The sequence below is a fragment of the Chryseobacterium elymi genome (genome assembly GCF_003385495.1).
GTDB lineage: Bacteria > Bacteroidota > Bacteroidia > Flavobacteriales > Weeksellaceae > Chryseobacterium > Chryseobacterium elymi.
Genome location: NZ_QNUH01000003.1, coordinates 1 through 57,671, shown reverse-complemented (window position 1 = coordinate 57,671; position 57,671 = coordinate 1). Strand labels below are relative to the sequence as shown.

Genomic DNA, 57,671 nt, shown 5'->3' with positions numbered 1-57,671 from the left:
TCCGAAAGAATGTTCTTTTTCAATGATTTCATTAATTTCATCAAGCTCATCCGGATGGGTTGCCCAAATCTTAGAGTAGGGCATAGGTTTTTCTTTTAATACAAATTCAAAAGAACCGCCATATTCAATAAAAGAAATGGACAGGATTTTATCTGTAGTGTATCCGTTAAGTCCCCAGTGTAGGGTAGGGTTTTCAGTCAGTTTTTCTAATTTTTTTATTTCCATGGAATAGCGGAATGCGATTGAGTTTTATTGAATTTCTGTACAGATTTCTACTAAATAATGATCAGGATCTTTGATATAGGCTACCTTTTGTCCCCAAGGTTTTACTGCAATATCTTCATAAAGAACCGCTCCGTTTTTAACCGCTTTATCTACAAGTTTTTCAACATCATCTGTTGCGAATCCCAGCTCAATTCCAAAAGGTTTCTCTTCAGATTTGGAAGACAAAAATCCCTGCTTTATATTCGAGCTGGCCAGATTTAAGGATGCAAAAGAAAGGCTGGTTTCTCCGGTAAGAAGTTCTCCGTAATCTTTTTCAGGAGTGATAAATTTAATCGCCATATCAAATGTCTGGTGATAAAAATCCATTGATTTTTCCACATCTTCAACATATAAAATGACGTATTTGAACTTGATCATAATAATAGTTTATTTTTTATTTAAAATATATTCTTCGTCAGTGATCAGTTCCACAAAAGGACCATTTCGCGGATAATATTCCATTCCTCCAAAATGCCCGAAGTGAAGCTGATATTTCTGATCCAAGTGGCGGACCTTGTTTCCGAAAGCGTTGAGGTTGACATTTTGAACTGCATTTTCCAACTGTCTTCCGTTGGAGAAAAAAAGCATCAGATTGGAATGTTGTTTAAAATCGCAATCATAATAATAAAACACCTGAATATTTTCTTCATTACATATTCGGATAAGATCATTGATCAGATCTTTTTTGCTTGCTGCCGGCAGATTGCAGTCAATCCGCACAGAACGGTTTTCAGCATTGTTTTTCTTGAAATCGGAACCTGTTATTTGCATAAACTTATGCTCTATAGTCTCAGAATTTTTCTTTTCCGGACTGAACATTATGCTTGATTTTACTTCAAAAGGCAGATCAACCATAACTGCATTGTGATGAACCAGCATTTGTTCTACTTCTGAAATGAACTGGAAATGCTCATCAAAAAGGGTATAATCACCTGTTGATATCAATAATTGGTTCTCATTGATTTTGATATCTAAATACATCCTTTTAAAACGGGAATGCAATTTTTCCAGTTTGTTAATGAGGTTTTCGGAATGATCTATTGAAACCCTGGCTTCCAGTTCAGCCGGATTGTCAGCATGCTCTCCAAATCCTTTGAGAAATTTGAAAAACTGAAAGCTATATACATTTTCTGGGAATTTAAAATACCAATATACTCCTAAAATCATTTCTGCACTTATTGGTTTAATAGACGGTTCTCAAATTTAAAGAAAATTTCACACTCCAAAACTTTCAAAACCCGTAAATTTGTGGTCAACAAAAATTTACTAGATGCTTAGGAAAATTTCAATTGCGGCAGCGGCTTTATTGTCCGTAATTACAATCAATGCTCAGAAGAACAAAAATTCTCAGTTAGAAAGACCCAAATTAGTCGTAGGATTAGTGGTAGACCAGATGAGGTGGGATTATTTGTACCGTTTTTACAGTAAATACGGAAACGATGGTTTCAAAAGACTCCTGAATACCGGATATTCTTTAAATAACGTTCATATCAACTACGTACCTACTGTTACGGCTTTGGGACATACCAGCATCTATACGGGTTCTGTACCTGCGATCCATGGTATTGCCGGAAATGACTGGACGGATAAAGAAACCGGAAAAAATGTGTACTGTACAACGGATGAAAATGTTCAGCCTGTAGGAACAACCAATACAAAAGTAGGAAGTCATTCTCCAAAAAATCTTTGGTCTACCACGGTAACAGACGAATTAAGACTGGCTACCAATTTCCAGGGAAAAGTGATCGGGGTTTCATTAAAAGACCGTGCATCCATCCTTCCTGCTGGCCATACTCCGAACGGAGCTTTCTGGTTTGATGACAGTACCGGAAACTTTATTACAAGTACATGGTATATGAACGATTTGCCTCAATGGGTTAAATCTTTCAATTCGCAGAACCTGCCTGAGAAATTAGTGGCAAATGGTTGGAATACTTTGCTTCCGATTAATCAGTACACGGAAAGTTCTCCTGACAATTCTTCTTGGGAAGGTCTGCTGGGAAGTGCAAAAGCTCCTGTTTTCCCTTACAGCAATTTAGCACAGGATTACCAGGCAAAAAAAGATAATATCCGCTATACACCTTTCGGAAACACACTCACACTGAAATTGGCAGAAGCCTCTGTAGAAGGTGAAAAGTTAGGAAGTGATCAGATTACCGACTTTTTAGCGATCAACCTGGCTTCTACAGATTATGCAGGTCATAAGTTTGGCCCGAATTCTATTGAAGTGGAAGATGTTTATTTAAGGCTGGATCAGGATCTGGCTCAGTTTTTCAGTTATCTGGATTCAAAGGTAGGAAAAGGGGAGTATACTGTTTTTCTTTCTGCTGACCACGGTGGAGCTCATTCTGTAGGATTCCTGAAAGAACATAAAATTACTACAGGATTCTTTGGAGAAGGAATGGAAAAAGATATCAATCAGAAGCTGAAGGATAAATTCGGAGTTGACAAGCTGATCAATGCGATAGACAATTATCAGATCTATTTTGACAGAAAGCTGATGCAGGATAATAAAATTGAACTGGATGACCTGAGAGACTTCACGATCAAAGAACTACAGAAAGATCCTACCGTTTTGTACGCGGTATCTGTAGATGAAGTTCAGGAAGCTACTATTCCGGAGCCTATTAAACAGAGAATCATCAATGGGATCAACAGACAGAGAAGCGGAGATATTCAGCTGATTTCTCACGATTCCATGCTTCCTCCATATTCTAAAACAGGAACTACCCACAGTGTATGGAATTCTTATGATGCACACATACCATTGATCTTTATGGGATGGGGAATCCAGAAAGGAGAAAGTAATAAGCCTTATAATATGACGGATATTGCACCTACCGTTTCATCATTACTGAAAATTCAGTTCCCGAGTGGAAATATAGGAAACCCGATTACAGAAGTTATTGGAAGATAAAATCACAAAAAAGCATTCTGAAAAGGATGCTTTTTTTTATTATCATTCATAGCTGATCATCTATGATCTTATCAGTCTCTGAATCTCTTTTCTGTATTTTAGATTCTGTTTCCTTACCCTGAAAATTAAAAAAAGCAACAAGGCAATGATAAGAATACTTAGAACTGTAATAACTATCGTGACATAGTGATAATAAATCTTCATTTCACTGCTTTTTTTAAGAGTTTTCAGATTATGGTCATCAATTGAATGGTTAATGGAGCTAAGCTCATTCTGTTCCCGCTGAAAACGCATTTCAAAATATTTTTTACTGTAATTCTGATAAAGATCTGGCTTTCCCAGGGCAAGGTAATTTTCAGACATTTCTTTGTATATGCCTTCATTGAGGATAAGATCACCGGTATTTTTACTGAGATCTTCAGCTTTAATCAATAATTGAAGAGCTGTTTCATGCTCTTTCTTCTGTTTATACATTTCTGCCATTCCTTTTAAAGCAAATGCTTCCAGACTTTTGGCTTTGTTTTTTTGTGCATATTCTGCAGACCGGATAAATGCCTGATGAGCTTTTTCATGCTGGGCCAGATTAAGATAACAATACGCGATATTGTAATAGACCACACTCATATTAGAATAAGTGGTCTGAGTATGTTTTATCTTTTCAAAATTTTGAATGGAGATCAGAAACTTTTCCAGGGCAATTTCAGGATTCGACTGGCTTTTATAGATCATTCCGCGGATAGCATAGCTTCTTGCCGTTTCAATATATTTTTCAGGAAGATTATCCGGAATTTTAGTCAGAAATTGGTCTGCTTCATTAAGGGTCTCAAGGCTTTTGCTGAAAAGTTCCATCTGTTGATACTGTATGGCAGCCGATATCAGAACGCTGGTGCGGACCTTTACATCATTCGTTTTCTGTGCGGCTTCTTTAGCCTTTAAAAGATACAGTAAAGACTGGTCGAAATCCCTTTTGGCAATATTAGCGGTAGACAAAAGCTGGTAAATGCTAATCTGCTTATGGACATCATGCTCTTTTCCAAGAAGGTCTTTTCCAATCCTGATGGTATTGTCCGGATTATCATAGATCTCAATGCGGGCCTTTCTCATCAGAGAATCAAAAGTGATTTTCTGGCCGGAAACTACCATATGAAAACACAGAAAAATTACCATAATGATTTTTAATACATGTTTCATAATGTTCTGCTTTTACTGATTTCCTGGATATAAACGTTCGGGGACATTCCGGTTATGGACTTAAAGACCGTTGTAAAGGCGCTGTGCGAGGAAAATCCCGAATACTCTGCCAGATAGCTGACTTTATAATTAAGATAAACAGGATTCGTTTTCAGCAGACGGGCGATATAATTGATCCTTAATTCGTTAATATAGCTGTTGAAGTTTTTTCCTTTACTGTTATTGATCACTTCAGAAAGATATTTTGTGTTTACGCCCATTTGTGAAGAGAGTACAGAAAGCGTCATGTTTTTGTCTAAATAACGTTCCTGCTTTTCCCATTCTTCCAGTTTCTGTAGGATTTCATCTTCCTTTTCCTTAGAGATTTTATTCAGATCTTTTTCGGTGGCCTTAGTGGCAGATATCTGTTTTGAAATATCCTGAACTTCTTTCTGAGAGGCCAGTTCCAGCTTTTTCTGTTTTTCAAAAAATTCAGACTGTTTTTTAAGGTCTTTATGATTGCTTTTCAGAACCAGAAAACAGGCCAGAAGACTGATAATAATGAGCAGAAATCCTGCGGAAATCCCACTTATCTTTTTCAGCTGTTTTTGATTTTGAAATTCAAGATTATTATTCTGATTGGTTTCTACCAGCTTTACAATATAGCGTATGCCTTCTTTGGTGTTTGAATCTATTTTAGTTCGAAGTTCTGTATAGAGTTTGTTGTACTGATGGTATTTTTCATCATTCCCAAGAACAAGATAGTTTTTGGACAAAGATTCATAGATCTTTACTTTTAAGTTGTTATAAGGAATGTCTTCTATTTTTGAAAATCCTTTTTCAAGGATTTCGATAGCAGTGAGATAATCTTCTTTTAAAAAATAATATCGTGACAGGTTTTCATAAGCAAATGCCTGAAGAAAGTGGTAATCTTTATTTTTTTCAGTCATTGCAAGTGTATTGTCCAGAATGGATTTAGCTTCTTCCAGTTTGTTTTCTTTCATTAAAAAAGAGGCTCTGAAAATCCTGTTCTCTGTTTTTAAGATCTGATTTTCCTGATTATTAAAGCTGAGATAATGGTCACTTTTGCTGAGGTTTTCCTGGGCATTCTCATAATTTCTGTTGATACCGAAGTTAATAGCCTGAAGTTGATAGAGTTTAGCTGTAATGCCATTCATCCTCGGATTGTCACCTTTTAATAATTTAGGGTCAGCTAAAAGCCTGGAAATAATCTGTTGCGATTGGTTGTAAAGATCCAGGTTCTGGTACTGGTCTGCAAGATTATAGTCACCAGCGGCCTGAAGGAAATAAGACAGTTTTTCTTTTTCCTGTGAATCTTCCTTCTGGCTGTAAATATTAACGGACTGTACGTAATCTCCTTTCATGGCATAAGCCTGAGAAATGATATTCTGCAGTACTATCCTGTGCTCCGGATTCTGGTCGCTAATGAGCAGGCTCTGGGAATAGCTGATACACTCATCAGGATTCTGGTATAATCTCTGAAAAGCCTTGTCCGCTAAAATACTGAAATCGGGTCCCGACTGTCCTTTCATAAAAACTGAACACAAAATGATGAACAGAAATTTGATGTTTTGAACCAAAGTACTTTGGCAAAACAATGATTTTTTTTGATTTTTTTCTACAGCTTCTGGATGATCTGTCCTCAAAATAGATTTTTGTTATGTTATTGTATTTTAATTATTTATGTTTTTTACCCTTTTGAATTTCACGAATTATGTAAGCCAAATTCTTTTCAAAAGGTAAATATAATATTAATATTGTTTCAGCCAATTCAAAATATTAAACTTAGATAATTATGAGAAAAAATTACAAAATTTTAATGAAAGCTTTATATGCTTGCTTTCTGTTTGGGTTTGTAACGGCTGATGCCCAGTTGACTGTGATGGCAGTAGGAAATTATACGGTAGGAGGTATCTCTGATGATGGAATTGTCAGCATGCATACAAGTGCCGGCCAGATTTTTAAATGGGATGAGCTGAATGGTCTTATCCAGATCGGCTCTATCTCTAACGGATATCCTGCTGCCGGAAGAACACTGATCACTGCTGATGGAACTAAAATAGGTTCTTCCACAACCAATGCAGCCACAGGATTTAATGAAATATCTACCTACAATACAGTGTCTGCTTCCTGGACCAATCATGGAGGACTTGTTCCAACAGGCTGGGATGGTCACGTAAGTTCTACTTGGGGAATGACTTCGGACGGAAATACCATTGTAGGACTGGGCTGGGTGACTGCCGGAAGCGCACATGCCGTAAAATGGGATGCTACAAACGGAGTTACCGATCTTGGAAGTATAGTACCTAACAGAAGCTCCAGAGCCAATGCCATCAATTCCGACGGATCTGTGATTGTCGGCTGGCAGGATCAGGATAACGGAACCAGAAGCGGAGCAAAATGGGTAAACGGAGTAGAAAGTTTTATCACAGACAGTAATGGTAATTATGTAGGCGAAGCAGGTGATGTTTCTGCCGATGGAACAACGATTATAGGTTCCGCTATGCCCAATCCATATGTATGGAATAGTGTAAGCGGCCTTACATACATAACCCATCCAAATTCCTCAGTCTTCTTCAGAGGGGGAGCAACCGGAATCTCTGCCGATGGTAAAAACGTAGTCGGATTTTTCAGAGCTTTTGCGGCACCTCCAATGTCTGGAGAAGGCTTTATATGGACAGCAGCAGGAGGGCGTGTCAATCTGAATGATTATGCTGTGAGCCTAGGGATCAATACGCAAGGTGTAAATATGGCACTTCCTCTGGCAATATCCGGGGATGGGAAAAGGATCGCCGGGATAGGAACCAATGCATCCGGCCAGATTGTTGCATTTTTCCTTGATCTTTCGAAAATACAGCTTTCTACTAATGAAAGCACCAAAAATAATACTAACATATCCATTTATCCAAATCCGGTAAAAGATGTTCTGTATTTCAAAGGAATTAACAGGATTGATAGGGTGGAAATATACAATATGGTAGGTCAGAAAGTAAAAACATACATTGCCCTGGAAGACAGAATAGATGTTTCTTCATTATCAAAAGGAAATTATATTCTGCAGATTTTCGTGAAGGGGGAAACTTCGCAAAGCTTTAAATTCATCAGGCAGTAAAAGTAAAATTAGAAACATTTAAAAAGACTTGACCAAAAAACTCGCAGAATTTTCTGCGAGTTTTGTTTCTGTTGAATTGAAATTATTTTTCTTCTTCAGAATTATCTTCATCTTCTTCGTCCTCATACTGTTCCAGATAATAAGTGAAGCTGAAATCTTCTGTTTCATCTTCTGCATCTTCAAGAGTTGTCAGAAGATCTTCAAAGATCTCAAGCTGGTCTACCGTCATATTCACAAACTCAATGTGAAGAGGCAGCTCCAATCCTCCGGTAATGATATCGGAAAGGGCATCCAGATTATCTCCAAAACCTTCAGGAAGACTAATTTTTTCCTTTAATTGGGTGTAAAAATCGTCATAGTCGCCTATGTCTGTAAAATCGATATATATTGTCTTCATATTCTTTTTCTTTATTAATTTAATATTGGTCATTGCGAGGAGCGTAGCGACGAAGCAATCTTAAAAAACATCCATGATATTTTCAATATCGTCGGTTAAATCTCTCCATTCAGGGTTTATTGAATTTATCAAATCTAATTTTTTCTGTCTTGAGCCTGCCTTGATTTGCTTTTCCCGAAAAATAGCATCTCCTATTTCCTGAAAAGATTCCCAATAGACAAGTATATATAATTTATATCTTGATGTGAAACTTTGTTCGTAATATACTTCTTTATGTTGTTGTATGCGTTTGGACAGGTTTGAAGTAACTCCTGTGTAAAGAGTTGTATGATTCTTATTGGTCATAATATAAACAAATCCAGGTTTCATAGGAATGTAATCTTATTGATGTAAAGATTGCTTTCTCGCTTTGCTCCTCGCAATGACATGTTTAGCTACTGCTTCTCAAAACTTTTATAATGGTTTTTAGTCAGATAAACATCACCATTTTCCGTAAAGATGATCCGGTCTGCATTTCGGTTTCCACAGCTGTAATTCACATCAGCTTCATAATATTTTTCACCCTGAGGAAGCTTTTTTTCCCGGTTCCCGAACTTATCTCCGCCTATAGCCTTGCCTGGTAATACATCGCAGAGGTTACCTTTTGAAGCATTCCAACCCTGTTTTCTTGCCTCGTTTTTAGTGATATAATAATCAGGAAGTCTGTGATTCTGCTTTACATAATTAATGACCGTTTTCTCCTCTGTGAGCTGGTCAATAGGCTGCGAGGAATGGTTTGCATTATTACTTTGGGAATGTGGAGATTCACTTCCATAGCTTGTAGCCTCTGTTTTTACAGTCTCTGTATTTCCTTTTTTGTCTGCAATAAAATTATTGTAGATATACATCACGGACATTCCGAAAAGAAGTCCCAGACAAATAAAAAATACTGACCTTATTTTACCGTTCATATATACATCTTATCATTCAAAACTAATCGTTTCTCCATTCCTCAGGAATATCACAAACCGGAATAGGATTTATTTTATGCTGAGCTGCTTTATGCATTCTGTCAAAAATTAAAAAGACTTCTTTATCGCGACCCTCATAATCCTCTGCAGTTTTAGTTCCGTATTCTTTTTGAATCTCCTCCAGTTCCGGATATGTTGCTCCGATTTGATCTTCGTCGGTTCTGTCTGCGTCCCAAAGTCCGTCTGTCGGAATTGCATTTTGAATACTTTCGATAAGGTTTAATCCTTTTGCCAACTTATAAATCTCAGTTTTATATAGATCAGCAATTGGAGAAACATCTACACCACCGTCCCCGTATTTGGTATAAAATCCGATTCCGAAATCCTCCACTTTGTTTCCGGTTCCGCAGACCAAAAGCCCGTGAAGCTGCCCAAAGTAATACAATGTCAACATTCTGAAACGGGATCTGGTATTGGCAAGAGCAAGATTGTTACTCCATCTTCCTTCAATATGATCTTCAACGACATCTTCAAAAGTTTCAAAAACAGGAGTTAGATTGATGGTTTTACCCTGAACGTTTGGAAATCTTTTTTTAAGATCTTCAATATGATCCTGAGCTCGGTTTACCTGGTCCTGTTTCTGACGTATCGGCATTTCGAGAAGCAATACTTCAAGTCCGGTCATTGCACAAAGCGTGGAAACTACTCCAGAATCTACACCCCCGGAAACACCTATTACATATCCTTTTACATTAGCTTTTACAGCATAATCCTTTAACCATGCTACAATATGATCTATTACTTTTTGAGTCTGCATTATTTATTTTTTAGTCTATTACAAATTTTTTAGGCGTTTCTACGCCTTTTACATTTTTTAATCCGTTTTTTATCATTTCCACAGCCATTGCATTCACTTCTCGAATTTCAAACGGAAAAGAAATCCAAAATTAATGGTTTTTTTGTAACCATACTATGGTAAATATTTTTCACGTCTTAGCTCATACCAGTTACAGATTCCGTCAGGTTCTGTGAATTCACCGGTTTTTTCAAAGCCTAATTTCTTTAAAATATGATTGGATCCTTCATTTCCGGAATGGGCATGTGCGTAGATCACATCAGCTTTCATGTCATTAAAACCAAGCTCCAGGGATGCTTTTGCAGCTTCCAGTGCATAACCTTTTCCCCAAAATTCAGGTAAATAACGGTAGCCAAGATCGAGTATGTTTTTATAACCATTGATCTCTTCGGTCAGTAATTTCAGTCCGCTCCAGCCAATCAGCAGCCCGGTTTCTTTTTCAATGACAGCAAGCCTTCCTATGCCGTTTTCTTGATATTGCTTCTGAATCATTCTGATTACAGCTAATGATTCACTTTGTTCTGTGAGTACCGGAACGCCGATATATTTCATCACTTCTGGGTTAGAATCCAGCAGAAACATCCGTTCAACATCCGTTTCTTCAAATTTTCTTAAAATAAGTCTTTCTGTTTCTAGTTTCATGATCATAATTATTGTTCAGCTCCGAAAATAGTTATATCAGTTTTCATTCCTTTCTTAATGTCTGATTCCTTCATTGGATTTCCGCCTATATTCAGTGTCTGAAGGGGCTGGATTTTTTGAAATGTCAAGTTTCTGGATCTTATTGTGCTCGACATTTAATTTTCTTAAATTTTTGAGCGCAGTGATATCAACTGCTTTTAGTTGATTTAAAGATAATGTTAATTGATCAATTCTTGGGGTTTCCTTTAACGAAATATTCTCCAGAAGGTTGTTGTCAAGATACAAGGAAGCCAAGCTTTTAAGACCTTCTGCCTTGAAAGAAGATATTTTGCATTCTGTACAGGAAAACAGCTCGAGCTGTGGTAGTCCCATAATCGAAACATTCGGAATGGTATTATCATCAAGCACGATCATCTTGGCATTGCTGAAAAGGAGCATATCATCAGCTGACGTAATACCTTTCTGAACCAGAAACAAATTGGTGATCATATCAGCTTCCAGTTTCTCCAGTGAGCCGTTTTTATTGAGATCAAAATTTTCAAGGACAGCTTTTTCAAAGTTCGGATCCTTAAAATTAAGTTTTTGGGAACAGAACAGAGAAAATCCTGAAATAATAAGGCCGAAGGTTGCAAATATTTTAATTTTCATCATCGATTGTGTTTTTAATCCTTATTTTTGTATACTTAAATTTCATGTAAAAATAATGAAGATTTTTAGAATTATTGCCCTTTCCTCTATTTTAGTTCTCGCTTTGGACTCGTGTAAGAAAGAACCCGAAAACCAATGGAAAGTAGAAGTAAAAGAGTCTGCTGAAAAAGTTGAGATGACGGATATTTCCAAAGAATTTTATAATCAGGACATTCCTCTGGACCAATTTAAGACTAAGTTTCCTTGGTTCCAGGGAACGGTTTCCGATGCGGATTTTGGAAAAAGAAGATCAGACGCAGAAGAAATCAAGATTTATAAAGAAGCGGCTGCTAAAATAGACCAGGCGAAACTTCAGAAGGAACTTCAGCATCTGTTCTCTCATATCAAATACTATTTTCCACAGTTTAAAAGTCCCAAGGTTTACCTTTTTTCATCGGCACTTCAGATGGTTCAGGATCCTATTTTTTATGATTCAAAAGGAAATCTTCTTTTTATAGATATTACCGGATTTATGGGTGATGGCAATGCTAATTACAAAGGTCTCGAACTGTATTTTCAGAAATCAATGAACCCGCAGAATATTATTCCCAAAGTTTCACAGATTTTCGCCGAAAGTATCGTGACAGAATCTCCGGATCATCAGAAATTCATAGATAAAGTTATTTTGAACGGAAAAATTATGATTTTGCAGGATGCTTTCCTTCCGGATACACCGGATTACCTGAAAATGAACTATACCAAGAAACAATACGACTGGGCCGTAGCCAATGAAGCCAATATCTGGAATTATTTTGTAGAAAGTAACCTGATCTTCGGCGATGATCCAAGATTGGTAGAGCGTTTCATTTCTCCGGGGCCATTTTCAAAGTTTTATACGGAAATCGATAATGAATCCTCGCCCCAGATTGGAATTTTTACCGGCTGGCAGATCTGTAAAGCCTATTTCAGACAAAAACCCGAAACTAAACTCGTTAATTTTTTAAAGCTTGATGCTACCAACATCTTTAATGAAGCGGTATACAAACCTAAAACCCCGTAATAGTAATAGTCAAAATAATATAAACCTTCAAAGTAATTTGGAGGTTATTTTTTTGATTTGAAAACTCAGGGTTTTTGCATCTTAATAAAGCGAAATTTTTTTTACATTAATCAGCATTTCCTGATGAAGATAAGTTCGTAGAAATTTTAGATAAGCTGAAGAAGTATTAACTTTGCGGAAAAATTTTAGATTGATATGAGAAAAACTCAGATTACAATAGATGTAGAGTTGGATGAGAACCACATTCCTGAAAATATAACATGGAATGCTCAGGACGGCGGTGTGGAAAAAGAGGAAACGAAAGCGACGATGATCTCTGTTTGGGATGATAAAACAATGGAAGCTTTAAGAATCGATCTTTGGACAAAAGAAATGCCGGTAGATCAGATGAAGATGTTCATTCATCAGATTTTGGTATCTTTAGGGAGTACCTACCAGAGAGCAACCGGAGAAGAAGATGTTGCACAATGGCTTGAGCAGATTGCCGATGAATTTGCTGTAAAATCTGCTATCAGAATGTAATACCAAAACTCTGCACCAATCACAAAATTATATGAAAAAAGCACTTTTACTCATCAGTACAGCGGTATTGTTGGCTGCGTGCGATAAAAAAGCCGAAGTCAAAGAAACCAAAACAATAGATTCTGTTGTAACGGTTGAAAAGCTTCCTGCATCTGAAAATAAAGATATTTCCGGGAAGGAGAAGGTTTCTGAAAATGCAGAAATGGATATCGCCTTATTCAAGGAAAAGGATATTCCGGCCGACATGTTAAAGGGAAGCCTTCACCCACATGATATGGAAGGCGAATCCATCATAGAGCTTGTTCCCAGTATGGACGATTTCATTAAAGGAAATGGCTCGGATATTGCTTATATAGATGATTCCCTGAAAAAAATAATTCTCAAAATCAACGGAAAATTTGAGGAACTTAAAGAAACAGGTAAAGATAAATACGAAAACAGTGCATACCTGGTTTCTTTCACAACCACAGTTCCCGATAAAGTTCCGGAAGAAATAGACGTTCTGGCGTATGCTTTTAACGGAAAGCTGGAAGTGAAAAGAAAATCTGATAACGTTTCAAAGAGCCTTGATTTTTTCATGGGAGGCTTATAAAAATAAAAATATTATGAATTTTAATACAAAAGTAATTCACGGAGGGCAGCATCATGAGTCTGCAACAGGTTCTGTCAATGTTCCTGTATTTTTAACCTCTACATTTGCACAGAAAAGCCCGGGAGTACATTCCGGATATGAATATTCAAGAGCTGCCAACCCTACGAGACAGGCTTTGGAAGACTCTCTGGCAAGCATTGAGAACGGGGCAAGAGGCCTTGCTTTCGGTTCCGGATTGGCTGCCATCGACTGTGTTTTGAAATTATTGAATCCCGGTGATGAGGTAGTAGCAGTAGATGATCTTTATGGAGGTACTTACAGAATGTTTACAAGACTTTTTGAAAAATACCAGCTTAAATTTACTTTCGTGAATTTTGATGATGTTTCCAAAATTGCTGATGTTATTACAGACAAAACAAAACTGATCTGGGTAGAAACGCCTACGAATCCTTTGATGAAGCTGGTAGACATTAAAGCGGTAGTTGAAATAGCAAAAGGGAAAGATATTCTGGTTGCTGTAGATAATACTTTTGCAACACCATACATCCAGAGGCCCATTGATCTGGGAGCAGATATCGTGATGCATTCGGCTACAAAATATTTGGGAGGACATTCAGATGTAATTGCCGGAGCATTGATCGCAAAAGATGCTGAGCTGGGTGAAAAACTTCACTTTATTCAGTTTGCGAGTGGAGGCATTTTAGGTCCTCACGATTCTTATCTTGTTTTAAGAGGAATCAAAACTTTAGCATTAAGAATGCAGCGCCATTCAGACAACGGACTTGCTGTAGCGAAATACCTTGAAACCCATCCTGCAGTGGATAAAGTAATTTATCCGGGGCTGGAATCTCACCCTCAATATGAACTTGCCAAATCCCAGATGAAAGAATCAGGAGGAATGGTTTCCTTCACTTTCAAATCAGGTAAAAAAGAAGATGCTGTGAAATTCCTTGAAAAAGTAAGAATTTTCACTTTGGCTGAATCTTTAGGAGGAGTAGAATCTTTGGCAAATCATCCTGCATTGATGACACACGCCTCCATTCCTGCAGATAAACGTGAAGAGCTTGGAATTACGGATGATTTAGTTCGTTTGAGTGTTGGTATCGAAGATGCAGAAGATCTTATTGCAGATCTTGAGAAAGCTTTTTCTTAACACCTTAAAATAAAATATAATGAGAAAGATCAGCTTTTTTGATCTTAACTTTTGTCAGTCAGATGGTGTATTCACAGGTGAAAATTGCCGACGAATTGTATAGAACAGCTAAAAAACCAGACAGTCTGATATTTGATATAGATTTTAATAAATGCGATTTTTCTCATTATAAAATCCATAGTCAGTAACGAGTATATCCTTTATACCACAAAAATGTTCTGTACGCTTTCATAGAAGTAGGCGAACATGATTTTTTTGAATTTTCCAATGGGAAATGGAATCAGGGAAGTAGGGCGAAATTTACTATTTTGTGGATTCAGGAGGATAAGCAGTGGAAGATGAAAAGGGTATTGAGCTACGATCATCATTTATAATCAATATGAAAAATACCAGAAAAGCTACTTTTGAAGATGTAAATCAATTGGCAGAATTATTTGACGAGTACAGAGTTTTTTATCATAAAGAATCTGATATTCCAGCGGCTGAAAATTTTCTCAGAGAAAGAATAAAGAGCAAAGATTCTGAAATTTTTGTGGTGGAAGAAGATGGCAAACTGACAGGATTTGTTCAGCTGTATCCCATATTTTCATCTACAAGAATGCAGCGCTACTGGCTGTTGAATGACCTCTATGTCAATGATAATTACAGAGGAAAAGGTTATTCCAAAGAATTGATTGAAGAAGCCAAAGAGCTTTGCAGATCATCAAATGCTTGTGGAGTTCTGCTGGAAACAGGAAAAAGCAACGATGTTGGCAACCAGCTATACCCAGCCTGCGGCTTCGAGCTGTATGACTCTGTGAATTTCTATGAATGGACAAACAGGGAAATAGAACAGAAGTAAATTGTGAATGCTCAATAGTCAATTTGTGAATTTCACTTTACGCATCATTCATCAATTATAATTATCACTTATCATTAATAACTTATAACTCGAAAAAAATATGTCTGATTTTCAAAAATATGTACAAAGATATTTAGACCAGATCCCTTCTGGGAACTGGATTGAAGAATTAAAAAAAGTTGGAGAAAAAACCATAGAACTGTATTCTCATCTTACAGAAGAACAGTCTTTTTTTGCTTATGCAGAAGGAAAATGGACACTGAAAGAACTCTTACTTCATTTATCAGATACCGAAAGAATATTTCAATACAGAATTCTGGCTTTCGCCAGAGGAGAAAAAGCTGAGTTACCAGGCTTTGATGAGGAAGAATATGCATCCAATTCTTTTGCAGATAAAAGATCCTTAGAATCTTTACTGGATGAATATAAGCTTGTCAGAAAGTCTTCTCAAATTCTATTGGAAACTCTTGAGCCATCTGTTTTAGCTAATATAGGGACAGCTAATGGAAATCAGATTGCTGTAGAAACCATTGGGAAACTGATCGTAGGGCACAATTATCACCATTTGAGTATTATTGAGGAAAGATACCTTCCTGAATTGAAATAGGTTTTAGGTTTATAGAATCAACAATCAGGAACAAAGAGATAAGATCCATGATCCATGAGATAATTCGTGAATGATGTTTAATTTCAATAGAAACGGGCTTTAGCCCGTTTTTTTGGGAATATGGCTTTAGCCAAAACATAGATTAAAAAATATTATTTTTGGTTAAAACAACACAAATGTCATTTATTAAAATTTATATTCATCTTGTTTTTTCCACAAAAAACAGAGTTCCACATCTGGATACATTTGATTTAAGGGTTAAAGTCTGGAAACATATCAAAGAAAATGCTTCTCAAAAAGGAATTTATTTAGATATGGTTAACGGTTATTCAGATCATTGCCATTGTTTGATTTCACTGGGATCGGGGTCAGAATATGGAAAAAATAGTACAATTGCTAAAGGGAGAATCTTCTTTTTGGATTAATAAAAATCAACTTACTCGGGAAAAATTTTCATGGCAGGATGAATATTTTGCCGTTTCTGTTTCGGAATCAAAGATTGGGGCTGTGAGAGAATATATTAAGAATCAGGAGAAACATCATCAGAGAAAAAGTTTCATAGAAGAATATCAGGAATTTCTTGAAAGGAATAATTTCTTATAGGTTTTGGCTAAAGCCAAATGTTATGGAATCTTATTTTAAACGGGCTAAAGCCGTTCCTATTGAATTTTTATATACATTTTCTGTCAAAAGCTTGTACATCCTTTTAAGAGACCAATATATTCAATAGAAATGGGCTTTAGCCCATTCAACAAAAGAAGACCTATTATTCAGGCTTTAGCCCAATTTAAATTCATCTAAACAAAAACATTTATCCCATATTTTTTGGCTGAGCCTTCCCGTTTTTTTACCTTTATACAGGTTTTTATGCCTTATTACATTATGGAAAACATTATCGAAATACTAAAATCCGGCGGAACGATTCTTTATCCTACAGATACCATCTGGGGAATTGGTTGTGATGCCACCAATATAGAAGCTGTCAATAAAATATTTGACATCAAAAAAAGGGAAAAAAACAAATCCATGATCATTCTGGTGGAGTCTGAAAAGAGACTTCAGGATCTTGTGGATGTTCCGGAAATGGCTTGGGAAATTATTGACCTAAGTGAAAAACCGGTCACCATTGTTTATGAAAATCCCCGCGGACTTCCCAAGGAACTGCTGGCTGAAGACGGAAGTATCGGAATCAGGTTGGTGAAAACGGATTTCTGCAGAAAGCTGATCACTAAACTGAATAAACCTCTGGTTTCCACTTCTGCCAATTTCAGTGGCGATAAAAGTCCCTTGAAGTTTTCGGATATTTCGCCGGAAATCATTAAACTGGTAGATTATGCGGTAGAAGAAGACAGAGAAAAGATTTCAAAATATTCTGGTTCTTCAGTAATAAAAATTTGGAGTGACAACAGGATTAAGGTTCTTCGTGAATAAAATCCTGTAATAATTCTTTCAATTTAAATCTTGTCAATATATATCGGCAGGATTTCTTTTTTTTAATTTCTATCTTTGCATTCTTTAATATCAGAAAAAGTACTGGAGAAGTTTTCTGATCTGCATTTGGACTGATAAGATCAAGGGAGGGCTTAAATTCGGTGGCATTGTTTTACCGTCTATTATTGGCAAACATGCTATGGAAGTCAGTCTTTTGATGATGAAGGAAAATTAATAAAATGTATGCCCATTATGATTAATGGAAAAATATATTGCTAGAAAAAGAAGATCTATTTATTAACGATGAAAATTAATCTTACCCAAAATAAAAATTTAAAACTATTTAAGATCATTGCTGATGCTGCGAAAAAAAATAATCAGTCGGTATACATTGTCGGCGGCTATGTCCGCGATCTTCTGATGAAGAGGACAGCATCTACAGATATTGATTTTGTGACAGAGCAAAGCGGTATTGAGCTTGCACAAACTGTTGCGAATGATATTGATCCTAAATTAAAAGTCTCTGTCTTCAAAACGTACGGAACGGCTATGATCAAGTACAAAGATCTTGAGCTGGAATTTGTAGGAGCCAGAAAAGAAAGTTACACCGAAAACAGCCGCAAACCTGAAGTAGAAGGCGGAACACTGGAAGATGACCAGAAAAGAAGAGACTTTACCATCAATGCCATGGCAATTTCCTTAAATAAAGCTAACTTCGGAGAACTGATAGACCCTTTCAACGGTGTTGAGGACCTGGAAAAAGGAATTTTAAGAACTCCTTTGGAACCTGCGCAAACCTATTCTGATGATCCGTTGAGGATGATGAGAGCCGTTCGTTTTGCTTCTACATTAAATTTTGTCATTGAAGAAAAATCTCTGAATGCTATAAAACAGGAGGCAGAAAGAATCAAGATCGTTTCTATGGAAAGGATCATGGTTGAATTCAATAAAATTATGATGTCCAAAAAACCTTCTGTAGGATTAGGATTAATGGAAGAAACAGGCCTTTTAAAGCTGATCATTCCCGAATTGATTGAGCTGAAAGGAGTAGAAGAGGTAGAAGGGCAGACCCATAAAGACAATTTCTACCACACACTGGAGGTCGTAGACAATATTTCAGAGAATACAGATAATCTTTGGTTACGCTGGTCTGCTTTGCTGCATGATGTAGGTAAAGCACCCACCAAAAAATTCGTAGAAGGAACAGGATGGACTTTTCACGGTCATGAATTTTTAGGCTCAAAAATGGTAAAGACCCTTTTCCATAGGCTGAAACAGCCGTTGGGAAGCGATATGAAATATGTCCAGAAAATGGTGAAGCTTTCATCACGTCCTATTGCTCTTATTACCGATGATGCTTCGGATTCTGCATTGAGAAGACTTTTATTTGATGCCGGTGAAGATCTGGAAGATTTGTTTACCCTATGTAAAGCAGATATTACAACCAAAAACTCCAAAAAACAAGACAGGTTCAAAAAGAACTTCGAATATGTGGCAGTGAAAATCAAAGAAGTGGAAGAAAAAGATCAGGTGCGTAATTTCCAGCCACCGATTACAGGAGAAGAAATTATGAAGATGTTTGATCTGAAACCCGGAAAAGAGATTGGAATCCTTAAAGAAAAAGTAAAAGAAGCCATCCTGGAAGGTGAGATCCCCAATGATAAGGTAGAAGCTGAAAAGTTTGTTATTGCAGAGGCTGAGAAGCTGGGGCTGAATTATAATGATTAAACTTAAGATATAAAAAGCTTCGGCGGGACTTTGTCCCGCCGAAGCTTTTTATAATCAGTGAACAACAAAATCAGGCCGCTTCGGAGAAGCGGCCTGAAAAAAAACACAAATGATGAAAAAAAATAAAAATTTATAGATAATACCGAAGTATTAATGTCTTAGTTTGCATAGACTGAATTTGAGCCTATACCTGTAGTGAATGATCTGATAATAGCCCCTGAAGTATTGTAAACTACAATTTTGCTGGCCTGGGTAAATCCATTGGAATCCGAAGTGAAAATTTTGTCATTGATCACGCTGAATCCATATAAAGCAGAATACGCATCAACACTGTTTGCAACAGTAAATAGCGGTGATGTAGGTGCTGTTGCAGCACTCATATCCATTTTGTACACGTTTTTCCCTGAAGTGAAATAAAACTTACCATTGGCAATTTCAAGATTCGTAGCATTGGCAATACCTGTCAAAGTAGTTGTTTTTACAATGCTTCCTGTGCTTGAGATTTCGTAGATATAAGAATCAGCAGTTCCTGCAGCAATAGCATACACATTTTGGTTGCTTGAAATGATCTTGTTGATATTTCCTGCTGGCAACGTGATCGTAGACTGAACATCGTTAGTAGAAGTATTGATATATGAGATCTTATTTCCAAAGCCAAATGAAGCATTCTGTACAAAGATATTGTTTCCTGCTTCTACAATTCTTTCAGCAGCATCTGTGAAAGTGATTTTTTTAATGAAAGAACGGTCGGAAGCTTTATAGATGCTTACATACTTGGCACCTAAATATTTATCATTCGTTACATAAATATTATTGTTGGCAAAAGCCATATATCGTGGAGAATTAAGCTCAGCGGTAATTTCACCATTGGCTTTAAAATTATAGCGGTTTGCGATCTGGATCTTATTGGAATTATTCAATAACAGATAAGCATTTTCACCATTAAAGGCAACCATCTGTAACACATCACCTAACTTTGCTCCTCCGTTATTAAGGGCAAAAACATTATCCTGTTTAAGATTAAGGTCTGAACTTACAAACGTTACATCACCTTCAGGTTTTCCGAAAGTACCTTCATTAGCAATTAAAAAACCGTTGCCATAGAATATTTCCTGCTCATCATTATTATCACTGTTACAGGACACGATGCCCAAAAGAAGTGTAAAAGCAAAAAGAAGAGGTAGAATTTTGTTCAGTTTCATAATATTTTTAAGTTTAAAAATTAATAGTTGCATACATACTGTAATTTCTCTTAGGCATCGGATACAAAGATACCGTCTGATAAACCGTATTGGTAACATTGTTCACTTTAAATCCCAAAGTGTATTTCTTGAAAAGTGCGGCAGAAATTCCTGTATTTAAAATAAAATAAGGATCAATAGCTGTAGACCTTTGCTCGTTCGTAGTCGTATAGGTAAGACCATTGAAAAGTCCCTGTGCATATAGCTTAAGGAATGAATAGCCATACTCAATATTTCCGACAGCTTTATGGATCGGAACATACATCATCTGCATTTCAGTATTCTTGTTGACAGATTTTGAATAAGTGTATCCCGCATCCAGCTTCAGGGTATGATTTCCAAATTTTTTGTTCCACTTAACCTGTGATTCCAATCCGTAGGATTCAACCCTGTACGTATTCACAGGAGCCCAGTATCCATATGGGGTAGGTAGCCAGTTGATGAGATTTTTGATGTCCATATAATAAGGACTTAATGTAATTTTAAAATCTCCCAGACTGAACTCATGGTTCATGTCAATATTCGTGGATGTCTCAGGAAGTAAATCCAGATTTCCTCCCGGCTGCCAGTAAAGATCATTAAAAGAGGGATACCTGAAATTTCTTGAAAAATTGACTCCCATACGATACCATTGTAAAGGATCCCATTTTCCCGAAAAAGAATACAGAAGCGGTGAAGAAATATTCTCCACAAAATCCTTCTTGATCCCGGCTTCAAAACGAAGCTCCTTCGTAGCAAAATACCTGATTAAACCGGATAGTGAACCTATATTTCTGCTGATGACCCCAATTCCGGATTGATAGCCTTCACCCTTATTCACCTGGAATTCCCCGATAGCATTAATGTTGATCTTTGGAGTGATGAAATAGTTGAAATCATTTTTAAAAATATAATTCTTTCCCTCTGCACCGCTTGCTTTAGGCTGATTAAGATCTGAAAAATACTGGAAATTATCTTCTGTATAAGCCGCTTTTAAGCTGTTTGAAAGATTACTTTTATTGATGTCCCATGCGATTAAACTTCTTAAAGTCTGGGCATTATATTTTGTTTTAGTACCATTCTGTTCAAAAACAGGATAATGCTGTGATGCATCAAACATCTGATTCTGCCATGAAATCGTCTGGTGGTCAGCAATTTTATAAGAAGCTCCGATGTTGATCGAAGTATTATAGTATTTCCCGTTAATATTGTGAAATCCAGTACTTCCTACGACAAATTCAGGGACGTTATAATCATTCTGACTCGTTAAATAGCTCCCGGAAACCTTAACGCTTAATTTATCATTGCTGAAAGAGGCCTGCAGAAAACTATTATAAGTATCAAAAGAGCCCGCCTCCGAATAAACAGAACCTTTGAAGCCCCTGTTGAAATCCAAAATATTATTTAAATGAATACTTCCTCCAATAGCTCCGCTGCCATACACAACACTTCCTCCGCCAGCTTTTACATCAATCTGATCATATCCGAAAAGGGGAATATTATTCACATCTCCCTGTCCCAAAAAGCTGGAATTAATATTGATTCCGTTCCATACAAAAGCGGTCTGCTGAGCCGTTGTTCCCCTGAATGAAGGAGAAGAAACAGCCCCGCGTCCATTTTCTTTCACATAAATAGAAGACTGAAAGCGTAAAAGTTCAGAAAGATTGGCTGAGTTTTTTTCGAGATCTTTTGGAGTGATCGTACGTACAGGATGGAAAAGCTTTACCTTGCTCATCTGGCTGTCGAAAATATAAATGGTGTCAAGCGCTTTCTCCTGTCCGAAGAGAAAGCTGCTGTAAGACGAACAAAGCAGTAATAAAGACCTTTTTATATCCATACTATTTTACTTTTCCTCCGAAAGTAATGACGTTTTTAGTTATAATTTTGGCAGGTCTCCTGACTTTCGCTTTCTGCACCTTCCCGTATGAACAGTGGTTTTTTACAGAAATCTTATTGCGATTTACAGTTGCGGGGACAGTTTGGGAGTTACGCCCAATTCCCTATTATTTCCAAAATGCTGGAAACCAAAATTTTTGCAAAGATAACTTTTTAAATTTATTGCGCAAAAAGACAAAAAAGTAAAAATGTGAACAGGCAAAATGTCAATGGTGAATAGTGAATTTTGCTTCGCAAGGAAACTTTTAAACGTATAAATAATCAGTAATGAGCATGACACTACAAAATTGAAAATAATACTTAAATTAACAATTCACTTGTAAAATAAAATTGACTATTCACAAAAGTCTGGTATTTGAATCTTGGCTCTTGGTTCTTGATTCTTGGCTCTTGATTCTTAAAACTTTAATTCACCATTCACTTGCGAAGCAAAATTCCCTATTGATAAAATTACACTTCTACAAAAACGATGAATCAAAATAGAAAGGCAGCAAATCCTTAATAGAATGTACCTTCACCACTTCATCATTCATGCTTGAAAAATAAAGGATGATGTTTTCGTTCTGTTTCGTTTCATATTCTATCAGACTTTGTCGGCAGGCTCCACAAGGAGGAATCGGAGGATTTTTCTCATGAAATTCCTTAGGACCGCCCACGACAAAAATCTTTTTTACCTTGACATCCGGAAAATTGGCTGCCACCCAGAAAAGAGTCGTTCTTTCTGCACACAATCCCGATGGATAGGCCGCATTTTCCTGGTTGTTGCCGGAATAAATTTCGCCGTTTTCCAGTAAGACGGCACATCCTACAAGGAAATTCGAATAGGGCGCATAAGCATTTTCACGGGCTTGTATTGCTCTTTCAAATAAGGTTTTTTCTATATCGTTCAGTTCACTGCTGTTTTTAAAATGCTCGTAACTGATCTGTATGTCTTTTTTCATATATTAGTAAGACTAAAAAGGGGGCCAAATTTACTTCTTTTTCATCACTTCGACAATGTTTTTTTTATTCATCATTAAATTGAAAATCAAAAAGTAAAATGTTATACACACCAGTAAAATTTAGAAATATAGAATTGAAAAACAGATGGGTAATGTCTCCCATGTGTATGTATTCATGCGAAAATGGATTGGCTAATGATTTCCACTTTGTACATTACGGAAGCAGATCTCAGGGCGGTACCGGACTTATCATGGTTGAAGCCACCGGAGTAGAACCTCGTGGAAGAATTACCAACCACTGTATGGGTATCTGGAATGATCAGCAGGCAGAAGAGCTTAAGAAAATTGTTGATTTTGTCCATTCCCGTTCAGAAAGTAAAATAGGGATCCAGCTTGCCCACGCCGGAAGAAAAGGTTCCACCTGGAATAATCTGCAGATCCCAGTTGAAGAAGGCTGGGAAACTGTTGCACCCAGTGCTATTCCTTATCACCCAACTGAAAGAATCCCGCATGTTCTGACTGCTGACGAGATTAAAGAACAGGTACAGAATTTTAAAGAAGCAGCAAAAAGAGCTGTAAAAGCCGGCTTTGATATGATAGAAATTCACGGCGCTCACGGATATCTTGTCCATCAGTTTTTATCACCGCTTTCCAATATCAGGACAGATGAATATGGCGGAAGCTTTGAAAACAGGATCCGTTTTCTTTTGGAAATTGTTGATGCTGTCAACGAAGAGCTGAACGAAAATACAGCCCTTTTCGTAAGAATTTCCGGAACCGAATATGCCGAAAACGGATGGAATATCAATGACAGTGTAAAGCTTGCTGAAGTTTTAAAAGAACATTCCGTAGACCTGGTAGATGTTTCAAGCGGAGGAAATATCCACGGTGCTAAAATACCTGTATTTGATGGCTATCAGGTTCCTTTTTCATCCCAGATCAGAAAAGAAGCCGGGGTAAAAACCGGAACAGTCGGGTTAATCACAAGGGTGGAACAGGCTGAAGAAATCCTGGAAAAAGAAGATGCAGACCTCATATTTGTGGCAAGAGAAATCTTAAGAAATCCATATATTGCCGTTCAGGGATCATTTGAAATGAAGGAAGACTGTTTCTTTCCGCACCAATATACAAGAGCGAAAATTTCATCATAACATTCGGAATGAAAATTGAAGACTTTATGCTGACCTGTCCCAGTAAGAAATTTTTGGGAATAGAATGTTTAGGATGCGGTGCACAGAGAGCGGTAATATTAGTATTTGAAGGCAGATTTTCAGAAGCCTTTCATCTGTATCCGGCTGTTTATACACTACTCCTGTTTCTTTTTACCCTGGGCCTGAGTTTTGTAGATAAGAAAAGGAAATACAGTAACATTCTAATGATCATGGTCACTGTAAACCTGGTCATCATGATCATATCTTATTATTATAAACATTTTTACATGCATTCTCATTGATAAAAAACAAAGCTAAGAACTGTATTTTTTTAATGTCAAATTAATATAAGTAGAAAAAAAGTCGTAGAATTACTACAAAATGTAAATCTGTTCACTAAAAACTTTTTAAATTAGAGCATGAAGTATATCTTTGTTAGATAAACTTTATGAATAGTATAATCATTAATGATTAAAATAGAAGAATATGGCAGGAAATTCAAGAGGAATCTTAAAATTCAATGGAGGTGAAGGACAAAAACTGTTAAAGCTTAATTACAGCGTATCAAGATCTACAGATGTTTCAGGACGTGTAGCGTCTGATCCATCGAACGCTTTAATCAAAGTAACAATTGAAGCAACTGAAAAATCTGATATTCTGGAAAGTTTGCTGAATGGTAAATATAAGCCGACAAGTGGTGAAGTCACATTCAATAAATCACATGAAGAAGGAACACTGATCACTCTGAAATGGGAAAACGGATATGTGATTCAGCACGAAGTGGATTTTGATGCTGTCGACAGCAATAGTATGCTGGTAAGCTTTGTGATAAGTGCAGAAAGCATTACATATGGAAATTCACTATATGATGGATTCTGGCCATTGAGCTAGGTCCTGAGTAGTACAAAATACAAAGAGACTGTCCCTCAAGACGGTCTTTTTTTACCTGTTGTGAACACTACTTTCTGGCAAGGGATTTTTGTTTATTTTCAAAAATTCCCGATTGGATGAATAATATACACATTTTAACACAAATCACTTTATAAAATATGTCTACTACACCTGAAAAATCAAAGGGAACGAATTTTCGCCCGGCACAGAATGCAGACGGGGTATCCGAAAATCATCATACCGGTATCAACCGCCTGGTTAAGCTTTCCTTAGTCATAGAAGGAAAAATCATCAGATTTTATAAGCATTTCAAACTTAAGCAGAGTGCCCAGCGTCATCATGAATTTACATTAACCCTGGCTCATGATACTTTGGGAGACCGCCAGACCCATTCGCTGGAAGAAGCCAATAAATTTCTGGGAAAACGCCTCACTGCAGTCATTTCTTATAAAGGCATAGACAACAGTCCAGAGAGAACCTTTGTAGGAATCATTACCGGGGTAGCATTCAGCCAGGAAAAAATGAGCCTGGGGAATATTGTGCTTACAGGATCCAGCCCAACCATTCTTTTGGATGGAGCTTCTCATGTTCAGAGTTTTGGAGGAAGTCAGCCGGTCAATATAGGAATTATTGCTGAAGAGGTGATTAAGCAGGGGATTGATAAAGGCCGCTTTGATGTCAGGATCGATGCCAATAATTTTTCCCAGATCATCTACAGCAGCCAGTACGACGAAACCCATTACAACTATCTGGCAAGAATGGCAGAAGCATATGGTGAACAGTTCTTTTATGACGGTGAAGTCCTGCATTTCGGGAAACTGCCGCCTCAGAACAAACCTATTATCCTGACCTACGGAAGCAGCGCCAACGATATTAAGGTTGAGCTGAAAGCAATTCATACCAAGCCCCAGTTTTATGGGTATAACAGCAATAAAAATGAAAAACTTACTTCAGGTTCCACGCCTATTCAGCATGTAAGTGATATTGCAAAGACAGCTTACGATCACAACAACAGTATTTTCAAAACCCCTGCACTTCAGATAGCCCCCATCAAAGCAGCAACCCATCTGGACGTAGAATACTCACAGAAAAGTGCTTCGGGAAGTGCAGCGGTGAACGTTTTTTCCATTTCAGGAAATACAAGCGTTCCATTCCTTCACCCGGGATGCATAGCCGATGTTCAGATGCGGAAACAGGACTCCAATGAAACTTCCTATTTCACAAGGATTATGATCACGGAAGCTGAACATGAAATTGACACCATAGGACATTATAAAGGAAGCTTTACAGGTATAGCAGCAGATACAGGATTCCTTCCAAGACCGGAATATAAGATCCCTAAAGCTGAACCACAAACTGCAGTCGTTATATCCAATACAGATCCGGAAGGACAAGGCAGGATACAGGTACAGTTTGACTGGCAGACAAGCGATACAACCCATTTTATAAGGATGATGAGTCCTGACGCAGGAGGAACAGATCAGATCACCCAGAACAGAGGATATGTGGCCATTCCGGAAGTGGGAGATCAGGTAATGGTGAATTTTGTCCATAGCCATCCCGACAGACCTTTCGTGATGGGAGGTATGTTTCACGGAGGAATAGCTTTAGGTGGCGGAGTCAATAACCATCTGAAATCTATCCAGACCAGAAGCGGGATCAGAATTCTGATGAATGATGAAGAAGGAAGTGTAAAGATCATGGACCCTAGCGGAAATATCTACTATATGGATGGTGCCGGAAACATCAGCATGAAAGCTCCTAAAAATTTCACCCTGAATGCCGGGGACAATATCAACATTACTGCCGGAAAAGAAATTTCGATCAGTGCAGGAGAAGGAATCAACAGTTCTGCCAATAACAGTATTATCTCTACAGCCGGAAAAGATATTGTACAGACAGCTTCCGGTGATATCCGTGAAACTTCCGACACCAGAACCGAAATGATAGAAAAAGAATTCAAGAGACAGTCTGAAACATCCAATGAAATAGCCGGAGAAATATCCATGTTCAGCGAGCTTGAAAACATGACGATGCAGAGCGGTAAAATTGTAGAATTCAACAGTGCCGAAAAATCAAAACTTTTCTGATATGGCGATCATCAAAACAGCTAAGAATATACAGATAAAAGTCACAGACTCTTATCATCTGAATGTCGGTGAAAAGGTTGAAAAAATTGCTCAGAAAATTAATGTGGAAGCACAGAAAAACAACCTTGTTTTGGCAAGCAATAAGAAAATAATGTCCCATGGAAACAAGTAAATTAAGAATTATAATTCTTTTTATTGTAAGTAGTTTCTCATTAATCAATTGTCAGAATAAAAAAATGGAACAAAAATACAGTTGGCTGGGGACGCTTTCGGCACCGCAGGAATATCCGATGGAAATTTACAAAGGAGCCCTCATCGCAGATGATTTTACCTACAGCTTCGATGCCATCTGGGGCACACAGAATACAGGCTGGGGAAATGAAGGCGGAACAATGAGTGTAGAAACCAGCCAGATGGATATTCCCCACAATCTGGAATTTACCTGGTACTCTCTGGTAGAAAATAAATTCTATACCGGAAAATGGGATTTGGATAAAGAAAAAATAAAAGATCTTTTTGAAAAAGGTTTTATAGACCAGGATAATGGTAAAAAGACCACATACAGTAATTTTATTGTCGGCCTTGCTCCAAAAGGGAAGGTGGTTTTATGGATTAATGGTCCCGGAAACCAGAAAGAAATAGGTGCTTTTCAGGCTCATGATACTATTATTACCAAAGAAAAAGCATACGACAACGCACAGTATATGCTGAAGGAAGGTTTTGCAGACAGAATGCTGAAAGATCCGTCTTATGAAACATTTAAACCCGAGATCAGAGCTAAAATAGAAAAGGAAGGATATCCGTCTCCGGATATTTATGAAACGTACAGAGAAAGATATAGCTGGAAGCCCTTAGTGATTTTGCCGGAAGGCAGTGAATGGATAGATTTTGGATTCACCAATTACAATGGAGAACAGGAAAACCTTTTCGGAGAAAGTCTGAAAGCCGATACTTATAAAAAACGGGCTGTCCCAAAATTTTGCGGTTTTTACTGGAGAGATAAGAATAAAAAAAGATATGGTGTATGGGTAGACTCTTTTGATGAAGAAGAAATTTTTGACTTATTTCAGAAGCTGGGAAAAGAAAAAAATACAGACCTGATCATTAAAATCAGTCCAGATAATACAGGGGCGAGTTTATCATTAAAGAGCGAAAAGGAAGAACTTCCGGTTACAAAAGCAAAAATCAGACTTTCACGTGCAATAGAATAACATTCTTAATAAAATTAAAATCAGTCTGTCAACAAAAATAAATAAGAACGATGCACAATAATAAATTTGGAGATTATACACCGGAAATAACCAAAGAGGAAGTATTAGACATTACTCTTGGGATGTTTTTTGACGGAACTTTGAACAACAAAACCAATACCCTCGAAAGAAGAGGACAAACGGCCGACTACAAGAAAAACGGAGGAAAACCAAGTGATAACAACAGTTATAATAATGACTGGAGTAATGTTGCGCGTTTATGGGATAATTACGATAAAAATTTTGGCATCTACATAGAAGGTATCGGTACCGAAGATAAAGAAGAAGATTCTATGCTTGGCTATGCCTTCGGAACGGGAGCTACAGGAATCCGCGGGAAAGTGAGAAAAGGCTGCGAAGAGATCGTGAAAAAAGTAAAGAATATTAAAAGCTCAAAAAAAGCCGATAAGATTGCTGTTCTTACTTTTGATGTTTTTGGTTTCAGCCGTGGTGCTGCCGCAGCGCGAAATTTTGTTCATGAAATTGGTAAATCAAAATATAAAGCTAAAACCACTACCGTTTCATATGAAGGCATGACCGTTACTTCCCATTTGGACAGTGACGGAAACAGTGTACAAGGCGAGGATCTGCCGAAATGGGGACATCTGGGACTTAAACTACAGGAAGCAGGTATTACAGTAGATGTACTGAAGGTGAGATTTCTGGGGATTTATGATACCGTTTCGTCCTATTCCAAAAATTTTTCTCCCAAGCCTAATTTCCATAATGATGTGGCAGAACTGGGGCTGGATGATATTGGAAGAGCGCAGACCATTATCCATTTTGTGGCGGAAAATGAGCACAGAGAAAATTTTGACCTTACGAACGTAAGTGTAGGGATAGAAAAAATATTTCCCGGCGTACACTGTGATGTAGGCGGAGCTTATGAAGAAGGGCCTGAAATCTGGGAAGAAGTGGAAACCTCATGGACCACCAGTGCAAAATTAAAAACATTAAGACAGCAACTTATCAATGAGGCATGGTATAAGGAAGACGAGCTTACAATTACCCCAGGATTTTATCTGTCATTAAGAGGAGAACGTAAACTTCTGAAAAAGACATACAGCTATATTCCCTTACATTTTATGGCGGAGTACGGTGTTGAAAAAAAACTTCCACTCAAAATAAAAAAACTTACCGACGAAAGCTATTCTATCTCATCGGATCAGTTGCTGTTAAGAGTGAAAGAGCGTCTGAGACCTTATGCAATGGCAGATGGAAAACAATACGTTTTTAAAAGATATAAAGATGTTGAGACCGCGTACGGAGGAGCATCCATTCCGGAACAGAAATATGCCGACTATCAAAAGGAAATGAAAGAACAGGATGATCTTAGAACCCTCAGAAATAAATACCTGCATTGGTCTGCAAGAAGGGAAGGTATAGGAATGGATCCTACATCGGACAGGGTAAGAGTAATCCATTAATGGATTGCCATGAATAAGCAAAATAAGGACAGATAATACGAGGTAGGATTATTTTATGCAGAAATTTAATATACATACCGTTCAGAAAGGAGAAAGCTTAAAAAGCATAAGCCTGTTGTACAACTTAGATGCCGGTGCTTTAAAGTTATTTCATAATAATCACTGCAACGTAAAGGAGATGATCCTGATTGACCTTACGGGGCAGAAAGAAATTTTTCTTCCCAGAACGGCAGTGACGGATAAAAACAGACTGGTAAAGTTCGGGCATGCAAACAGCCTGATCTTTCAGCCGGAGAACTCATTCAGCAGATATGGAGTTACGGTGACCATTGAAAATAATGACCATAAAAATGAACTGAAATACGAAACATCAGTACGCTGGCTGAAAAAGGAAAATAAGCTTCATTTTTTTGAAATAGACAGAACTTCCAATCTGTACCTTAACGAAGAAGAAGTCAATGAAATAGCCGATCTGCTCGCTTATAAAACATCTAAGGTTTTATATCCGCTGCAGATTAGTGTAGACGAGCAGGGGAAATTTAATACGGTAGAAAACCTTTCAGTATTTCAAGAGAGATGGCCGGTCGTAAAGGAAGAACTTTACAAAGAATTTGAAGGAGAAACAGTAGACAATTACTGCAAAAAGATAGAAAAAGTAATAAATGAACCTGATGCGATAAATCTTTATTTAAAAGATGATTATTTCATCAGAACTCTGTTCTTTGGGATTTATCAGAGTTTCGGACAGGATTATCAGGTAGAAATAGAGAGCAGTTTTCCGATTGTCAATAATCCTGTAGAACCTAAATACAAAATAAGATTAGAAACTGATCCGCTGAAAGATGAGTATAATCTGGTTAATATAGAAGGAGAAGGGAAACTGAACGATGAAAGATCAGTATATGATTTTATGAGTAAAGCCCCTTTTTCAATGATCATTGAAGATAATCCGGTGATGAATGATGAAGGAAAATTCAGAATAGTAGCCTATCTGAACGGAGAAACTTTACTGTCAGAATCATTATATCTGGAGTGCAGCATAGAACTTGAGAAAAAAAAGAAAATATCAGTAGTCATTGCGGCTCTGACAGACTAATAGAACATAATAACATGAAAATTAAAACCAATCACAAACTATCCATACTTATCCTTCTATTAAGCTTTAGCCTGTTTTTCGGGCAAAAAGTGGAATTTAATGTCCCGAAAGATATCGAATCCTTACAGAATTCTATTTTTGAGTTTAAAAATGATTTCACCCAGGATGAAGCAAAAGCTGCCGCTGCATCAGATACCGATTTCTCAACGACCGTTGATCTTTATAGTTTGAAATATGAAGGCGATCAGAAAAATCCTTACCTGGATCTGGCTTTGAAAAACAGTTCGAAGCCTAAACAGTTTATCCAGCAGGCGGTATGGAATGTCAATTTGAAAAAGATCTCCGCAAAAAGCACGAAAGTCACTGTTTTTCTTGAGAAAGTAATTCCGGACAGCTGGTCTAAAAAAGAAGTAGATACCAAACTGACAAAATCCACCGGTAAACTGGAGGAAGAGATCAAAGAATTTCTTTTAAACTATAAGCCTGCTGAGCCTTCGAATGATAATGATGTGTCAGAAGCCGATAGTACGGCTGTTACCACTTATACAACTGCTGTGACAACAACAGATAGGGTTGCAGGAAATCCGAAACAGGAAAAAGTTTCAAAAAAACTGCAGAGCCTGTTCGCGAAGAAGCAGTTTATTTCATTACCCGCTACATCAGATACCTTTACAAAACTTTTACAGGTAAGCCCAAGCCAATTGGAGTGTAAAGACTGTAAAGGGGAAACATATTCCAATTGGGATTTCGATGATTTTAACATGATCTACGCCCAGATGAATAATGGGGGAGAGTATTATGCCATTCAGTATTACGGAAGTGACAGCATTTCAGGATTACCATATGGCCTGGTATTCAACGACAGCTCACCATCCGAATGCAAGCAGAAATTTGCAAGGTACAATGCACAGCTCTACCAGATCACAGTGGATACCGATGAAAACTCATCGAAAGCATTAACGGTAGTTACTTTCAAAATGAATTCCTCTTTTGTTCGACTGGAATTCGGGAATGAATATTTAACCCGACTAGTAATTTCAAATAAAGAATTTTAACCATGGCAGAAAAACATATTGTAGTACAGGGTGCTATTTGCAAATGCCAGTTCGGACAGATTCCGGACAAACTCAAAGTACTCTCACACCAGAAAGAATACGCTAATGATAAAAATGCCTCCAAAAAGCTTATCGTAACCACGAAAGAAATAGGAGCAGCTACATTTGAAAAAAATACCTTCGGAAACTGTACAAAAATGGGAGTTCCTCCGCCGCCATGCAAAATTATGGTAACAGAGTGGCAGAATTTTTACGATAAAGTACAGCTCAACAACAATGGATATATTATTTTGGAAGACAGCAAGGCAGTTTGTGCCATTGCCGGAACACCATGTATTGAGATCATAGATCATGGCCAGCGAACAGAAGGCAGTCCGCAGAACTTTAAAAATGCGGATCCGGATGTACAGCAGCAGATCAATCCGTTGGTGAATTCCGAAGAAATGTATAAAGAACAGCCTGAATATGGCGGGCAGGATGGTGTAATCTAAACGACAAAGAAATGGCAAAAGGAGTAAAAAAAATAAAGGTTACAAAAGGCAATTATTATCCAAAAATGTCTGTTCCGGGTCAGAGAATTACGATTGTCCCGAACCAGGATGTCACTTTCCAGGTAGAAGAATGGCTGCCGGATACAACGGCCGAAGATAAAAAGAAACCTGTGATCTGGATGAGACAGACCAACGACCGCAAAATTATTATCTATCAGGTTCCATCTTCCACAGGCTATAAATTCAGTATTGATAAGCAGTATTGCGGAAGTTATCAGTTCTACATTGAGGCCAGTTTTTCGGGCAAGAGAGACACCAAAAATAATGTGGGACTTTACGTGAAAGGCTGGTGCGAACCAAAAATTGTTACCAGTAAATGGACTACCCAGAGAGGAAGTAAGACCAGCATCAAAAACCAGAATAAAGTTAATTATATTTCCTACGGGCATATCGTATATCTTAACTTGACCACAGAAGGGCTTAATGGAAATACCGTTATTATAGAATTCTGGAACCAACAGGCTGCAAAAAATGACAAACTGGTGCATGTATACAATAATGTACAGGTAATAGATGGTGAGGTCAATTTAAAAATAGAAAATACCTACTCATGGATGGCTTATGTAGACAACATCCAGAATGTAGAAGAATTTTATATCAAAGTAAAAGATCCCGCTTCCAAAAAATACATCAAAGATAACTTGGGTGATGATCTTCATGCTATCTACCTGAATGTCAAAAATAAAGTGGTTACTACCAATGCCAATGTCAGCAAAAACCAGACGCCTACCAAAGTATATAAGCCGGATGTAAGCAATGTACGGTACGAGCCCTGTAAATTTGAGGTGATAAAAATTACAGAAAATGTAGTAAAAGATGGAAAAGCAAGTAATTCAACGGTTACTGTATTTGATAATGGAAATGGGATAAAACAGAAAAATGCTCCACAGGAAAAAATTCACAGGACTATCTTTTTTAAATTTGATTCTACAGTAATAGATAAAGATGGTGAGGAAGTATTGAATAATATCCTGAAATTTCTTTTAGAGCACAAAGGATCAACCATCAACTTAAGTGGTTATGCCTGTGTAATTGGAAAACAGAATTACAATAAAGGACTTTCACAAAGAAGAGCAGATGTTGTAAAGAAATTCTTTGGGGCTGGAGGACTTGATCTCTCAAGGATAATTTCTCTCGGAAAAGGAGAGGTGGATCCTTCCGATGATAAGATGGGAAGGGATAATATAAGATACAAGAATGAGAAAGATTATGAGAATAATAGAAGGGTAGATATTTCTTTTACATTCCAGGGGCATGATGCCCAGACTATTGTTTATGAAGCTTTGGCACCCAGTTCCGATATTAATCTTACAATAGATGTTTTACAGCATATCAATAAAGGTTGTTTCAGAGGAAGTGATAAACACGAAAAGAAAATCATTGTAAAATCTGTTGAATACGGAAAGCCACATGAAATTAATGAAAGTTCATTAGCCTTTCCGGTAAATTCCCAGTTATCATGGGCAAATGCAGCTCCCTTCAATTATATATGGCCCTCATTCAATGCATTGGAAATGGATAGCTCTGCTACTATATATAATGTGTTTGTGAATTCATGCCGATGGTTTTCTAATAAAAATAATGCCGTTATACAAGTCAAGGTTTTTCCGGATATAAAATGGACTGTTGAGTTCAAATGGAATCATGATCAGCCTTTCGCCTATAGTTTTGGGAATAAACTGCATCCTTATGATATTAAAGAAGGACAGAAAAAAGTAATAGGTGCTGAGCTTGACCGTGGATGGTCTAAAAATCACGGGGAAATGGATCAGTCATTTGCGCTTTCTTTAAAAGCAGAATGGAACAGAATAACACAGGGAAGATCAAGCGCTCCCCAGACTCTGGAACTTGGACATAAGTGGGATGGTAAAATCAGAAAAACCCTGTCTCTTTTCAATAAAATGAAGAGCATGACCGAAAGGGTTTCAAACTCTCCGCTTTCAAAAGGTAAGGCTAGATTTGTAATAGAATCTCCTAAAATTGCTTTTTCGGCACAATGGTATCTGGAAAGAGCTCCAAAAACCTCGGTGGATCTTACCACTATCGTAGCCATTGGAGTTTCAGCAAAGCCTTTAGTAGAAGCTAAAATTGAAGTAGACCTCTGGAAAATATTTGTGAAATACGGTGGAGATGCCATTTGCCCCGGAGCCGGAAGTATTATTTCTTGGATTTTGGACAAGCTTGGAAAAGAAGCAGGAATGCATTTCCTTATCAGTATAAGCGGCGGAATCTACATAGATGGTAAAGTAACCATTAATACTTCTTATCCCAAAGAAACCTCAGGAGAAGTAAAAGCAACCGGTAAAGTACAGGTTGTTGCCGAATTTAAAGCATGGGCAAAAGGAGGCGTTGGTTATTTGGCTTTTGAAGGAGAAGTAAAAGCAGATGTAAGTACTTCCATCACAGGTGGAATAAAAGTTGGGGCAGATAAGAAAGGTATTTTTGCCGCACCCATAGCAGAATTTGCAGGGGTAAAAGCGACATTTGTAGCAGTAGGAACTGTGAAATTAGGAGTTTTTAAAAGAACTTTAACTTATGAAGGTGAATCCAGATTGGTAATGCCTGATGAAATTAAGTTTGAGAAACAGTATATTTAATAAATGAATAAAATGAAACAATTGTTAGTTATTTTAGGATGTTTTTTAGCATTTAGTTGTAATTCTCAGAAGCAGGACGACGAGAAACTTATTGGTAAATGGGATGGTTCCCTTAAAGATTCAAAAACAGGAAACTCAATAGAAAAGATTGTTTTGGAATTTACAAAAGACGGAAAGTTTCTTCAGCATTTGGGTGAAGGAAAAATGCTGAATACCATAGAGTCCACCTATGAAGTGCAAAATGATAAAATCATCACAGTAGACAACGAAACCAAAGAAAAAGCAGAAGGAAAATATGCCGTTAAAAATGATACTTTAACTATTGCATTCGAAGGTATTGAAAGTAAATATGTAAAGGTTAAATAATTTGGCCGGACATTCTTTTCATTAACAATTGCCCCTATTGTAATGGGGGCTGTCATCACAGATTACAAAGGGAAGAATCTTTGCAGAATTAAACTGAAAGCGGATTCTATCTTTAGCAAATAAAAGTAAGTAACATGACTCGATTCCAAGAACCTTATTACCTGGTAGATTTTAATGCATCTGTCTGTAATTTTGATATTTTTATAAATGGTATGCCTGCTTTTACTCACAACGTGGGAGGAGGCATATCATCACATTTACCCATCAATCACTTTATGCTGGAGCCAGGGTTGCAGAATATAAAAATAAATGTTTTACCGTTGAAGGGAGAAGATTCCTTAAGGCCGGACGGATTTATTACTATAAAAGTATTTAGTTATGATGCTTCAACAGAAAATTATGACAATACGGTTGAAGCATTCAAATTTGAAAAATTGGATTTTTCTCAAAATAAAATGCCTGGACTCAATTTAACCACCGATTTTAAAGCTGATATAAATTATCAGATTACAGGGTGGAAAATCTCAGAACCATTTAATACAGTTGCCTTCAATCAATATGAGATAGAAAAGTATTTCAGATTTATTCATGGCTTATTTAAAGAAAGAGATATAGAAGGTCTTTATAAAGAAATGAAAGACAGATTTGATGAAATTGATATTTCAATGTATCTCGGAATTGTTGACAATAAAATGGAACTGTCCAAATTGTTCGGAGAACTGTCGGGAGGAAAATTTATTCTGGAGGATTTTCCAGACTCTACTGAGGCGAAATTTTTTGCAAATGCCAAAGTATGTACTCTAGTTGGGGCAGAGGAAAAACCAATTATTCACTATACCAATAAGGAAACTAACGAAGAATACGCTCTACCTCTTTTTATCCATAAAAAGGGAGGAAAATATAATATAATAAGGTAGTTTAAGCATGACTTTGGGTGTTTTGTTCCTTATGCTGTGTTTGCACATTCTTCTGAAAAAGGCATGGCAAAGTATTTAAAATGCACATAACTGGACCATAAAAAAGAAGGCAGTTCAATATTTTTTATTTGAATTCGTTAATCTAACCAATAAAAAGTATTTTTGGACTTAGAAGCACCCACATTAAAATTAGATGGAGAATAACAAGAAAATGTCGAGAACAGGATATGTAGCCATTGGAATTCTGGTGTTTTGTTTTCTTTATTTTATTCTGTGGCGGATCTTTAAAGAAAAAATGCCGCTGAATGAATATCTTAGCCATATCTATAAAAATTATGATTACTACGCAAGCCGCGTATTGATCTTCCTCCCGGTATTGATTCTCGTTTTTATCATTCTTAATGCAATAAGATCTACACCAGCCAAACGTTTTTTACGGCTGCAGTCATCACTGCCGACCTCTAAGATCCATTCCGTGGCAAAAGGTCTGGCAGAGATTGAAGGAACATTGGTGATGAAAAATCCTTTATTTTCACCGGTGGATAACGAAGCCTGCATTGGATATTATTATACCATTGAAAATATTGACAGAGACTCTGAAGGTAAAGAAAGCTACAGAACCATTCACAGAGAAACACAATGCAATGTCTTCCAGGTTACAGATGATACCGGAACGATAGAAGTAGAGCCGGAAGGGATTGAGCTTGTTTTATTGGGAGAAACAAATATAAGCAGCCACAGGGGTAAAAGATACAAAGAAACCCTTTTAAAAAATGGACAGAAAATGCTGTTGGTAGGCTATGCCGATTCTAAAAACGGAATACCTTTCATTAGAAAAGATGAACATTATAAAGTCCTCGGAATTACGTCAGCATCAGGCATCACTATTTGGAACAAATATCAGCCATTGCTGAGGTCGTTTATGTTTACCTGCACCATCATCCTTTTAATAATTATTTATATACTTACACAATAATGAATCAGACGGTCGCAATCATATTACTTATTTTGCTGGGAGTAGTTCTTATCAGCTTTTTGATCAATCTTTATAATAAACTGGTCATGCTCAGATTTAATGTTGATAAAGCCTATGGTAATATTGATGTAGTACTGAAGCAGCGCGCAGATGAAATTCCCAATCTGGTCACTGTTGCCAAACACTTTATGGAATATGAAGAAAAAATTCTTGCCCATCTTACAGAGCTCAGGACATTTTATAATAACAGTACTGATGCAGATAAAAGAACCGAGCTTGCTAATGAGACTTCAAAAGCGCTTTCTTCATTCTTTGCTGTTTCAGAAAACTATCCTGAACTGAAATCCAATACTAATTTCCTTGAACTGCAGAAAAGCGTTTCCGAACTGGAGAACAAAATAGCAGACAGAAGAGAGTTTTTTAATGACAGTGTTAATCTTTATAATATAGGGATTCATGAATTTCCCAATGTTATACTGGCGAAAATGTTAGGATATAAAGACAAAACTTTACTGGAGGTAACAAATGCTGAGAAACATTATGATGGGATTCAGTTTTAATAGCTTTTTCGGATTAGAAGGCAAAATAGCTGATTACCCGGAGGTAACCATTTTCGGAGCTATGTTTCTGCCACTGCTTCTGCTTGTTCCAATTGCATTGATAGGATGGATCTTCAGAAAGCTTAAATTCAATATGTACATCATCCATGTATTGTTGTATACGCTTATGTTTACATTTGTACTGGGATCTCTTGCCATGCTTATCCTTTTTTTTATTACTGATAAAAATGGAGTAAAACTAGCCTATTGCTGGCTTACGGTACTCGCAGGAATGTTCTTTTTCAGCCTGATTAATGCCAATACCATCACCAAGATGTTGACCGATTGGTCTAAAATAATTAAAGAAAAAGATAATCAGTAATCTTCAGGAAAAACATTTAATATGATGAAAAAAGCAAGAGTTGTAATATTGATTTTTGTTGTATTGATCAATATCTGTTGTGGAAACAAATCATTCGGTCTGTCATCCTTTTAAATAAAAAAAAGCCGGTTCAAAACATTGAACCGGCTGTATTATTTTTAATCAACAGATTATTTTACAATGAATTTCAATGCAGACTGGTCAAGCTTTAAAATATAAACACCCTGCTCAAGATTTTTGATCTTAATAGAGTTTCCGTTTTTAAAAGGACCCTCAATCGTCTCAAGTGTTTTTCCCTGAAGATTATAAATCTCTGCCTTTTTAATGTTTTTGGTATCACCTTTTACAAAGATCTCCTGTCCTGAGATTGGGTTAGGGTAAACCTGAAGCTCCTGAACCGTATTTTCATCAGCCGAAATTCTTAGAGCCTGTCTGGCGGTTCCCGAATAGCAGGTCCATTTAAGGTCGTCAATAGCCACTCTGTTGCTCGATGAGCTGTTAACAAGGCTTACCGTAACATTCCCGGTGATATTGATATTATTGATTGTTGTAGTCGTAGCAGTAGCACTGTAAGGTATCGTTCCTACCGATGTCCCGTTTACTTTTACATCAAAAGTTCCGCTGGTTCCGGAAAATTTAAGCTGAGTAGTTACGGTCAGTGATCCTATACCGTTCGCTGAACTTCCCGAAGTTAAAGAACCATTTCTCACCGTAATAGCCTGTCCGTTAATGGTCTGATCGGTTCTTGCATCTGTAGCAGTCCAGGAAATTCCACTTCCTGTCCATGTTCTTGTGGTATAAGAAGAGCTGCTGGCGGTAGGAATTGTTCCGAATGTTTCATTGATGCAATCTGTTCCAGGAGTAGGCGTTCCGGGATCAGTGGTTCCAGGACTGGAGCCCCAGATCTGACCTACATAACTAGGATTGTCGATAAACGGGTTTCTATTGCCCTGGAAAGTGTAAGACGCGTTATTTCTATTGATCTCAGCTTGTGAAACAGGATCTTGGCTGTGCCATGCCAGAAGAACATTCAGTTCCCAGGTCTGTAATCCCGGAAAAGCTGAACTTCCCAGCATATTACCAGAAGAAAAAGTAGAAAGCTTGCTCTGATAGCGTGTTACAAAATAAAAAATCATTCTTGCCACATCACCTTTAAACTCGTCAATCGGTTCAAAAACCGTTCCTGCATATCCTGAAGACGAAGAACTGCCCAGTTTTGATCCGTTTTGGGAAGTAAATGTTGCTGTACCCACCTTTCCAAAAGGATAATTGCTTCTCATTCCATTAACCTTTCCATCAGTAGCCCTGATGAAATGAATATCAGAAACCATTGGAGCAGACTGGTTAAATAAACTTTGAGGAACAATATGTTCTCTGTTATAGCAATTTCCTTCTACAGAATACGTACCACACTGGTTAGTACCTGGAGTATATTTGTAAGGATCGGCTCCTGATGGTCTTTCCGAATAGATATCCATGATCGAGCCGTCGTTTTCATAATTTTTGTCAATGTCTGTCGTTTTGTAAGCGGTCCAAAGTCCACTGTACCCCTTGTCCTGATGTCCGTTTGTAATGATAGAACTTAATGCCGTTTTCAACGCTGCACCACTTAGTCCGTTTGCTGAGCTGTAGTATCCTGCAGGAGCCTGGGCATTAGCAAGCCCTGCTATTACAGTAAATAAGATAATTTTTTTCATACAAATAAAATTTCTGTAAGAATACTATATTTTTGCGAATAAAAAATTACATTACTGTTAATTTTTAAATGTGGCGCATGCCGTTTTTGAAAACTAGAATTTACTTCTAATGATTGGACTTATTTCAATGGGAGGCGATTTATCTAGAGGGAATCTAGCCGACCTAGGAAAATGGAGCGTTAAGAAAATTAATTCTATGAACGTTAAGAAAACTCTACTGTTTGAAGCGCGACAAAAATATTGAATCGAAAACAAATAGTGAAATCGCGCAAGTTTTAGAATTTTTAGAGAATAGAAAAAAATTTTAGCGGAAGATTCCAGTCCTGAACTTTTCGTTCTTTTGTTTCAAGACAAAGAACAGGTAAAAAGAAATTTAATGATGTTGAAGCTTTCAGTTATTTTGCACGAAAAAAATCGGCACAGAAAAACTGCACCGGATTATATATAAAATTGATTTAAATATCTTACCTCCTCTGAGGAGGATAATTTTTCATAATCTCAGCCATGATCTCAGGAATCTGTCTCTGCTTAGATTTTGGAGAATCTACGGAAATTCCGCTTCCGATACCCTGCCAAACCAGCTTGTTTGTTTTAGAATCGATGAGGTCAACAATCAGCGCACCTTCATTATAATTGCTCGTCCAGGTTCTGCTCATGCCAACTCCCCATCCGAAAGGACCGCCCCAACCCCACATTCCGTAAGGAGAACTGTTGTTGATATCCGTCACTTTTTTGTGGTTCGCCTTTACATTAACGATCAGATCAGGATTTTCGCCGGACTGAAGGCCTTTACTCTGAAGCTGTCTTGATAACTCGTTTAGAACCCGGTCTTTATCAATATCATTCAGTTTCAGATCGTCAATTCTAATTTTATAGGTCTTGTAAGTCGTAAAATTAGCTGTTTCAGCATAATCCGAACGTACCTGAAATGGACTGCACGATGTAAGGCTTAATGCAGCCGATGCTAACAAAATAAAAATATATTTTTTCATTTTATTTATTTTTTTTATCGTTTTTAATAAATGTATCAGTCTTTTTATCGTACCCGTAAGGACAGTGTCTGCATCCGCTTTTACAGCAATATCCCCTTTTCAGATGGAATTTTTCCGTAAAAACCTTGTACCCCTGTTCATTATAGTAAAAGTCTTCACCTTCTTTGATGTCATATTGGGCCATAAGTTAAATCTCTAAGTCAAAAAACTTTATATTTGTTAGTATGATAATTATATGCCAAAAGCCATTAAAAAAATTAAAAATTAACGGCATTGCTCTCTTTCCCTTTATCTTCATTAGGAAACCCGAAGATAAGGAAAATAAAGTACTTATCAATCACGAAAAAATCCATTTAAGACAGCAGCTGGAAATGCTCGTTGTTTTCTTTTATATTTTTTATGTCATCGAATATTATTACTGGTTTTTTAAACTGAAAGATGGCTTTCTTGCCTATAAAAGGATCTCATTTGAAAGGGAAGCGTACATCAATGAAAGTGACCTGAGCTATCTGAAGAAAAGAAGATTCTGGGGTTTCAGGAAGTATTTGTAATAAATGTAAAATGTAAAATGTATACCTTCAGATTCAATAGGGGCAGGCTTTAACCCGCATGCGAAAAATAAATCAACATTCATTTGGATTTAGCTAAACCAATTGTCATCAAAATCATCGATATAATTTACAATAGCCAAATCCAAATCTTTTACTAATTTTGCAGATAATAGTTAAACAGTAAAAATGCTATTAAAATCCCCGGCAGAACCCATTCCCATTCAGGAAATATCTATTCATAAGAATATAAAACTCTTTATCAAAAGAGAAGATCTTATTCATCCCCAAATATCAGGAAACAAATACTGGAAGCTTTTTTACAATATCAACAGCTATCTGGAGAAAGAGCCGCAAAATCCTTACATCATCACTTTCGGAGGAGCATTTTCCAATCATATTGCTGCTGTTTCAGCGGTAGGGAGCCTGGCCGGAATTCCTACCCTGGGAATCATAAGAGGGGAGGAGCTGCAGGACAAATGGCGCGATAATCCTACACTTCTTTTAGCAAAAAGAAACGGAATGAACCTGAAATTTGTAACCCGGGAAGAATACAGACATAAGGATAAACTAACCGAATTTCTGCATAAAGAATTCCCTGATGCATTGATTGTTCCGGAGGGTGGTACCAACAGAGATGCCGTAGAAGGTGTTAAAATGATGCTCAATGACCAAACAAAAGATTTTGACTATCTTTGCACCGCAGTAGGAACCGGAGGCACAGTTGCAGGAATTGCAAAGTTTTGTGAAGAAGATCAGAAAGTTATAGGATTTAAAACTGTTGACGATGATTCACTAGTGAATAAAATTTTAGAATTAACTTCAAGGCAGAATTTTAATCTAATAGATTCGTGTTTTGGAGGTTATGGTAAAATAAAAGATGAAAATATCCGTTTTATCAATGATTTTAAAGAAAGGTACGGTATTCCTTTGGAGCCTGTGTATACAGGAAAAATGATGCAGAAAGTTTTCGAGCTGATTGATGAAGGATATTTTCCTGAGAACAGCAGGATCTTGTGTTTTCATACCGGCGGACTGCAGGGTATTGAGGGATCCAATCTGCTTTTGGAAAAACAAAATAGAAATTTAATTATATAAGTAAAAATTGAAAAACATGAAAAGACTTTTCTCAATCATAAGCCTTTTAGTTTTATCAACATTCTCAGCCCAGACTTGGGCAACTGAAGACCAGTACATTCAAAAATTTGCTAAATATGCGGTAGAAGAAATGGAGAAATACAGGATTCCGGCTTCTATTACATTGGCCCAGGGACTCTTAGAGACCGGAGGAGGCCAGAGCAGACTGGCTCAGGAAGGCAAAAATCACTTCGGAATAAAATGTAAGGAGGACTGGACCGGAAAAACCATGAAGCACACAGATGATGCTCCCAATGAATGTTTCCGTGTTTATGACGATCCGAGACAGTCCTACGAAGATCACTCTATATTTTTATCCACAAGAAAATATTACGCAAATCTTTTCAACCTGAGCATGAAAGATTATAAAGCGTGGGCACATGGACTTAAAAAAGCAGGATATGCAACCAATCCCCGCTACGCTTCGATTCTGATCAGCAAAATTGAAAAATACAGATTGTACGAGTACGACGATACCAACTCGAAGGAAGTACTGTACGCTGTTCTTAAAATGTACCCAGGTCTGAAAGATGACAGGACATTCATGGCACAGCTTGAACCTTCAAAAATGATAGTAAAGACTGCTAAAGACCCTGTTACAGTAGAAGTCCCTTACAAACAGACCTCTTATGCCCAGCAGCAGAAAAGAGTGGAAAAAATTAAAACAAAAGCTGAAATTTTAAATTCAATTCTTATCAAAAGTCATCCGAACGAAGGCTTAAGATATATTGTCATCCCTGAAGATACTACCGTTAAATTCATTGCAGACAAGTTCAAAGTAAGCGAAAGCAGACTGGTTAAGTGGAATGAACTTAATAGCAATATTTTGAAGAAAAATGACATTATTTTCCTTGAATCTAAAAATTCTGCCGGTAATACGGCTGTTTATAAAGCCGAATCCGGAGAAGACATGCATGATATTGCTCAGAAATTCGGAATCAAATTAAATAAATTATATGCCAAAAACAGGATGGACGAAGGACAGAAACCGTCTGCCGGCCAGTTGATTTATTTGATTGATAAAAAACCTAGAAACTAATTTTTTGTTGTCGGTTTCTGATCGCCAGTTACTCTCTGACTGTCGATTGTAAACTACCAACGTTCAACTAATATATGAAATACCAAAGAAGTTCGGCTTTATTCGATGAAGCATACCAATACATTCCGGGAGGAGTCAATTCACCGGTACGTGCATTTAAATCAGTAGGAGGTGTTCCTGTATTCATGAAATCGGCAAAAGGGGCTTACCTTACGGATGCTGACGACAATACCTATATCGACTATATCAATTCGTGGGGTCCTGCAATTTTAGGACACACCCATCCTGAGGTGCTTGAAGAACTGAAAATACAGGCTGAAAAAGGCTTTTCTTTCGGAGCGCCTACAGAACTGGAAACAGAAATTGCCAAATTCATTGTAGAAAACGTTCCTAATATAGACCAGATCAGAATGGTATCTTCAGGGACAGAAGCCTGTATGAGCGCGGTAAGACTGGCAAGAGGTTTTACAAAAAAAGATAAGATCATTAAATTTGAAGGTTGCTATCATGGCCATTCAGACTCATTTCTGATCAAAGCAGGAAGCGGGGCGGCTACTTTTGGAAATCCTAATTCGCCGGGAGTGACAGAAGGAACGGCTAAAGATACTTTGCTGGCCCGCTACAATGATTTTGAACAGGTGGAAGATCTGTTCCGTCACAACCAGGGAGAAATTGCTGCGGTTATCATTGAGCCGGTTGCCGGAAACATGGGTTGTGTGCTTCCTGAAAATAATTTTCTTCAGAATCTGAGAAAGATTTGTGATGAAAACGGAGCTTTATTGATTTTTGATGAGGTGATGACCGGTTTCAGACTCGCTTTTGGAGGAGCACAGGAGCTATACAATGTAAAAGCCGACCTTGTTACTTACGGAAAAGTGATTGGTGGTGGTCTTCCGGTAGGAGCTTTTGCAGGAAGAAACGAAATTATGGATCACCTGGCTCCAAAAGGAGGTGTTTATCAGGCAGGAACCTTAAGCGGAAATCCACTAGCAATGAGAGCCGGATTGAAAACATTACAGCTTATCAAAAATGATCCGGAATTCTTTAACAGAATTAATAAAACGGCAGAAACATTGGATTTCGGAATAGGAAAAATTCTGAACGAAAAAGGAATTGCCCATAAGATCAACAGAAAAGGATCCATGATGTCTGTATTTTTCCACACGAACAGGGTTTCCAATTTTGATGAAGCGGCGGATTCCAACCATTCTTTATTCAATAACTTCTTTCACCAGATGCTGAAGAACGGTGTATATCTTCCACCAAGTGGTTATGAAACGTATTTCATCAGCGATGCCGTCAGGGACACTGAAATTGACATGACACTTGAAGCGGTAAGGAAATTTGAATATTATTCTTAAGACCTAAAAAATAAATTATAACAAGACTGGGTTTTAGAATCCGGTCTTTTTTTATATCCACCAGAAAAGTATTAAGTATTTAGAAACGACATAGGAAGTGAAGGCGTTAAGAAAATGATTTCTATGAACGTTAAAAAAATTCTACTGTTTGAGTGCGGGACAAATCTTGATTCTAAACATAGATAGTAACCGCACGAGTTTTAGAATTTTTAGAGAATAGAATTCATTTTTAGCCGAGAATTCCAGTCTTGAATTTTTGTTTCTTTTGTTTCAAGACAAAAGAAATTAAGCCATCCAATAAATCATACAGATATTGTAATAAACCATACACCTGGATCATTCCTGTTCTTTCTATTTTTGTTATAAATAGATTGTAATGAAGACCTCTGACAATTCAATGTCCCGTAAAGACTTTATAAAAAGTTCAGCTCTGGCAGCAGCCGGACTTACTTTAATACCTAATATTATGGCAGCATCACCATTTTTTGATGATCAGAATGTTTCAGTAAAAGGAAAATTAAACCTTAAAAATGTCCGTTTGGAAACCGGTTTTGAGTATGAAGAAGGAGAGGTTATTTCTACTAAAACCGGTCTGTTTTATATTGAAATTGAAAACGGGAAAATCAAAAGTGTAGTTCCAAACCAGCCAAATGCAAAAGCCGTTGATGCCAAAGGAATGCTAATGCTTCCTGCGTTTAAGGATATGCATATCCATCTGGATAAAACATTTTACGGAGATAAATGGCAGGCCGTCAGAAAAAGAACAAGCGGTGTAAAAGGAATGATTGCGCTGGAGCAGAAAATACTTCCGGAAGTGCTGAAAAACTCAACGTTTAAAGCAGTGAAAATGATTGAACTTTTGCAGTCAAAGGGAACATCTTTTGCGAGAAGTCATGTCAATATTGAACCGACTTCAAAATTAAATTCATTAAAAAATCTTCAGAAGGCTTTAGAAAACAAAAATAAAAGTTTTGGAACTGAGCTCGTGGCTTTTCCTCAGCATGGAGTCTTTTATACAGATTCAGTACCATATCTGAAAGAAGCGGCTCAGATGAATATTGATTTTATCGGTGGTGTAGATCCATTTACGATTGACGGTGCGATTGAGAAAACGGTCGATTTTACGGTTCAGCTAGCTTTAGACCATAAAAAAGGAATTGATATCCATCTCCACGAAACTGGAGAATCCGGATTGAATACCGTTGAATATTTAATTAAAAAAGTGAATGAAAATCCTTCATTGAAAGGAAAAACATACCTGAGTCACTGTTTTATTTTAGCAAAACTAGATAAAATAAAGCAGGAAGAAATGGCTGAAAAACTGGCTGAGGCCCAAATCGGAATTGTTTCCACCATCCCTTTTGGGAGTCTTGTAATGCCGATTCCTACTCTGTACAAACATAATGTAACCGTCCTGACAGGTAATGACAGTATTGTGGACCACTGGAATACTTTCGGGACAGGAAGTGTACTTCAGAAAGCCAATCTGATGGCGCAGCTGTACGGATATTCTACGGAGTTTTTATTATCAAGAAGCCTGAAGCTGGCAACGGCTAATGTTCTTCCGCTTGATGATAGAGGAGACCAGCAATGGCCAAAAGCAGGAGACCATGCAAATTTTATCCTCATGAATGCAAGCTGTTCTGCAGAAGCAGTTTCCAGAATTTCAAATGTAGAATCATTAGTTCATCAGGGAAATGTAGTTTATTAAATGACATTCGTTTAAAAACTTTTGCGCTTTTTGTGGATAAGGTAGCATCAAAGTCAATCAAGATAAAAATATCTCTGCCCGTTCAGATTTCTCACATAAATTTTACTAATTTTAAGAGAAAATCAGAGTACGTGGGGCATCATGCAGATCATTTTCCAATCCTGGGAATTCAGGAGTTCAGCGAAAATCAGCTTCAGGGCTGTCATCTGCTGTTCAATGAACTGCACGGGGAACGTTCTATTGATGAACCTCACAAGCATGATTTTTTTATCATTAATCTTTTTGAGCATGGAAAAGGGACTCATACCATTGATTTCACAGAATATGAAGTAGAAAATTGCCAGATCCATCTTGTTTTTCCGGATCAGGTACATCAATGGGTGATTGAAAAGGAAACGGTGGGCTATCAACTGATGATCAGCAGAGACTGGTTTGAAAGTTTTCTGCCTTCGCTGAGGTTTTCTGCTTCGTATTACCAGAATCATCCGGTCATTAATCTTTCCAAAGAAGCCTTTCAGACTTTTCTGTATGAATTTCAGGCTATCCGGAAAGAAGTAAATGAGAAGAATGTTTTTTGGGAAGTCATTCAGAAACGGAGCGAGCTCATCGGGCTGTTGGTTAGTAAATCGGTGAAGGGGACTTTTAAAGATTTTGAAATGTATCATTCCAATCCTATTATTTCCAGGTTTCTACATCTTATTGATGAACATTTCAGAACGGAAAGATCGGTTTCTTTTTACGCGGAAAAGCTTAATATTTCGGCCAATTATTTAAATATTGTCTGCAAAAAAAATCTGAATGCTTCTGCTTCATCCCTCATTCAGGACAGGATCCTGCTGGAAGCAAAACGCCTTTTAAAAGTATCGGAAATGTCTGTAAAAGATATTTTGTACGATCTCGGCTTTTATGATCATGCCAGTTTTTCCAAATTTTTCAAAGCACAGACGGGAATGACTCCGTCACAGTTCAAATAATAATCTGTACAACACAAAGCATAATTGATACACCGGTTTTGCAACGGGGTGGTCGTAGCTTTGTCCTGTTAAAAAAGATAAGTCATGCAGTTTCCCTATCAATTGGCCGCAAAAGGAATCTATTCACTCAAAAATGTCCGTCTCGAAACGGGATTTGAATATGATGATGAAGAAGTAATCAGGACGAAAACCGGTCTTTTCAGTATTGAAATAGAAGACGGAAAGATCAAATCCGTAAAACGGAATGATCCGGCTTCTGATGCTTTGGATGGTAAAGGTTTTCTGATGCTTCCTGCCTTCAGAGATATGCATATTCATCTGGACAAGACATTATACGGACTTCCGTGGCAGGCACTTTCACCGAACCGGAGAACGGTGAAGGATATGATTGCCTATGAGCAGGAAATTATCCCTGAACTTTTAAAAACTTCTGTGGATAGAGCAGAGCAGCTGATCAGCCTGCTTCAGCATTACGGGACTCATTTTGCAAGAGCCCATTTTAATATTGATCCTACTTCTGGTTTGCATTCACTTGAGAATCTGGAAAAAGCATTAGAACATAAAAAAGATTCTTTTAAAGCTGAACTTGTTGCTTTCCCGCAGCATGGCCTGTATTATACAGATACGCTTCCTTTGATGAAAGAAGCGGCACAGCTGAAAAGTGTAGGTTTTATCGGGGGTCTTGATCCGTTAAGTATTGACGGGAATATTGAAAAAGTAATTGATTTCACAATACAACTGGCTTTAGACCATAAAAAAGGAATTGATATCCACCTGCATGAAGTAGGAGAGTCCGGGATGAAGACCATCAATTATCTTATCGATAAAGCTATTGAAAATCCACAGCTTCAGGGAAAAACATTTGTAAGTCACGCCTTTGCTTTAGCCCACCTTTCACCAAAAGAAACGGAAAAGATTGCAGAAAGACTGGCTGAAGGAAAAGTGGGAATTGCCTCTTCTGTACCCTTTAGAGGAACGGTAATGCCCATTCCAATGCTGAAAAAGTATGGAGTGAAGGTTGTGATCGGAAATGATAATGTGCAGGATTACTGGAGTACCTTCGGATCAGGAAATATGCTTCAGAAAGCGAATCTGATTGCGGAACTGTACGGATATGAAACTGAATTTGAATTGTCAAGAACACTTCAGTTTGCTACTCAAAGTATTCTTCCGCTGGATGAAAAAGGAAAACAGCAATGGCCCAAACCAGGCGACGATGCAGCCGTTGTATTTACTGATGCTTCATGTTCTGCAGAATCTGTTTCCAGAATATCCAAAATAGAAGCCCTGATGAATGACGGGAACTTATTTTGGAGACATTAATTGAAATATATTTTTTATATACTTGTTTTTTGTAATAAAGCCATTGGATTTCTAATGGCTTTTTCTAACTTAATAAAAAGCCACCAGAAAAAAATCTGGTGGCTTTTAAAATTTGATATGAAGAAACTAGTTACTTATTGTAAAGCAGCTAAAAGGTTTACCCCGTCTACAGTAGCCCATGCTCCAGGAGTTAGAGACACTTTGGTAACAGTAGTCGTGTTCGTGAAAGTTTTTCCTCCGTTTGGAGTGAATGCATATCCCCAAACACCTGCATTGTCAGCATCTAGATATGTCATTGGAGAAACTACAATTTTTCCTGTATTTACCTGGCTGGTTTCTGTTGCGCCATCTTGAATAAGAACAGCGTAAGCTTTTTGAGCTCCAATATTTTTATATCCGCTGATGTATACATTGCTGAAAATTCCAGAACCTTGTTTTTTAAATTGAATAGCTGAAATTTCTGGTGAATTTGCGGCTTCAGGATTAGTTCCGGCTGCTCTGATCAAAGTTAGGTTGTTTACTTTTGGTGCAATGTTATCTGCATTACTTGAAGCTTCGATTTCCATTCCGAAGTTTCCTGTTCCTACTTGGTAAGCAAACCAATTTGAATTGTTTTGTCCACTCCAAGCATCCTGCCAGTCAAAAGAATCATCAAAATTTCCGTAAGAAACTAAGTTTTTTGCGCTTACAGTTCCCCCAAACCATTCAAAACCATCATCTGTACCTTTGTAAGCAACTAAGTTTTCTAAAACTGTTCCAGCGCCAACAGCATAAAATGTAAATGTGTTTGTCTCAGAAGTACCATCACCAATCTTTTTACCTGCATATTCTACACGCACGAATTTCATAATTCCTGAATAATCATTGGCATTATTTCCACCGTATGATAAAGCATTTCCATCTTCAGAAATAGCAGTTGTATTACCATTCAAAGCTTTTATTGGTGCCTCACCATAAAGTGTTATTCCACCCCAGTCTCCAGGAGTTTTAGTTGATGTAGTGAATACGATTGGCTCATTGGCTGTTCCTTGTGCATCAATTAAGCCATCATTTAAAATTACTAAAGCACTTGTTTTGGTAGTTACAACGTTGAAAATTGCGCCTGCTTCAATAGTGATAGTTGCACCATTAGTAACTTTTACAATTCCGTCTAATGTATAATTTCCTTTTTTAATAAGTAAATCTTTTGCGATAGTTCCCTTTAGAGTTCCTGTTCCGCTCAATACGCTTTCTGATGTACCTGGAGCTACTGTTGTAGAATCTCCCATTCCGTCATTTATCTCAACAGTACAAGAAGCTGCACCGAACCCTACTATTAATGCTAGTGCTAATGGTAAAAACCTTTTTTTCATTTTTTATCTATTTTTATTTATTAAAATGTGTATCCTACAGTGAAGTTAAATGTTGTTCCTCTGTAATAATTGGTATATTGAAGGTTATCATTAGTATTTACGTCATAATAACTATTATCTCCTAATTCAATTTTGTATTGATTGTTTAAGATGTTTTGAACTCCAAACTTAATGTTCCAGTTTTTCGTTAATTGCTCCTGATAAACAAAATCTACCTGATTAAATGGTCTTTCATAAAAATTATCAGTTCCGGATGAACCAACTGCAAATATTTTAGATCCTGAAACATTGTACACCAGCGATAAAGTTCTGTTTAAAGAATTTTTCTTTTTAAATTCATATTTTAAGTCTGCATTGATTGTATATGGTGCAGCACCTTGCAATCCTCTTTTATGAAGTTGATCGTCAGAATAACCAAGAGGTCTTTCTAATTCTAATTGCTCAGGACTTCTTTCTACATCTGTGTACATAAAAGTAGCGTTAGCACCCAAACTGAAGTTGCGTAAAGACTCTGAAATTCTTGATAAATTAATAATACCTTCCAATTCTAATCCAAGTAAATCTGCTTTTTTAGCATTGAAGAAAGTAATTGCAACACCATTAGAGTTTCCTGATGTTCTAAATGATCTTTCAATTGGATTATCAATTCGCTTCGCAAATAAATTAACTGCAATTAATTCTTTATTTGTTGGAAAGTATTCCCATTTTAAATCAATATTGTAGTTCTCACTATTTAAGATATTGGCATTCCCAACAATAGTTTCATTATCTGGATTAATGTATTCGATAGGCATTGTTTCGATAAGTACAGGTCTGGTTACTGTTTTACTTACAGCAAATCTTAAATTGCTTCTGTTATTCAATGCTTTTTTTACAGCTAATGATGGTAAAAATAGGTCTCTGTTCTTATTAATGGTTTGTTTCTCCTCTTGCCCCTGTCTGTTGTATCGGATTAAACTTAAGTCATTTTCGTAACGTGCTCCAATTAAAATATCCCAAGTGTCATTTGGTTTATAATTAAAATTCAAATAACCTGCATTTACAAATTGGTATATTGAGGTAAATGGTAAGTATGCATCAGAACCTTCTTGGAAATAGAAAAGATTATTCTGCATATCTTGATCAAAGCCTGCTTGTGGTTTATTTCTGTTAATAACAAATCCCTGCCCGGCAGTTCCATTAGGATAACCAAATATGAATCGATACGATGTTTTTCTAAGGTCGGCAAACCCGTTGTAACCTACACTTACTTGAATTGGGTATTCTTTTTTATCTCCCTTTTCTCCTAAAGAAACCGTGTATTCACCAAACGCAGAACCATAGAATCTAGAGTTTACATCAAGATATTGCCTGATAATGTTATTACCTCCATAAGTAATCAATAATTGATCATCGCTAAGCATATTTCCATGATTATCTTGTCGAGAGCCCTCCATAATTTTACGGTCAGGTTGTTGAAAATTATTCAGAACATAACTTGCGCCTGCTTTCACGTTATGTCTATCGCCGATCTTTTGTGAAGCTGTTAATTGTAAGTCGAGAAATTTAGAAATATCTAATTGGTTTACTCTGAAAAATCCGATATTTTCATTCTGACTCTGTTGGTTTTTATATCCAAAGTAATCTTCGATAATGTTATTTGCGTTCTGTAGATAAATTGCATTAAGATTAACTTGAGTACGTTTGTTTTTATACCCTAAACCTAACAAAGCAGAAGATTCTAATTCAAGATTATATTGCTTTCTTTGAAGTTTATTGTTCAACACAATAATTTGTCCTCCGTTATCTAAAAACTGATTTTTAGCACCTTCTCTGAAAGAATATTTAGAACTTTGATTAAGAGAAAATAAGATTCCGATATTTCCGTTTTCACCTGCTTTTATTTTTTGTGCTGTTGTAAACCCGATGCTTGTGTTTGGCATTGATTTTATACCTTCCACATCAAAACTATCTTTAAAGTATTTTTGAGATTCTTCCGCAGTAAAACGATAATTGGTAGGTCTTACGTCATTGATGTTTTCTGGAAAACGTTTATCTCTGCTATTTAATCCCAGATAACCCTTCAGACCATCAGCGTTTTCGGATACGAAGAAATTATCTCTGAAATTACTCAAAGTATTCACTCCCACACTGAATTCCACCTTTGTAAAAGGTTTATCAATCGTAAGTGTCTCAATATCAAATGTTGCACCGGCGAAATCTCCGTAAAGGTTAGAGTTGAAAGTCTTATAGATATTTAATTTTCCTACCACATCCGTTGGGAACTGCTTCAGGGCAATGATTTTTTGAAACGGGTTATTAGAAGGAGATCCAAGGCCATTGATCAATAAATAATTATATCTTTCCTCAAGTCCTCTCACGAAAAGCCCTCTTCCTTCTACCGTAGTGATTCCCGTCACCTTCGTAAGTCCCTGTTCCACGTTAGAGATCCCTTTTCTGGAAATCTCTTCAGCACTTACAGCCTGTTTTTGAATAACCGCTTTTTTTTGTTCTCCTAATACTGCAGTTTCAGTTTTCTTGTTACTGCTTCCCTGGATTACTACGCCATCAATTTTTTTCTCCTTAATGATCGTGTCCTGCTTCGTTTCCTGAGCGTAAAACATTGATCCGGATAAAAATACGACCGCAATGCTAAGTTTATTAATTTTCATTATCTTACTTACTTTATTTACTAGTTTCTTTCGGTGCAAAGGAATAAAAGTTTAATGGGGTAAGTGGTTTAGCGAATTTTAATTTTTCTTTAACTAAACATTAATAAAAGAAGATTATTGTTAACTTTATATGAACGATAATACATTTGTTCATCGGTGCTTTAAAATTTATTAACTTTGACTCAGTAAAAATTGAAAATGAACCAAAAGAAAATACTCTTAATAGACGATGAACTGGATATTTTAGAGATTCTGTCTTACAACCTGGAAAAAGAAGGCTATGACATCTATACAGCCACAAACGGTAACGAAGGAATAGATAAAGCCAAAGAGATCATCCCCGACCTTATTCTGTTAGATGTGATGATGCCCGAAAAAGATGGTATCGAAACCTGCCAGGAACTTCGTAAAGTAAAAGAGCTGCAGAAAACACTTATTGTTTTCCTTTCTGCAAGAAGCGAAGAATTCTCCCAGTTGGCAGGATTTCAGGCTGGAGCTAATGATTACATTGTGAAGCTGATCAAACCGAAAATTCTTATTTCTAAAGTGAATGCTTTATTACAGCTGACTTCTCAGGTTTCAGATAATGCTAAACTGATTGAAATTGGTGATCTGGTGATCGACAAAGACAACTTCAGAGTTTCTAAGAGTGGACAGCAGTTCCTTCTTCCTAAAAAAGAGTTCGACTTGCTTTATCTTCTCGCTTCCAATACAGAAAAAGTATTTAAAAGAGAAGAAATTCTGGAAAAAGTATGGGGCAATGACGTGATTGTAGGAGAAAGAACAATTGACGTCCATATCAGAAGACTGAGAGAAAAACTGGGAATTAATACTATTCAGACATTAAAAGGAATCGGTTATAAGCTTATCGTTTAATACTTAAATTCCTATCTTTACATAAACCTATAAAAACTTGTAAAATTGAAATTTTACAGACTTACACTCGTCGCCTCGTGTCTTCTGACACTGGTGATGTTTCTTTTAGTGATCATCTTTGATTCACTGAAGGATATCTATTACCAGACACCTTTTTTTAAGATTGGCCTTTTTACCTGCCTCATCCTCATTTTTATGATTAATTATGTGGTCCTCGAGCTTCTTTTCAACTATTACGGAAAAAAGCAGGTTCGTGGGCTTTCACAAATGCTTCCGCAGGAAATTGTTCATAACAATAATGAGAATATTACCATTAAAGAACTGGGAGAAAGATTCTCGGATCTTAATCAGCAGCAGATAACAGAGCTAGATATGATGAAAGAAATGGAAAGCTACCGTAAAGAATACATCGGAAATGTTTCCCATGAGCTTAAAACACCGCTGTTTTCCATTCAGGGATACGTAGAGACCCTCAGAGACGGAGGCGTTGACAATCTTACCATCCGCGACAAATATCTGGAAAGGATAGATAAATCCGTGGAAAGGTTGATCGCAATCGTTACAGACCTGGATATGATCAACCGCCTTGAGGCAGGAGAAATCAGTATTACGGTATCAAGATTTGATGTTAACCTTCTGATCAAAGAAATTTTCGAGCTTCTTGAATTTGAAGCAGAAAAACATAATGCCACCCTGCAGATCCAGACCCTTCATCCACAGATCTTCGTAGATGCCGACAAGCAGAAAATTTCACAGGTTTTCATTAACCTGATTTCCAATGCTATCCATTATGCCAACAGGCAGGAAGCAAAAGTAGCCGTAAAAACAAGTGTTCTTAAAAATAAAGTACTGATTGAGGTGATCGACAACGGAATGGGAATTAAAGCTGAGGCCCTTCCGAGAATCTTTGAAAGATTTTACCGTGTCGAAACCAGCAGGAGTAGAAGAGAAGGAGGTTCCGGCCTTGGACTGGCTATTGTAAAGCACATCCTGGAGGCTCATAACGAAAATATTACCGTAGAAAGTGTCTATCTGGAAGGAACTAAATTTAGTTTTATGCTTGAAAAAAGCAAATAATTCTGGTAAAATGTAAGAAAAAAAAATATTTTAAAAAATCCTGAAATATTTTTTTGTCACATGTCATTTATTATATATTTGCAACAGAGATTTATCATAATAATTAAGGCAAAAAAGTAATTTAAGAAACTGATATGGTTTACAAGATCCGCGTAATATTAGATGCGAAAGAGGATATTTTCCGTGATATTGAAGTAAAGGGAAAACAATCACTATGGAACTTACATTTGGGAATTAAAAGTGCGTTCAGTCTGCAGGGAGACGAACTTTCCACTTTTAATATGTTGGAAGACGACGGAACAATAGTAAAAAGTGTTCCCCTGGAAGATATGAGTGACGATGGTGATGGCGAAATTATGTCGGACGTGTACATTGATGAAGCTTTTGGAAATGTGGGAGACAAAGCTCAGTTTCAGTATGGGCTTCTTGATCTTTGGGAACTGTATTGTGAGCTTGTAGAAATCATCGAAGAAACAAAAGGAGTTAATTATCCTATTACGGTCTACAGATTCGGAAACGTCCCGTTAAAAGCACCAAGCAAAAGCGGTAGCGGAGGATCTAAAAAAAGATCAGCAATGCCATTGATGGATGATGATTTCAGTTTCGATGATGACTTTGGAGGAAGTACAAATTTTGAAGATGAAGATGAAGACAGTTTCGATGATGAAGAAGAAGAAAACTACAACGATGATGTTTTCGAAGAAGATGATGATAACGATGATGAAAGATAACATCTGAACAATATAAGGCCCCGGATTCTGTCCGGGGCTTTTTTATGTCAGCTATTGCAGGTAAATTGTGAATTTTGCTTCGCAAGTGAATCATGAATTTTAAAGATCTGTAAATTTTAAAATTTCTTAGAACCTGTTTAAATTTTATTCAATAAAAATTCTGATGCAGAATAATTACTAAAGAAACATATTCCTCTCGCAGATTGCCCAGATTTATTTCAGTTATAAAAATCTGCGCAATCTGCTAAATCAGCGAGATTTTAAAAATCTAAACAACCTCTTATTCATCGTTCACTTTTTCACACTTAAATTACTTTGCGAAGCAAAATTCACCATTGATTATTCACATTTTACCTTTCTCACTTCTTCACGTTCTCTGCTTATAACAAAAAAACATTCCTTACTTTTGCTAAAAATAGATGAATGAAGAAATTAATTCTATTAGCAATAATTGGCCTGGGAATTGTTTCCTGTGTCACTCAAAATACAAAAAGCACTATGGATCTGCCGAAGGAATGGAAGCACACGACCAATATTTACGAAGTAAACCTGAGACAATATACACAGGAAGGCACATTTAAAGCATTTGAAAAAGAAATGCCACGTCTGAAAAAAATGGGAATCAAAACCCTGTGGTTCATGCCCATAACCCCCATTGCCCAGCAAAACAAAAAGGGAAGCCTTGGAAGCCAGTATGCAGCTTCAGATTACACGTCCATTAATCCCGAATTTGGAACCATGAATGATTTCAAGCATATGGTGAATGAAGCCCACCGATTAGGTTTTAAAGTCATCATAGACTGGGTGGCCAACCATACCGGCTGGGATCATGTCTGGACAAAAACACATCCGGAATTCTATCTGAAAGATCCTGACGGGAAATTTCATATTGCTTCAGGAATGGATGATATTATTGAGCTGGATTACAAAAACCAGGAAATGAGATTGGCAATGATAGATGCCATGAAATTCTGGGTAAAAGAAACCGGCATTGATGGGTTCAGATGCGATCTTGCCTCTTGGGTAGAAGTGGATTTCTGGCAGCAGGCACGCCCGGAAGTCGAAAAGCTAAAACCCCTTTTCTGGCTGGGAGAATTTGATGAGCTCGAAAGTCCTGAATACGGAAAAGTATTTGATGCAAGCTACTCATGGAAATGGATGCACAAATCGGCAGATTATTACAAGAAAAATGAGCCCCTTCAGGAACTTAAAGACCTTTTGCGGCAGTATTCCAATATCGGGGATGCTTCCATGAGAGCCTGGTTTACAACCAACCACGATGAAAATTCATGGAACGGAACAGAATACGAAAAATATGGAGCAATCACAAAGCCTATGGCTGTATTCTCCGCAACCTGGAACGGTGTCCCATTATTGTATTCCGGTCAGGAACTTCCCAATATGAAAAGGCTTGAATTTTTTGAAAAAGATGTCATCAAATGGACCAATACTTACCAGATGGCTGAATTTTATAAAACTTTGCTGGAACTGAAAGCCTCCAATCCTGCATTAAGAGGCGGAGATCCCAATGTATCAACCTATCTTTTAAATACAACAGCCAACGACAAAATCCTGGCTTATGTTAGAAAGAACGGGAAAGACGAAGTGCTGGTAGTATTGAATATGTCAAAAGAACCCGTAAACTTTACCATTGAGGACCAAAACCTTTCAGGAACTTTCCGTAACGTCTTTGATAAGACCAAAAGAGATTTTGACAGCGGAAAAGATTTTACATTCAAAGTTTCAGATTACGCAGTCTTTGAAAAATAAATTTCATGAAATAAAAGCTGAGTATTTAAAAAAGATGCTTGTGTTATTTTGAGAAGCCATTTCAAACTGTTAAAATATTCATTAGGTGCGGGCTAAAGCCCAATGTCATTAAGTTAATGATTTAACATTTTGACTTACAGTTATTTACTCTTGTTTTTAAGACTTATTTTTCGTATATTTAACAGTGAATCAATCAG

Annotated in this window: 56 protein-coding genes, 1 pseudogene and 1 riboswitch (1 of these 58 running past the window's edge); of the genes and pseudogenes, 38 read left to right on the top strand and 19 right to left on the bottom strand. The window is 37.1% G+C overall.

Annotated elements, in window-relative coordinates; genetic code table 11:
* The 3 genes in view from DRF60_RS04150 to DRF60_RS04140 are tightly spaced (at most 24 nt apart) and all read right to left on the bottom strand, a layout consistent with a single transcriptional unit that may run on beyond the window.
* Positions 1-225 carry the 5' portion of a GNAT family N-acetyltransferase gene (locus DRF60_RS04150; RefSeq protein ID WP_116010863.1) on the bottom strand. It extends 309 nt beyond the left edge of the window, so 225 of the gene's 534 nt are visible here — the first part of the coding sequence; it begins with the start codon at positions 223-225; its stop codon lies beyond the left edge, outside the window.
* Positions 226-249: 24 nt separating this feature from the next.
* Positions 250-642 carry a VOC family protein gene (locus DRF60_RS04145; protein ID WP_116010862.1) on the bottom strand — a complete coding sequence of 131 codons (393 nt, stop codon included), beginning with the start codon at positions 640-642 and terminating at the stop codon, positions 250-252.
* A gap of 9 nt (positions 643-651) precedes the next feature.
* Complete coding sequence (locus DRF60_RS04140) at positions 652-1,431, bottom strand: hypothetical protein (protein ID WP_116010861.1); 780 nt, start codon at positions 1,429-1,431, stop codon at positions 652-654.
* Positions 1,432-1,534: 103 nt separating this feature from the next.
* Here DRF60_RS04140 and pafA point away from each other — a divergent pair, with 103 nt between their 5' ends.
* Entirely contained in the window at positions 1,535-3,181 is a 1,647-nt protein-coding gene (pafA, locus tag DRF60_RS04135; protein ID WP_116010860.1) for an alkaline phosphatase PafA, read from the top strand.
* Positions 3,182-3,241: 60 nt separating this feature from the next.
* Here pafA and DRF60_RS04130 read toward each other — a convergent pair whose 3' ends face one another.
* A complete protein-coding gene (locus DRF60_RS04130; protein ID WP_116010859.1) occupies positions 3,242-4,372 on the bottom strand; it encodes a tetratricopeptide repeat protein in 1,131 nt (376 codons plus the stop codon).
* Complete coding sequence (locus tag DRF60_RS04125; RefSeq protein ID WP_116010858.1) at positions 4,369-5,904, bottom strand: helix-turn-helix domain-containing protein; 1,536 nt, start codon at positions 5,902-5,904, stop codon at positions 4,369-4,371. Before DRF60_RS04125 ends, DRF60_RS04130 begins: the two co-directional genes overlap by 4 nt.
* Before the next feature lie 263 nt (positions 5,905-6,167).
* On the opposite strand from DRF60_RS04125, the gene DRF60_RS04120 reads away from it, so the two are divergent.
* Positions 6,168-7,484, top strand: a complete 1,317-nt coding sequence (locus tag DRF60_RS04120) for a T9SS type A sorting domain-containing protein (protein WP_116010857.1) — start codon at positions 6,168-6,170, stop codon at positions 7,482-7,484.
* Between the two features lie 82 nt (positions 7,485-7,566).
* On the opposite strand, the gene DRF60_RS04115 is transcribed toward DRF60_RS04120, so the two are convergent.
* The 6 genes from DRF60_RS04115 to DRF60_RS04090 all read right to left on the bottom strand — a co-directional run bounded on the left by DRF60_RS04115 (position 7,567) and on the right by DRF60_RS04090 (position 10,980).
* The gene (locus tag DRF60_RS04115) at positions 7,567-7,881 is read right to left on the bottom strand and encodes a barstar family protein (protein ID WP_116011078.1); all 315 of its coding nucleotides are present in this window, start codon (positions 7,879-7,881) and stop codon (positions 7,567-7,569) included.
* A 60-nt stretch (positions 7,882-7,941) separates the two neighbouring features.
* On the bottom strand, positions 7,942-8,250 hold the full coding sequence (locus DRF60_RS04110; protein ID WP_116010856.1) for a GIY-YIG nuclease family protein: 309 nt from the start codon (positions 8,248-8,250) through the stop codon (positions 7,942-7,944).
* A 65-nt stretch (positions 8,251-8,315) separates the two neighbouring features.
* Complete coding sequence (locus DRF60_RS04105; RefSeq protein WP_238640012.1) at positions 8,316-8,831, bottom strand: ribonuclease domain-containing protein; 516 nt, start codon at positions 8,829-8,831, stop codon at positions 8,316-8,318.
* 22 nt (positions 8,832-8,853) lie between these two features.
* Positions 8,854-9,648, bottom strand: a complete 795-nt coding sequence (gene nadE / locus DRF60_RS04100) for an NAD(+) synthase (RefSeq protein WP_116010855.1) — start codon at positions 9,646-9,648, stop codon at positions 8,854-8,856.
* A 153-nt stretch (positions 9,649-9,801) separates the two neighbouring features.
* Positions 9,802-10,329: a GNAT family N-acetyltransferase gene (locus DRF60_RS04095; protein ID WP_238640010.1), complete on the bottom strand. Its 528-nt coding sequence runs from the start codon at positions 10,327-10,329 to the stop codon at positions 9,802-9,804.
* 54 nt (positions 10,330-10,383) lie between these two features.
* The gene (locus DRF60_RS04090) at positions 10,384-10,980 is read right to left on the bottom strand and encodes a leucine-rich repeat domain-containing protein (RefSeq protein WP_238640009.1); all 597 of its coding nucleotides are present in this window, start codon (positions 10,978-10,980) and stop codon (positions 10,384-10,386) included.
* A gap of 52 nt (positions 10,981-11,032) precedes the next feature.
* Here DRF60_RS04090 and gldB point away from each other — a divergent pair, with 52 nt between their 5' ends.
* The 9 genes and pseudogenes from gldB (at position 11,033) to DRF60_RS04045 (ending at position 18,890) form a co-directional block, all read left to right on the top strand.
* Complete coding sequence (gene gldB / locus DRF60_RS04085) at positions 11,033-12,016, top strand: gliding motility lipoprotein GldB (protein ID WP_116010853.1); 984 nt, start codon at positions 11,033-11,035, stop codon at positions 12,014-12,016.
* Positions 12,017-12,211: 195 nt separating this feature from the next.
* Positions 12,212-12,538: a gliding motility protein GldC gene (gene gldC / locus DRF60_RS04080; protein WP_116010852.1), complete on the top strand. Its 327-nt coding sequence runs from the start codon at positions 12,212-12,214 to the stop codon at positions 12,536-12,538.
* 31 nt (positions 12,539-12,569) lie between these two features.
* Positions 12,570-13,130, top strand: coding sequence for a hypothetical protein (locus DRF60_RS04075; protein WP_116010851.1), 561 nt, complete (start codon positions 12,570-12,572; stop codon positions 13,128-13,130).
* Between the two features lie 13 nt (positions 13,131-13,143).
* Complete coding sequence (locus DRF60_RS04070) at positions 13,144-14,283, top strand: cystathionine gamma-synthase (protein ID WP_238640007.1); 1,140 nt, start codon at positions 13,144-13,146, stop codon at positions 14,281-14,283.
* A gap of 379 nt (positions 14,284-14,662) precedes the next feature.
* On the top strand, positions 14,663-15,124 hold the full coding sequence (locus tag DRF60_RS04065; protein WP_116010850.1) for a GNAT family N-acetyltransferase: 462 nt from the start codon (positions 14,663-14,665) through the stop codon (positions 15,122-15,124).
* Positions 15,125-15,224: 100 nt separating this feature from the next.
* Positions 15,225-15,731 carry a DinB family protein gene (locus DRF60_RS04060; protein WP_116010849.1) on the top strand — a complete coding sequence of 169 codons (507 nt, stop codon included), beginning with the start codon at positions 15,225-15,227 and terminating at the stop codon, positions 15,729-15,731.
* 176 nt (positions 15,732-15,907) lie between these two features.
* Positions 15,908-16,334 (top strand): annotated as a pseudogene (gene tnpA / locus DRF60_RS21935) (IS200/IS605 family transposase).
* Between the two features lie 279 nt (positions 16,335-16,613).
* Positions 16,614-17,162 (top strand): L-threonylcarbamoyladenylate synthase, encoded by a 549-nt coding sequence (locus DRF60_RS04050; protein ID WP_116011075.1) that lies wholly within the window; start codon positions 16,614-16,616, stop codon positions 17,160-17,162.
* 303 nt (positions 17,163-17,465) lie between these two features.
* On the top strand, positions 17,466-18,890 hold the full coding sequence (locus tag DRF60_RS04045; protein ID WP_116010848.1) for a CCA tRNA nucleotidyltransferase: 1,425 nt from the start codon (positions 17,466-17,468) through the stop codon (positions 18,888-18,890).
* 158 nt (positions 18,891-19,048) lie between these two features.
* On the opposite strand, the gene DRF60_RS04040 is transcribed toward DRF60_RS04045, so the two are convergent.
* The 3 genes from DRF60_RS04040 to DRF60_RS04030 form a co-directional block, all read right to left on the bottom strand.
* Positions 19,049-20,092 carry a hypothetical protein gene (locus DRF60_RS04040; protein WP_116011074.1) on the bottom strand — a complete coding sequence of 348 codons (1,044 nt, stop codon included), beginning with the start codon at positions 20,090-20,092 and terminating at the stop codon, positions 19,049-19,051.
* A 13-nt stretch (positions 20,093-20,105) separates the two neighbouring features.
* Positions 20,106-21,947 (bottom strand): TonB-dependent receptor plug domain-containing protein, encoded by a 1,842-nt coding sequence (locus tag DRF60_RS04035; RefSeq protein WP_116010847.1) that lies wholly within the window; start codon positions 21,945-21,947, stop codon positions 20,106-20,108.
* A 32-nt stretch (positions 21,948-21,979) separates the two neighbouring features.
* A riboswitch (cobalamin riboswitch) is annotated at positions 21,980-22,154 on the bottom strand.
* A gap of 310 nt (positions 22,155-22,464) precedes the next feature.
* Positions 22,465-22,947 carry a cytidine deaminase gene (locus DRF60_RS04030; protein WP_111956797.1) on the bottom strand — a complete coding sequence of 161 codons (483 nt, stop codon included), beginning with the start codon at positions 22,945-22,947 and terminating at the stop codon, positions 22,465-22,467.
* A 98-nt stretch (positions 22,948-23,045) separates the two neighbouring features.
* Between DRF60_RS04030 and namA the strand changes: the two genes are divergently transcribed.
* The 16 genes from namA to DRF60_RS03955 all read left to right on the top strand — a co-directional run bounded on the left by namA (position 23,046) and on the right by DRF60_RS03955 (position 38,235).
* Positions 23,046-24,098: an NADPH dehydrogenase NamA gene (gene namA / locus DRF60_RS04025; RefSeq protein ID WP_116010846.1), complete on the top strand. Its 1,053-nt coding sequence runs from the start codon at positions 23,046-23,048 to the stop codon at positions 24,096-24,098.
* Between the two features lie 8 nt (positions 24,099-24,106).
* Positions 24,107-24,400: a DUF2752 domain-containing protein gene (locus tag DRF60_RS04020; protein ID WP_116010845.1), complete on the top strand. Its 294-nt coding sequence runs from the start codon at positions 24,107-24,109 to the stop codon at positions 24,398-24,400.
* Positions 24,401-24,584: 184 nt separating this feature from the next.
* Complete coding sequence (tssD, locus tag DRF60_RS04015) at positions 24,585-24,989, top strand: type VI secretion system tube protein TssD (RefSeq protein ID WP_116010844.1); 405 nt, start codon at positions 24,585-24,587, stop codon at positions 24,987-24,989.
* Positions 24,990-25,147: 158 nt separating this feature from the next.
* Positions 25,148-27,079, top strand: coding sequence for a type VI secretion system Vgr family protein (locus DRF60_RS04010; RefSeq protein ID WP_116010843.1), 1,932 nt, complete (start codon positions 25,148-25,150; stop codon positions 27,077-27,079).
* Position 27,080: 1 nt separating this feature from the next.
* The gene (locus DRF60_RS21050; protein ID WP_157967922.1) at positions 27,081-27,251 is read left to right on the top strand and encodes a hypothetical protein; all 171 of its coding nucleotides are present in this window, start codon (positions 27,081-27,083) and stop codon (positions 27,249-27,251) included.
* A 64-nt stretch (positions 27,252-27,315) separates the two neighbouring features.
* On the top strand, positions 27,316-28,290 hold the full coding sequence (locus DRF60_RS04005) for a DUF2931 family protein (protein ID WP_238640005.1): 975 nt from the start codon (positions 27,316-27,318) through the stop codon (positions 28,288-28,290).
* A 50-nt stretch (positions 28,291-28,340) separates the two neighbouring features.
* Positions 28,341-29,756, top strand: coding sequence for a T6SS phospholipase effector Tle1-like catalytic domain-containing protein (locus DRF60_RS04000; protein ID WP_116010841.1), 1,416 nt, complete (start codon positions 28,341-28,343; stop codon positions 29,754-29,756).
* Positions 29,757-29,811: 55 nt separating this feature from the next.
* On the top strand, positions 29,812-30,852 hold the full coding sequence (locus DRF60_RS03995; protein ID WP_116010840.1) for a hypothetical protein: 1,041 nt from the start codon (positions 29,812-29,814) through the stop codon (positions 30,850-30,852).
* Positions 30,853-30,866: 14 nt separating this feature from the next.
* Entirely contained in the window at positions 30,867-31,907 is a 1,041-nt protein-coding gene (locus DRF60_RS03990; RefSeq protein WP_116010839.1) for a hypothetical protein, read from the top strand.
* Positions 31,908-31,909: 2 nt separating this feature from the next.
* Positions 31,910-32,398, top strand: a complete 489-nt coding sequence (locus DRF60_RS03985; RefSeq protein WP_116010838.1) for a DUF4280 domain-containing protein — start codon at positions 31,910-31,912, stop codon at positions 32,396-32,398.
* 11 nt (positions 32,399-32,409) lie between these two features.
* Positions 32,410-35,055, top strand: a complete 2,646-nt coding sequence (locus tag DRF60_RS03980; RefSeq protein ID WP_116010837.1) for an OmpA family protein — start codon at positions 32,410-32,412, stop codon at positions 35,053-35,055.
* Between the two features lie 12 nt (positions 35,056-35,067).
* A complete protein-coding gene (locus DRF60_RS03975) occupies positions 35,068-35,421 on the top strand; it encodes a hypothetical protein (RefSeq protein WP_123902628.1) in 354 nt (117 codons plus the stop codon).
* Positions 35,422-35,555: 134 nt separating this feature from the next.
* A complete protein-coding gene (locus DRF60_RS03970; RefSeq protein WP_123902627.1) occupies positions 35,556-36,338 on the top strand; it encodes a hypothetical protein in 783 nt (260 codons plus the stop codon).
* A gap of 193 nt (positions 36,339-36,531) precedes the next feature.
* Positions 36,532-37,314, top strand: a complete 783-nt coding sequence (locus tag DRF60_RS03965; RefSeq protein WP_116010834.1) for a hypothetical protein — start codon at positions 36,532-36,534, stop codon at positions 37,312-37,314.
* The gene (locus tag DRF60_RS03960) at positions 37,314-37,874 is read left to right on the top strand and encodes a LemA family protein (protein ID WP_116010833.1); all 561 of its coding nucleotides are present in this window, start codon (positions 37,314-37,316) and stop codon (positions 37,872-37,874) included. Before DRF60_RS03965 ends, DRF60_RS03960 begins: the two co-directional genes overlap by 1 nt.
* Complete coding sequence (locus DRF60_RS03955) at positions 37,855-38,235, top strand: hypothetical protein (RefSeq protein ID WP_116010832.1); 381 nt, start codon at positions 37,855-37,857, stop codon at positions 38,233-38,235. Before DRF60_RS03960 ends, DRF60_RS03955 begins: the two co-directional genes overlap by 20 nt.
* Before the next feature lie 170 nt (positions 38,236-38,405).
* Here the strand turns inward: DRF60_RS03955 and DRF60_RS03950 are convergent, their stop codons facing one another.
* The 3 genes from DRF60_RS03950 to DRF60_RS03940 all read right to left on the bottom strand — a co-directional run bounded on the left by DRF60_RS03950 (position 38,406) and on the right by DRF60_RS03940 (position 41,108).
* Positions 38,406-39,932 carry an endonuclease gene (locus DRF60_RS03950; protein ID WP_116010831.1) on the bottom strand — a complete coding sequence of 509 codons (1,527 nt, stop codon included), beginning with the start codon at positions 39,930-39,932 and terminating at the stop codon, positions 38,406-38,408.
* Between the two features lie 464 nt (positions 39,933-40,396).
* A complete protein-coding gene (locus tag DRF60_RS03945; RefSeq protein ID WP_116010830.1) occupies positions 40,397-40,924 on the bottom strand; it encodes a DUF4136 domain-containing protein in 528 nt (175 codons plus the stop codon).
* 1 nt (position 40,925) lies between these two features.
* Positions 40,926-41,108 (bottom strand): DUF5522 domain-containing protein, encoded by a 183-nt coding sequence (locus DRF60_RS03940; RefSeq protein WP_048502239.1) that lies wholly within the window; start codon positions 41,106-41,108, stop codon positions 40,926-40,928.
* A gap of 40 nt (positions 41,109-41,148) precedes the next feature.
* On the opposite strand from DRF60_RS03940, the gene DRF60_RS03935 reads away from it, so the two are divergent.
* The 7 genes from DRF60_RS03935 (at position 41,149) to DRF60_RS03905 (ending at position 49,017) form a co-directional block, all read left to right on the top strand.
* A complete protein-coding gene (locus DRF60_RS03935) occupies positions 41,149-41,475 on the top strand; it encodes a hypothetical protein (RefSeq protein WP_116010829.1) in 327 nt (108 codons plus the stop codon).
* A gap of 186 nt (positions 41,476-41,661) precedes the next feature.
* Positions 41,662-42,570, top strand: a complete 909-nt coding sequence (locus tag DRF60_RS03930) for a 1-aminocyclopropane-1-carboxylate deaminase/D-cysteine desulfhydrase (protein WP_116010828.1) — start codon at positions 41,662-41,664, stop codon at positions 42,568-42,570.
* A 16-nt stretch (positions 42,571-42,586) separates the two neighbouring features.
* On the top strand, positions 42,587-43,648 hold the full coding sequence (locus tag DRF60_RS03925; RefSeq protein ID WP_116010827.1) for a glucosaminidase domain-containing protein: 1,062 nt from the start codon (positions 42,587-42,589) through the stop codon (positions 43,646-43,648).
* Positions 43,649-43,722: 74 nt separating this feature from the next.
* Positions 43,723-45,009, top strand: coding sequence for a glutamate-1-semialdehyde 2,1-aminomutase (gene hemL / locus DRF60_RS03920; RefSeq protein ID WP_116010826.1), 1,287 nt, complete (start codon positions 43,723-43,725; stop codon positions 45,007-45,009).
* A 376-nt stretch (positions 45,010-45,385) separates the two neighbouring features.
* On the top strand, positions 45,386-46,720 hold the full coding sequence (locus DRF60_RS03915; RefSeq protein WP_116010825.1) for an amidohydrolase: 1,335 nt from the start codon (positions 45,386-45,388) through the stop codon (positions 46,718-46,720).
* 131 nt (positions 46,721-46,851) lie between these two features.
* Positions 46,852-47,694 carry a helix-turn-helix domain-containing protein gene (locus tag DRF60_RS03910; RefSeq protein WP_116011073.1) on the top strand — a complete coding sequence of 281 codons (843 nt, stop codon included), beginning with the start codon at positions 46,852-46,854 and terminating at the stop codon, positions 47,692-47,694.
* An 84-nt stretch (positions 47,695-47,778) separates the two neighbouring features.
* The gene (locus DRF60_RS03905) at positions 47,779-49,017 is read left to right on the top strand and encodes an amidohydrolase (RefSeq protein WP_116010824.1); all 1,239 of its coding nucleotides are present in this window, start codon (positions 47,779-47,781) and stop codon (positions 49,015-49,017) included.
* 134 nt (positions 49,018-49,151) lie between these two features.
* Here the strand turns inward: DRF60_RS03905 and DRF60_RS03900 are convergent, their stop codons facing one another.
* Together DRF60_RS03900 and DRF60_RS03895 are read right to left on the bottom strand one after the other, a co-directional pair.
* Positions 49,152-50,369, bottom strand: a complete 1,218-nt coding sequence (locus DRF60_RS03900) for a hypothetical protein (RefSeq protein WP_116010823.1) — start codon at positions 50,367-50,369, stop codon at positions 49,152-49,154.
* A gap of 20 nt (positions 50,370-50,389) precedes the next feature.
* Positions 50,390-53,020 (bottom strand): TonB-dependent receptor plug domain-containing protein, encoded by a 2,631-nt coding sequence (locus DRF60_RS03895; protein ID WP_116010822.1) that lies wholly within the window; start codon positions 53,018-53,020, stop codon positions 50,390-50,392.
* A gap of 198 nt (positions 53,021-53,218) precedes the next feature.
* On the opposite strand from DRF60_RS03895, the gene DRF60_RS03890 reads away from it, so the two are divergent.
* From DRF60_RS03890 to DRF60_RS03875, 4 genes are all read left to right on the top strand, one after another.
* Positions 53,219-53,896 carry a response regulator transcription factor gene (locus DRF60_RS03890; RefSeq protein WP_027379708.1) on the top strand — a complete coding sequence of 226 codons (678 nt, stop codon included), beginning with the start codon at positions 53,219-53,221 and terminating at the stop codon, positions 53,894-53,896.
* Between the two features lie 45 nt (positions 53,897-53,941).
* The gene (locus tag DRF60_RS03885; RefSeq protein WP_116010821.1) at positions 53,942-54,973 is read left to right on the top strand and encodes a sensor histidine kinase; all 1,032 of its coding nucleotides are present in this window, start codon (positions 53,942-53,944) and stop codon (positions 54,971-54,973) included.
* 134 nt (positions 54,974-55,107) lie between these two features.
* On the top strand, positions 55,108-55,704 hold the full coding sequence (locus tag DRF60_RS03880; protein WP_116010820.1) for an IS1096 element passenger TnpR family protein: 597 nt from the start codon (positions 55,108-55,110) through the stop codon (positions 55,702-55,704).
* A 423-nt stretch (positions 55,705-56,127) separates the two neighbouring features.
* Positions 56,128-57,474, top strand: a complete 1,347-nt coding sequence (locus tag DRF60_RS03875; RefSeq protein ID WP_116010819.1) for an alpha-amylase family glycosyl hydrolase — start codon at positions 56,128-56,130, stop codon at positions 57,472-57,474.
* Positions 57,475-57,671 lie beyond the last annotated feature (197 nt).

Coding starts and splice junctions, on each gene's coding strand:
- DRF60_RS04035 (WP_116010847.1), bottom strand. CDS start 21,947: ATGGATATAAAAAGGTCTTTATTACTGCTTTGTTCGTCTTACAGCAGC.
- namA (WP_116010846.1), top strand. CDS start 23,046: ATGTTATACACACCAGTAAAATTTAGAAATATAGAATTGAAAAACAGA.
- DRF60_RS03875 (WP_116010819.1), top strand. CDS start 56,128: ATGAAGAAATTAATTCTATTAGCAATAATTGGCCTGGGAATTGTTTCC.
- DRF60_RS04020 (WP_116010845.1), top strand. CDS start 24,107: ATGAAAATTGAAGACTTTATGCTGACCTGTCCCAGTAAGAAATTTTTG.
- DRF60_RS03935 (WP_116010829.1), top strand. CDS start 41,149: ATGATAATTATATGCCAAAAGCCATTAAAAAAATTAAAAATTAACGGC.
- DRF60_RS04105 (WP_238640012.1), bottom strand. CDS start 8,831: ATGAACGGTAAAATAAGGTCAGTATTTTTTATTTGTCTGGGACTTCTT.
- DRF60_RS03890 (WP_027379708.1), top strand. CDS start 53,219: ATGAACCAAAAGAAAATACTCTTAATAGACGATGAACTGGATATTTTA.
- tssD (WP_116010844.1), top strand. CDS start 24,585: ATGGCAGGAAATTCAAGAGGAATCTTAAAATTCAATGGAGGTGAAGGA.
- DRF60_RS04050 (WP_116011075.1), top strand. CDS start 16,614: ATGGAAAACATTATCGAAATACTAAAATCCGGCGGAACGATTCTTTAT.
- nadE (WP_116010855.1), bottom strand. CDS start 9,648: ATGCAGACTCAAAAAGTAATAGATCATATTGTAGCATGGTTAAAGGAT.
- DRF60_RS04005 (WP_238640005.1), top strand. CDS start 27,316: ATGGAACAAAAATACAGTTGGCTGGGGACGCTTTCGGCACCGCAGGAA.
- DRF60_RS04010 (WP_116010843.1), top strand. CDS start 25,148: ATGTCTACTACACCTGAAAAATCAAAGGGAACGAATTTTCGCCCGGCA.
- DRF60_RS04145 (WP_116010862.1), bottom strand. CDS start 642: ATGATCAAGTTCAAATACGTCATTTTATATGTTGAAGATGTGGAAAAA.
- gldC (WP_116010852.1), top strand. CDS start 12,212: ATGAGAAAAACTCAGATTACAATAGATGTAGAGTTGGATGAGAACCAC.
- DRF60_RS04075 (WP_116010851.1), top strand. CDS start 12,570: ATGAAAAAAGCACTTTTACTCATCAGTACAGCGGTATTGTTGGCTGCG.
- DRF60_RS03900 (WP_116010823.1), bottom strand. CDS start 50,369: ATGAAAAAAAGGTTTTTACCATTAGCACTAGCATTAATAGTAGGGTTC.
- DRF60_RS04045 (WP_116010848.1), top strand. CDS start 17,466: ATGAAAATTAATCTTACCCAAAATAAAAATTTAAAACTATTTAAGATC.
- DRF60_RS03915 (WP_116010825.1), top strand. CDS start 45,386: ATGAAGACCTCTGACAATTCAATGTCCCGTAAAGACTTTATAAAAAGT.
- pafA (WP_116010860.1), top strand. CDS start 1,535: ATGCTTAGGAAAATTTCAATTGCGGCAGCGGCTTTATTGTCCGTAATT.
- DRF60_RS04095 (WP_238640010.1), bottom strand. CDS start 10,329: ATGAAACTAGAAACAGAAAGACTTATTTTAAGAAAATTTGAAGAAACG.
- DRF60_RS03990 (WP_116010839.1), top strand. CDS start 30,867: ATGAAAATTAAAACCAATCACAAACTATCCATACTTATCCTTCTATTA.
- gldB (WP_116010853.1), top strand. CDS start 11,033: ATGAAGATTTTTAGAATTATTGCCCTTTCCTCTATTTTAGTTCTCGCT.
- DRF60_RS04115 (WP_116011078.1), bottom strand. CDS start 7,881: ATGAAGACAATATATATCGATTTTACAGACATAGGCGACTATGACGAT.
- DRF60_RS03970 (WP_123902627.1), top strand. CDS start 35,556: ATGACTCGATTCCAAGAACCTTATTACCTGGTAGATTTTAATGCATCT.
- DRF60_RS04110 (WP_116010856.1), bottom strand. CDS start 8,250: ATGAAACCTGGATTTGTTTATATTATGACCAATAAGAATCATACAACT.
- DRF60_RS03905 (WP_116010824.1), top strand. CDS start 47,779: ATGCAGTTTCCCTATCAATTGGCCGCAAAAGGAATCTATTCACTCAAA.
- DRF60_RS04140 (WP_116010861.1), bottom strand. CDS start 1,431: ATGATTTTAGGAGTATATTGGTATTTTAAATTCCCAGAAAATGTATAT.
- DRF60_RS03955 (WP_116010832.1), top strand. CDS start 37,855: ATGATGGGATTCAGTTTTAATAGCTTTTTCGGATTAGAAGGCAAAATA.
- DRF60_RS04065 (WP_116010850.1), top strand. CDS start 14,663: ATGAAAAATACCAGAAAAGCTACTTTTGAAGATGTAAATCAATTGGCA.
- DRF60_RS03940 (WP_048502239.1), bottom strand. CDS start 41,108: ATGGCCCAATATGACATCAAAGAAGGTGAAGACTTTTACTATAATGAA.
- DRF60_RS04040 (WP_116011074.1), bottom strand. CDS start 20,092: ATGAAACTGAACAAAATTCTACCTCTTCTTTTTGCTTTTACACTTCTT.
- DRF60_RS03895 (WP_116010822.1), bottom strand. CDS start 53,020: ATGAAAATTAATAAACTTAGCATTGCGGTCGTATTTTTATCCGGATCA.
- DRF60_RS03995 (WP_116010840.1), top strand. CDS start 29,812: ATGCAGAAATTTAATATACATACCGTTCAGAAAGGAGAAAGCTTAAAA.
- DRF60_RS03980 (WP_116010837.1), top strand. CDS start 32,410: ATGGCAAAAGGAGTAAAAAAAATAAAGGTTACAAAAGGCAATTATTAT.
- DRF60_RS03975 (WP_123902628.1), top strand. CDS start 35,068: ATGAAACAATTGTTAGTTATTTTAGGATGTTTTTTAGCATTTAGTTGT.
- DRF60_RS21050 (WP_157967922.1), top strand. CDS start 27,081: ATGGCGATCATCAAAACAGCTAAGAATATACAGATAAAAGTCACAGAC.
- DRF60_RS03880 (WP_116010820.1), top strand. CDS start 55,108: ATGGTTTACAAGATCCGCGTAATATTAGATGCGAAAGAGGATATTTTC.
- DRF60_RS04120 (WP_116010857.1), top strand. CDS start 6,168: ATGAGAAAAAATTACAAAATTTTAATGAAAGCTTTATATGCTTGCTTT.
- hemL (WP_116010826.1), top strand. CDS start 43,723: ATGAAATACCAAAGAAGTTCGGCTTTATTCGATGAAGCATACCAATAC.
- DRF60_RS03960 (WP_116010833.1), top strand. CDS start 37,314: ATGAATCAGACGGTCGCAATCATATTACTTATTTTGCTGGGAGTAGTT.
- DRF60_RS03965 (WP_116010834.1), top strand. CDS start 36,532: ATGGAGAATAACAAGAAAATGTCGAGAACAGGATATGTAGCCATTGGA.
- DRF60_RS04060 (WP_116010849.1), top strand. CDS start 15,225: ATGTCTGATTTTCAAAAATATGTACAAAGATATTTAGACCAGATCCCT.
- DRF60_RS04030 (WP_111956797.1), bottom strand. CDS start 22,947: ATGAAAAAAGACATACAGATCAGTTACGAGCATTTTAAAAACAGCAGT.
- DRF60_RS04125 (WP_116010858.1), bottom strand. CDS start 5,904: ATGAAAGGACAGTCGGGACCCGATTTCAGTATTTTAGCGGACAAGGCT.
- DRF60_RS03950 (WP_116010831.1), bottom strand. CDS start 39,932: ATGAAAAAAATTATCTTATTTACTGTAATAGCAGGGCTTGCTAATGCC.
- DRF60_RS04130 (WP_116010859.1), bottom strand. CDS start 4,372: ATGAAACATGTATTAAAAATCATTATGGTAATTTTTCTGTGTTTTCAT.
- DRF60_RS03925 (WP_116010827.1), top strand. CDS start 42,587: ATGAAAAGACTTTTCTCAATCATAAGCCTTTTAGTTTTATCAACATTC.
- DRF60_RS04000 (WP_116010841.1), top strand. CDS start 28,341: ATGCACAATAATAAATTTGGAGATTATACACCGGAAATAACCAAAGAG.
- DRF60_RS03945 (WP_116010830.1), bottom strand. CDS start 40,924: ATGAAAAAATATATTTTTATTTTGTTAGCATCGGCTGCATTAAGCCTT.
- DRF60_RS04070 (WP_238640007.1), top strand. CDS start 13,144: ATGAATTTTAATACAAAAGTAATTCACGGAGGGCAGCATCATGAGTCT.
- DRF60_RS03930 (WP_116010828.1), top strand. CDS start 41,662: ATGCTATTAAAATCCCCGGCAGAACCCATTCCCATTCAGGAAATATCT.
- DRF60_RS03985 (WP_116010838.1), top strand. CDS start 31,910: ATGGCAGAAAAACATATTGTAGTACAGGGTGCTATTTGCAAATGCCAG.
- DRF60_RS04090 (WP_238640009.1), bottom strand. CDS start 10,980: ATGATGAAAATTAAAATATTTGCAACCTTCGGCCTTATTATTTCAGGA.